Genomic DNA, 55,922 nt, shown 5'->3' with positions numbered 1-55,922 from the left:
AACCTGTTCCGGTGCAATTGGCGGATAACTTGGGCCGGTCTGCATGACCGGTTCGGTTCATCCGGCTAGGACAGACACACCTGCGACGAAGACGATGAGTTTCTTCGACAAAACCTTCGAAAGAATTGAATGTTTCCCTCGTCTAGGAGTGGATTGGTCTCAACTGCGGCGTGAGATTGATGTTGGATTGACCAGCGCCGTCGATGCAGCGGCTTCGTGGAATTAATCATCGCTATCTTCGGCGGACGGTCCGCCGCCAAGACCCACGTTCAAGCGCGCGTCTGGTGGCGCAAGTCATCGGCCGACTTGGCGCGCTCATCGCTCTGACGGCAGAGAACCTCTAACGCCTTCGGCCTTGCCCAGACTACCAGTCTTGTCCGCGCCTCCGTGACGCAACCCGTGCCCATCTCGGGCAGCCTGCGCGAGGAGGTTGCTTCGGGGATGCCAAGGCGCGTGCGGAGGCTCTGTCCATCAAACATCGACCATGCGCCACCGACGGGGCGTAACCCGATGCGGCGTCAAACGTGCCAGCCCGTCGGCCGCAAGCTCTCTTTGTGAATGGTACCGCCGAACTCTATGTTTAGCATTCGCAGACCCCACCACGAGAGCCGACATTCATGATCGTTGAACTTGCAATACTCGCCTGCCTGATCCTGCTGAACGGCGCGCTGGCGATGTCGGAGCTTGCGATCGTGTCCGCGCGGCCCGGACGCCTGAAGGTGCGCGGAGACAGGGGGTCGCTTCAGGCGCTCAGGCTGGCGGAGGATCCGGGCCGGTTTTTATCCACGGTGCAGATCGGCATCACCCTCGTCGGTGTCTTGTCCGGCGCTTTTTCCGGCGCGACGCTGGGACTGCGGGTATCCACCGCGCTTGAAGGGCTCGGCGCTCCGCCCGCCTTGGCCCAGCCATTCGGCGTCGGCTCCGTCGTGATGGTCGTCACCTATCTGTCGCTGGTGATTGGCGAACTGGTCCCGAAACAGATCGCCCTGTCGAACCCCGAAGGCATTGCCGCGCGTGTGGCGCCGGCCATGGTGCTGCTGTCGAAGGTCGCAGCCCCTCTCGTCTGGATCCTCGACAAATCGGGCAAGCTCATGCTCAGGATCCTGGGCCAGGATCGCAGTCGGCAACATCGGGTCAGCGATGAAGAGATTCACCTGCTGATCTCCGAGGCAGAAAGTGCGGGCGTCATCGAGAAGGGCGAAACGGCCATGATCGAAGGCGTGATGCGGATCGCGGATCGCACGGCGAAGGGGCTGATGACACCGCGGCTCGAGGTGGCCATCGCCGATATCGACGAGTCGCTCGACGACATTCTGGAGCGTTTCAGAACCTCGGGCCGGTCGCGTCTGCCGCTCCGCGATGGCGGGCCGGACGACATCATCGGCATCCTGCACAGCAGGGATATGCTTCTTGCGGACAGGGCGACCTTCGATCCACGCCGCCTGATGATGAATGCGCCCGTCATCCACGATGCCCTTCCGGCGATGGAGGTGGTGGACCGCCTGCGCGCATCGCCCGAGCACATGCTGCTCGTCTATGACGAATACGGGCATTTCGAGGGGATCGTGACCGCGATGGATATCCTTGGCGCCATTGCCGGAGGGTTCGACGAGACCGAGGCCGATGAGCCGAAAATCGTGGAGCGCGATGATGGCTCCCTGCTGGTGGCAGGCTGGATGCCGATTGACGAGTTCGCCGACAGGCTGGAGATCGCGCTTCCCGACGATGGTGATTACGAAACGGTAGCCGGGCTGGTCCTGTTTCTCTTGGGCAAATTGCCGACTGTCGGGCAGAGCGTTCAGGCGCAGAACTGGCAGATCGAGGTTGTCGACATGGACGGTCGGCGGATCGACAAGGTGCTCGTGCAGCGGACGCAGACTGCGCCCGCCGCACGGATGTGATCAGGGCCAGATCGTGTAGACGTAGCCGACATACCCGGTCAGCAGGACGGCGCCTTCCCAGCGCGCGATCTTAAGCCCGGTCCAGGCGAACACGACGAGGGCCAGGGACACGGCAATCATCACGAGGTTGTCGAAGGTGACGATCTCGACAGGGACAGCGCCGGGCGCGATCAGCGCCGTGAAGCCGCCAATCCCGAGAATGTTGTAGACGTTGGAGCCGACGATGTTGCCGAACGCGACATCGCCCTGCTTGCGAAGGCCCGCGACGACCGAGGTCACAAGCTCCGGCATCGACGTACCGACTGCAACGATGGTGAGCCCGATCACGGTTTCCGAGATGCCGAGACCGCGTGCGAGCGAGACCGCGCCGTCGACGAGGAAACGCCCTCCGATCACGACGAGGATCAGGCCGCCAAGCGCGATCAGCACCGAAACAAGCAGGGTCTTCTTTGCCGCGGTGGGCGGCGCAAGGGCCGTGTCCGCCTCCTGAAGCGCGACGCTCTTGTCATAAACCGCGCCATGGTCGGCGGGTGCGGCACTCTTCTCCTGTCGGAACGCGAGGTAGATGTAGATGATGAGTGCCGCGACAAAGACGGCGCCCACGGCGCGTCCGAGCGGCATGAGTGCGGCGACAGCCGCGAAGACGATCGCAACCACCAGCATGACCATGCCATCGCGCTTCAGCGCATTGGACGCCACGACCATCGGGCTGATGAGCGCGGCGATCCCGACGATCAGCAGGATGTTGGCGATGTTGGAGCCCACGATATTGCCATAGGCGATGCCGGGCGCGTCCGAGAGCGCCGCCTGCACCGAGGTGACAAGCTCAGGCGTCGACGTCCCGAAACCCACGAGCGTCAGACCGATGACCAGCGGCGAGACACCCAGCCCGGTCGCGACCTGCACCGCGCCCCGGACCAGCAATTCGCCCCCCACGATCAGCAGGACAAATCCTCCGATCAGCGGCAGCCAGATTTCCAACACGATACGCTCCTTCTCTCATTCGGCGCCCCGAGCTGCGATCGACAGAGGCTCTGTCGAACTGCCAGCACAAGGGCTTTGGTCGCCTGAAGCGGCTCAGCGGCATAACTGGATTTAACCATTTATAAACCAATGACTTTTCAGAAAAACCCCCGGCGGAGCATTCCGTCGGGGGTCGTTCTGTCAAAGTCGGACCGGATCAATCCGACGCGGGTGCCACTTGTTCGGTGACCGGTGCCACCGCGTCGGAGGCCTCCGCTCCGAACCAGTCCACGCCGTATCCGAACGCCACGACCACGACGATCACGGCTGCGGCTGCGCCTGCCCAGACCAGCCAATTGGTCTGTTTCGGCGCATGTGTGTTCATCGCCATATCAGTGTTCCTGACATACCGGGTTAACATGCCCAGCGCGGGCGCGTTACTCGGCAGGCTCCACGATCACGCCCGACTCGAGGGCGGCGGAGAGTTCCGTCTCGTCCACCATGAAGTCGTCGCTTGTATCGATATCAGCGAAGAGCTCTTCGGTCAGGTCAGGGTAGGTCACCGTCATTTCGGTGAAGGAAACCAGGCTGTCGCCATCGGTGTCGATCTCCGACACGATAAGGGCGAAGGCCGGGGCCGCGAACAGAGCGACTACCATGGCACCAACTGCTGCACGACGCATGTCTGTGTTCTCCTATGGAGTGACATGGGAGGACCATCCTCCCAAGTCCTTCGCAAATCGGAGTGCGCATGGGGACTTTCAAGTACCCCGAGGCCTTGCCGACAAGAAATAGTTCACTCTCTATTTCCTGTTATATTGCAGCTACTTGCGCGGCACCCACTTGTGTCAGGGCGCGCCTGCCAGCCCCCTGAGGCGGCATCCGGGTATTGGAGCAGGCGGTCCCAGTGCCGCGGTCCATCCTCTCACGAAGCGGTTTCCGCATATTGCCCCCAAAACGTGCCGGAACGCCGACCGACAGGCAGCAAAATCCGCCTTTGAAGATTATTTTCGCGCGCCTCTCGCAAAGCGCTTTCGGCATGCACAGATCGCAGTATCGCCCGCTCGGGCCGGGGGTCTTTCCCCGCATAGCAAGGCCAAAAACATGACCGCCACTCTGCTTGTGGTCATCGGCGCTGTCGCCGTCGCACAAGCCTATATCACCATCTCCTTCGCCGCCGCCTATATCGAAGCGCGCTTTCTGCGCATCGCCCTGCCCGGCCGCCAGATCGACCCCGAAAAGATCGTGACCGTCGCCGTTCAGGCGACCGCCCTCATCTCGCTTATCGTCACGGCGGCACTTGCCGCCCTCCTCTGGACCTTCATTGAATGATGTACCTGACATCCGGCCTGATCGTGATCGCGGCCTATGCCGCCATGATCGCGATCTTCGGCTACCTGATTTTGACCAAGGACCCCGCCCCGGATGGCGAGGCAGAGCCCTATCCCCTCGACGCAGCCCCGGGTTTCGGCCTGAAATTGACGGGCTGCGTGGCCCTCGCCACCCTCGTGGCCACCTCCCTCGTGATGTGGCTCGACATGTAAGGGCGGGCGTCGCTGCGGCGCAAAGCGGCGCTTCGCCCGTTCCGTCGTGACGGCTCGGTTACGAAGTGGATGCCGCCCCGGAATAGAATTGCGGGCGCAGGAACACGATGCAAAGCGCACCGAGCCCCGTCAACGAGACCGCCAGCACCACGATCCACCCCACGAAGGGGATAAGCCCGATGGCGGCGATGATGATCGCGCCGACCGCAGCGGCGAGCGCACGCTCGATCCAGGCGCCCGGCGCGTCGCGCCCGATGAGCGCGAGCAATCCGACACCCAAGGCATAGGCGCCGACGATATACCCGCCATAGCCAAGCAGGACCGCCAGCAGGATCGAAAGCGGCGCGGCCAATAGCCCGATCAGCGTCATCGCGAGGACCACCGTCGCGCCAATCGCGGCAGATAGGGTCAGAAATCCGAACCAGAACGACCGCAGCGGGCGCTCGAGGAAGGTCGCCCGCATCCGGGACAGCCGCAGCGGGATAAGGGCTGCGAGGATCGCCGCCAGCACGGTCACCGTCGCAATCGTGGTGAAAAGCCCGCGCCAGATGGTCTCTCGCTTGAACCCGACGGAGGTCGGCGCATCCTCGGACCAGGCCTCGATGGACTTGCGGGTGATGCGGTCCTCGGGAACCGCGCTGTCGGGCACGGCAATCGCCGAAGGGTCGGCATGATAGACCGTCAGCGTGCCTGCGATCTGCGCTTCCGGCCCGAACTCGACCATGTCCGCGTTCACGGCAACGTCCCCGGCAATGGCGCTGTTGAGCGTGACCGATTGCGCCGCGATCACCGCAGCTCCCCCGATGGGACCATTGACCGAAACGGTTTGCCCGAAGGCGCGCAGGTTGCGCCCGATCTCGCCCAGCGTCACGGTTTGGCCCGCGACGGTCGCACTGCCGGTCACAGCTCCGTCCAAGGTCACGGTTTGCCCCACGGCATAGGCATTTCCGCCGACCGCATCCGAAATCGTGACGGTTTGCCCGGCCATATGTGCAGATCCGCTGATCGGTGTGGCAAGGCGCGTGTCCTGCGCCGCCAGAAAGACGTCCGTCGCAGTGCCTTCCGTCACCACAACAGAACTGCCCCCGCCATAGAGGTCTCCGCCCAGTTCCAGAAATCGGGTATCGTCCTGCGCTGCCGCGAGGCTCGGCAGCAAGAAAGCGAGGATCAGGAAAGACAGTCTTGGCATGGCAGCCTCCAATCGGGCGATGGCACGGGTTTTCCGGCGTGACGTTCTCCAGATGCTGGCCAGTTTTGAACGATCGTCGTGACGGCGACATGATTCAGGTCAATCCCGGGTTCACGGAGGTGGCGGGGGGCTTGCCCGTATTGCCCCGAAGCGTGGCGACGCATGTCGGTGAAATCGCAAAACCCACCCTGTCCGCGAACACGGAGACTCAACGCGGCGGCACGGCCTTAGACATCCGAGAATCGGCTGCCCCCGCGCTGTGGCTGGACCTGGGCGCAATGCTCTTTCATGATATGCCGGACAGCGTGATCCATGGCGTCGCGCACTTTGGCCACGCAATCCAGAAAGGGACATTCCCCATGGCCGATCCCGTCCCGGCGGACCCTCTTGCCGATCCTGCGGCGACGGCAGCGGCCCATCCCGATCTGCGGCATGCGCCTGCCTCCCTGCGAAACCGTGAGCCGATCCGGGAGGCGCTCTCCGACCTTCTGCCTTCGCGCCCCTGCACTGTGCTGGAGATTGCGTCAGGCACCGGCGAACACGCCCTTTGGATGGCCCGGTCCTATCCGCAGGTGACATGGCAGCCGAGCGAGACGACAGAGGACGGCCTCGCCACGATCGAGGCGTGGCGGGCGCTCTGCCCCGAGCTTGCGGCGCGGGTGCCGCCAGCGGTGGTCATCGATGCGGCCCGACCGCCCTGGCCCGGCGCCCCGGTGGATGCGATCTTCGTGGCCAACCTTACCCATATCTCGCCCTGGCCTGTGACGCTGGGCCTCATCGCGGGGGCGGCTGCGCAGATCGTGGCGGGCGGGCATCTTCTGATCTACGGGCCCTTCAACGAAGGCGGCGCCTTCACCGGCCCCGGCAATGCCGCCTTCGATGCGGATTTGCGCCTGCGGAACCCCTATTGGGGCCTGCGCGACCGCGAGGCCGTGGAGGCGGAAGCAACAGCGCGGGGCTTCATCGCCGACCCCCTGCGCCGGATGCCCGCCGACAATCGCTTGCTTGTCTTCCGCAAAGGCTGAGCAGGTCGGACGTTTTCGTGCCCATGCAGCGCAACGCTACCCGCCCGCGTTCAAGGCCGCTCGGGTTTCAGAAAACCGACCGTCAGCGCCGACGTCGCCACCATCGCTGCCGCCGCGCCCAACATCAGGGGCAATCCCCCTGCCTGGTAGGTCAGACCGGACAGGAGCGTGCCCGCAAGGCGCCCCGCGGCATTGGCCATGTAGTAAAAGCCCACATCCATCGTCACCCGCTCCGCCTTGGTGAATGAAAGGATGAGGTAGGAATGGAGCGACGAATTCACCGCAAAGATCGCTCCAAAGACAAGGAGCCCGGCCATAAGCGTCACGGTCAGCCACATCTGCGGCGCGCCCGCGACGATGGCTGCCGTTGCAAGGGCCGCGGGCACGGCGGCCAGCGCCCAGGCCCATCCCCGCGCGATACCGATGAGGTCGGCCTCGCTACGGGATGTGGCGCGCAGGATGCGCGGCGCATTGGCCTGAACCAGCCCGTACAGGATCACCCAAAGCGCCATGAACGTGCCGATCATGAAGAAGGCCGCGCGGTTTCCTTCCGTCGTGCCGTCGGACAGGACGGCGTAGAAATAGATCGGAATGCCGACGACGAACCACACGTCGCGCGCCCCGAAGAGGAAGACGCGCGCCGCGCTCAGCCAGTTCACATTCGCCGATTTCGAAAAGACCTCGGAGAATTTCGCGCCCTTGCGCCCCTTGGGCAGGCCCGGTGGCATCGCGAGCAGGACAGCGACCAGAATGATCGCGAGGATCGCGGCCATGCCGAGGACCGCCCAGACAAAGCCCATCGTGGCCAGCAACCCGGCGCCCAGCAGGAAGCCCAGCCCCTTGACCATGTTCTTCGAGCCCGTCAGCAGCGCCACCCAGCGGAAAAGCCCGCCATCTTCCGCCGGTGCCAGCAGTTTGACCGCGGATTTCGACGACATCTTGGCGAGATCCTTGGCCACGCCGCTCGCCCCTTGCACGAGCATGACGAAGACGACGGACAGACCGATGGCCCAATCGGGATCAAGCTGCGCCAGCGCCAGCAGGGCTGCCACCTGCAGGCCAAGCCCGGCATATAGCGTGGAGGTCAACCCAAACCGCGCCGCGATCCAGCCTGCGCAGAGATTGGTCACCACGCCCGCGATCTCGTAGAGCACGAAGAGATAGGCAAGCTGCACCGGGGAGAAGCCCAGCGTGTGAAAGTGCAAAAGCACCAGCATGCGCAGCGCGCCATCGGTCAGCATGAACGCCCAATAGGAGGCGGTGACCGCAATATAGGCGGACAGACCCTCGGGTCTTGCGGAGGTCTCGCTCACAGGCTGTCCCCGACCATGAAGGCCACATCGACGAGCCGGTGCGCATAGCCCATCTCGTTGTCGTACCAGGCGTAGATCTTCACCTGCGTGCCGTTGATGACCATGGTCGACGGCGCATCCACGATGCCCGAGCGCGTGTCGTTGGTGTAATCGGACGAGACGAGCGGCCGCTCCTCGTAACCCAGAATGCCCTTGAGCGGCCCTTCCGCGGCCGCTTTGAAGAGCGCATTGAGCTCTTCCGCCGTCGTCTCGCGCGCCACCTCGAAGACGCAATCGGTCAGGGAGCCGTTCAGGAGCGGCACGCGCACCGCATGGCCGTTCAGGCGCCCCTTGAGTTCGGGATAGATCAGCGTGATCGCCGTGGCGCTGCCGGTCGTCGTCGGGATCAGCGAATTGAGCGCCGACCGCGCCCGGCGCAGATCTTTCGCGGGGCGGTCCACGATGGTCTGCGTGTTGGTCACGTCATGGATCGTGGTGATGGAGCCATGCTCGATCCCGATCGCCTCGTGGACGACCTTCACCACGGGGGCGAGGCAGTTCGTCGTGCAACTGGCCGCCGTCACGATCCGGTGGCGGTCCGCGTCGTAGATGTCGTGATTGACCCCGTAGACGATATTGGCCGCATCCCCATCCTTGACCGGCGCGGAGACGACCACCTTCTTCACGCCCGCTTTGAGATAGGGCGCGATCTTCGCCTCGGTCTTGAAGACACCCGTGCAGTCGATCACCACATCGACCCCGTCGAGCGGCAGATCCGCAATGTCGCGCGCTCCGATGAAGGGCAGCCGCACGCCGTCGATCGTGACGCTGTCCGCATCATGGGCGAAATCCGCCTGCCAGCGCCCATGCACGGTGTCGAACTCGAACAGATGCGCATGCATCGCGGTATCGCCCACCGCGTCATTGATCCAGGCGATCTCCGCGCCGCGCTCGAGAAGCGGCTTCAGCGCGAGTTTTCCGATGCGGCCAAGGCCGTTCAGGGCATAGACGGTCATTCTGCGGGGCTTTCTTCGTTGGAATGCTGGCCGATCTCATCCACGGCCTTTTGCAGCGACATGCGGTCGAGCGACGCAATCGGCAGCGCGGTGAAGACCGACATGCGATTGTGAAGCGCGCCGTAGGTGCGGTGGAAGGCGAGGCTCTTTTCCGCGTCGGTCCCTTCGACCTTCACGGGGTCGGGCAGGCCCCAATGGGCGCTGATCGGCTGGCCGTGCCAGGCGGGGCAGTCCTCGTTCGCCGCCTGATTGCAGACGGTGAAGACGAAATCGAAGACCGGGGCGCCCTCGCCCTGGAACTCGGCCACGTTCTTGGACCGCAGATGGGACGTGTCGTGGCCCTTCTGCTCAAGCACCTCGAGCGCGAAGGGATTGAGCTCCGATCTGGGCTTCGTTCCGGCCGAATGGACCGTGAAGCGATCGCCCGCCATGTCGCGCAGGATGCATTCGGCAAAGATCGACCGGGCGGAATTGCCGGTGCAGATGAACAGGACGTTATAGGTACGGTCCGTCATGGCCGTGGCTCCATCTGAGGAAGTGAAGAGGTCCGGGGCGCAGACATCCGGGCGCCCCCGACAGCATTCGTTGATGAGATACCCGATGGTTTCGCGTGCCGCGCCAATATCGACGGCGTAGCGCAGGGAGGTCCCGACGCGCTCCTGCGTCACCAGACCCGCCTGCATCAGCGCGCCGATATAGCTCGACAGCGTGCTGGGCTTCAGCCCGAGCGCCCCTGCCAGTTCGGAGGCAGGCACGCGGTCGGGATACCGGCGCATCAGCAGGCGAAAGAGCGCCAGACGCTGCGGGTGGCCGAGGGTCGCGAGACGGGTGGGAATCACTTTTTCCATAATTCATGGATATTCGAATTAAACGCTGTGGCAAGTGAAGGTTTTGTGACGCTCCCCACCCGGATTCCGGGGAAATTCGCCGCCTGTCAGCCCGGGCGCGGCGCGCATCGTCGCGCGACTGTCACATAGCTGTGATCCAACAACGCCGTCGGCGTGTTTCGGCATGCCTGCTCGCAGATCGTCACAGGGGAGATCAAACGATGACCTTTCGCGCGCTGACCACGTCGTCAGCCCTTATCTGTCTTGCCGTGCCCGCCTCGGCGCAGGAGATGAATTTCAACCGAATCGCGTCCTTCATGGTCGCAGAGAACCTGCCCGACGCCGAAGAGACCTCGGCCGAGATCATCGACGCGACCGCCGATGGCATGACGCTGGTCTATACCGACAGCCCCGGCGGCTCGATCGGGTTCATCGACATCACCGACCCGGCCAACCCGGTCGCCGCAGGTGTCTTCATGCCCGACGGAGAGCCGACCTCGGTCGCCGTGACCGGCAATTACGCGCTGGCCGGTGTGAACACCTCCGAAAGCTACACCGACCCCTCGGGCTACCTGGTCGAGATCGACGTCACTACCCAGGAGGAAGTCGGCCGCTGCGATCTGCCCGGTCAGCCCGACAGCGTGGGGATCGCCCCCGACGCGTCCTTCCTTGCCGTCGCCATCGAGAATGAGCGGGACGAGGATCTGGGCGATGGCCGCGTGGGCCAGATGCCCGGCGGCTCCGTCTTCATGGTGGACCTGACCGCGGAGGGCGCGCTTGACTGCGACACCGCGCGCGTTGCCGACATCACCGGGCTTGCCGATATCGCGCCCGAAGATCCGGAGCCGGAATTCGTATCGATCAACGCCGAGAACGAGGTCGTCGTCACTCTGCAGGAAAACAACCACATCGTGGTCCTGTCCTCCGCGGGCGAGGTTCTGAGCCACTTCTCCGCCGGTGAGGTCACGCTCGAAGGTGTCGATACCGAAGAGGAAGGCGCGCTTGCCTTCTCGGACACGATCACCGTCCCGCGCGAGCCCGACAGCATCACCTGGATCGACAACACGCATTTCGCCATGGCCAATGAAGGCGACATGGATGGCGGCTCGCGCGGCTGGACGATCTTCAGCCAGGACGGCGATGTCGTCTACGAAAGCGGCACCTCTTTCGAACATGCCATCATCGAGGTGGGCCACTATCCCGAAGAACGCTCCGGCAACAAAGGCGTGGAGCCCGAAAGCGTGACCTTCGACACCTTCGGCGGCACGCCCATGCTGTTCGTCGGCGCGGAGCGGTCCTCGATCGTGGGCGTCTACGACATCACCGATCCCGCAGCCCCCGTCCTGTCGCAGCTTTTGCCCTCGGGCATCGGGCCCGAAGGCTACGTGACCATCCCCGAGCGCAACCTGCTGGTGTCCGCGAACGAGACCGACGACGCGGGCGCCCGCGCGCATGTCATGCTCTTCGAATATCAGGAGGCGCCTGCCACCTACCCGCATCTCACCTCCGCCGGGATGGATGAGCTGACGGGCTGGGGCGCGATCTCGGGTCAGGTCATGGCCGAGGACGGCACCATCTTCGCCGTCTCCGACAGCTTCTACGGCATGCAGCCCACGATCTTCCACATCGACGTGTCGCAAAGCCCGGCGCGGATCGTGGATGCCATCCGCGTCACCCGCGAAGGCCAGCCCGCGCAGCTGATGGACATGGAGGGCATTGCGCTCGATGGCGAAGGCGGCTTCTGGATTGCATCCGAAGGCCGGTCCGACCGTCTCGTGCCGCATGCGATCTACCACGTGAATGGCGAAGGCGGGATCGAGGATTACATCGCCCTGCCCGACGATCTTCTCGCGGTCGAGCGGCGCTTCGGCTTCGAGGGCATCACGCGGGTGGACGACATGCTCTATATCGCGGTGCAGCGCGAATGGCGCGACGATCCCGACAATCGTGCCAAGGTTCTGGGCTACAATCTCGGCACCGAAGAATGGTCCGTGATCCACTACCCGCTGACCGATCCCGAAACCGGATGGGTGGGCCTGTCCGAGATCGTGGCCCATGGCGAGCATGTCTATTTCATCGAGCGTGACAACCAGCACGACAGCCGTGCGGTGACCAAGCAGATCACGCGCGTGCCGATGTCCGCGATGGACGCGATGGTCAGCCTCGGCGAAACCCCTGCCGTGCTTGAGCCCGAACAGGTCGTCGATCTTCTGCCGCACCTGACGGCGACCGGCGGCTACGTGCTCGACAAAGTCGAAGGTCTGGCCATTGCCGAAGACGGCACGATGTGGGTGTCGACCGACAATGACGGCGTCGACGACCATTCCGGCGAGACGATGTTCTTCGCGATCGATCCGCGCTGACCGGAGAGCGCTACCCGTCAGAGGCTCCGAACCCTTCGCGGTTCGGGGCCTCCTTTTTTGGCCGGACGGCATGCGACCATTACGGGTGCGCAGCTACCATCCGCCCTATAACGTTCCCCAATCCGCGCCTGTTCGACACGGCAGGCGCGGGGCGCGATCCGAAACTCAGACAGGCACAAAAACATGACGCACCCGGACAAAGCGCAGGGCAACGCGGCCGAGGTTTTCGCCGCCTTCCTCAAGCTCGGCCTGACATCCTTCGGCGGACCCATCGCGCATCTGGGATATTTCCGGGACGAATTGGTGACACGGCGCGGCTGGCTCTCCGATGCGGCCTATGCCGATCTCGTGGCTTTGTGCCAGTTCCTGCCCGGTCCCGCCTCGAGCCAGGTGGGCTTTGCCCTGGGGCTGATGCGCGCGGGATGGCTGGGAGCGCTCGCCGCGTTCACGGCCTTCACCCTGCCCTCCGCCCTCATCCTCGTGGTCTTTGCCATGACAGCAACCGCGATCACCGGGCCGATTGGGGCGGGCGCCCTCGACGGTCTGAAGATCGTGGCGGTGGCGATCATCGCGCAGGCGGTCTGGGGCATGTCGCGCACGCTTTGTCCCGACCGGGCGCGGGCCGGCATCGCGGTCGCGGCGGTGGCCATCCTGGCCTTTCTTCCCGGCGCCATCGGCATGGTCGGGGCTATCGTGATAGGTGCGCTGTCCGGCCTGATCCTCGGGCGCGGCACCAGAAGCGACGCGCGACATCCCGTCTCCATGCCCGTTACGCGCTGGCAGGCGATCTCATGCCTCGCCGCTTTCGTCGCGCTACTGATCCTTCTGCCAATCGTCGCGGGCGGCTCACAAACCCTGGCCGTGATCGACGGGTTCTACCGTTCCGGCGCGCTGGTCTTCGGCGGGGGGCACGTGGTCCTGCCGCTTCTCGAGGCGGAAACCGTCGCACCGGGCTGGGTGTCGCCCGAAACATTTCTGGCAGGCTATGGCGCGGCGCAGGCCGTGCCGGGGCCGCTTTTCACCTTCGCGGCCTATCTCGGCGCGGTGCTTGGCCCGGAGCCGAACGGGCTGCCCGGTGCCGCCCTCGCGCTGGCGGCGGTGTTCCTGCCGGGCTTTCTGATACTGGCGGGGCTCTTGCCCTTCTGGGACCGCTTGCGCGCGATGTCTGCTGCGCAATCGCTGATGCAGGGCGCCAACGCGGCGGTCGTCGGCATCCTTGCCGCCGCGCTCTATTCGCCCGTGTTCACCAGCGCCGTGATAGACATGCGGGATTTCACCCTGGCCGTTCTGACCTTCGTGCTTCTGGTGATGTGGAAGATGCCGCCCTGGATCGTGGTGGGTTTTGCAGCCTTGGCCGGTGCCGGTTTGGCTCTGGTGCCCTGACCCAAGGCGTTGAACTGCCGACAAGATCGCGGCGGCGCGGAAGCATGATGCATTCGTCCTGTCCAAGCCAGCCGATGCCACCAGATCGCCCCTGCCGATTGCGCATAGACCTGCGCGCAAAACGAGGTCTGCCCATGTCGCTGGCAGGTGCCCGGAAAAAAGGCTTTAAGTGTCATCAGTTTTTTACAAAAGTGTCACGGGACTGAAGCAGCCCCTGCCTAATGGGGCGCAGTACGTAAAACACAGGGAATGCCATGAAGACGTTCACCACTCTCACCGCCGTCGCGATTCTTGCAGCTGCTGCAGGGCCCGCCGCCGCCGAATTCACCCTGGGCGACCGCTATGTCGACAATGACGGCGACCTGATCGCTGACATCCCCACCGACGAATCCGAGCTGATCGATCCCGACACGCTGATCTTCGCCTACACGCCGGTGGAAGATCCCGCCGTCTATGCGGAAGTGTGGCAGGGTTTCCTCGATCACATGGCAGAAGTTACCGGCAAGAACGTTCAGTTCTTCCCCGTTCAGTCCAACGCCGCCCAGATCGAGGCGATGCGCGCGGGCCGTCTGCATGTTGCGGGCTTCAACACCGGCTCGAACCCGCTGGCCGTGGCCTGCGCCGGCTTCCGCCCCTTCGCCATGATGGCGGCCGAGGACGGCTCCTTCGGCTACGAGATGGAAATCATCACCTATCCCGGATCCGGCATCGAGACGGTGGAAGACCTCAAGGGTCAGAGCCTCGCCTTCACCTCCGAGACCTCCAACTCGGGCTTCAAGGCACCCTCGGCGATCCTGAAAGCAGAGTTCGGCCTCGAAGCGGGCACCGATTTCGAAGCCACCTTCTCGGGCGCGCATGACAGCTCGATCCTCGGTGTCGCGAACCAGGACTACACCGCGGCTTCGATCGCCAACTCGGTCAAGAGCCGGATGCTCGACCGCGAAGTGGTGACCGAGGATCAGCTCAAGGTGGTCTACACCTCGCAGACCTTCCCCACCACGGGCTACGGCACGGCGCACAACCTGACGCCCGAGCTGCAGGACGCGATCCGCGAAGCCTTCTTCAGCTTCGAGTGGGAAGGCTCGGCCCTCGCGGAAGAGTTCAACCGCAACGGTGAAGACCAGTTCATCGAAATCACCTTCCAGGACGACTGGTCGGTCATTCGCACCATCGACGAGGCCAACGGCGTCGTTTACGAGTGTAACTGATCCGATCAACCCAAAGTCGGATGCGGGTGGCCCAGTGCCGCCCGCATTCCTTTTGTGTCAGAGGCCCTGCCATGCTGAAGCTCGAAGGTCTGTCCAAGACCTACAAAACCGGTGACGCCGCGCTGAGCGATGTCACGCTCGATATTCCCAAAGGCCAGATCGTCGGACTGATCGGCCCGTCGGGTGCCGGTAAATCCACGCTGATCCGCTGTATCAACAGGCTGGTCGAACCCACCGGCGGCAAGGTGCTGCTGGGTGATGTGGACCTTGCGAGCCTCGGCAAGGCGGATCTGCGGCGCCAACGCCGTCGCATCGGCATGATCTTTCAGGAATACGCCCTCGTCGAACGTCTGACGGTGATGGAGAACGTGCTGTCCGGACGTCTCGGCTATGTCTCGTTCTGGCGCAGCTTCATGCGCCGCTATCCGGCCCGCGACGTGCAGGAAGCCTACCGCCTTCTCGACCGCGTGGGCCTGATGCACCAGGCCGACAAGCGCGCCGACGCGCTTTCGGGCGGTCAGCGCCAACGGGTCGGCATCGCGCGCGCCCTGGCCCAGGAGCCAGAGCTCTTGCTGGTGGACGAACCGACGGCCAGCCTCGATCCCAAGACATCCCGGCAGATCATGCGTCTGCTGACCGAAATCTGCGCGGAGCGCGGCTTGCCTGCCATCGTCAACATCCATGACGTGCCCCTCGCCCAGCAATTCATGGAGCGCATTGTGGGTCTGCGCGCAGGCCGCGTGGTCTTCGACGGTCCCCCGACCGAGCTGACCGAAAGCGTGCTCACCACGATCTACGGCGAGGAAGACTGGAACGCGATGCGCCAGGGCGACGAGGAACAGAACGCGGCCGAAGCCGATGCGCGCGACCGGATGGCGGCGCTGGCCCAATGAGCGCGCAATCCTATCCCAAGACGTGGCGGCGCCCGCCACAGATCGTCAAGGACCGCCGCTGGCGCATTGCGCTGCAGCTCGGCATCCTCCTTTATCTCGTGCTTGCCGTCGGCTCGGTCGAGGTGGACTGGGAGCGCGTCTCCATCGGCCTCGAACGCGGGCAGCGGTTCATCATGGGCTTCCTGCAACCCGACTTCACCAGCCGCTGGAACGATATCGCGCGCGGGCTCGTGGAAAGCCTGACCATGACGCTGACCTCGACGGTCATCGGCGTGCTGATCTCCGTGCCGATCGGCATTGGCGCAGCCAGCAACCTGGCGCCCAAATGGATCTACTACATCTGCCGCTCGATCATCGCGGTCAGCCGCGCGCTGCAGGAGATCATCATCGCGATCTTCCTCGTGGCGATGTTCGGCTTCGGACCGTTCGCGGGCTTTTTGACCCTGAGTTTCGCCACGATTGGCTTTCTGGCCAAGCTTCTCGCCGATGACATCGAAGAGATCGACGAGACACAGGCCGAGGCGATCCGCTCGACCGGCGCTTCCTGGTGGCAATTGGTGAATTATGCCGTGCAGCCCCAGGTCATGCCGCGCCTCATCGGTCTGTCGCTCTACCGGCTCGACATCAATTTCCGCGAAAGCGCGGTGATCGGGATCGTCGGCGCAGGCGGGATCGGGGCCACGCTCAACACCGCCATCGACCGGTACGAATATGACAGCGCCGGGGCCATCCTGCTCATCATCATCGGCATCGTGATGATCGCCGAATACGGCTCCAGCTACCTGCGGAAGTTCCTGCAATGACCGAGATCACGCATTACAGCCAGACCTGGACGCATCGCACGCCGCGCAAGCGCCTGTTCCTGTGGGCCGGATGGGTGGCGCTTGTCGCGCTGTTCCTCTGGTGCTGGCAGATCATGACCGAAAGCACGATCTGGGCCTTCGTCTGGGACGCGCCGCGCCAGGCCGCCGATATCGGCTCCCGGATGCTGCCGCCGCGCCTGTCCTACGTGCCGGAATTGCTGGTGCCCATGTGGGACACGCTGAACATCGCCACTCTGGGCACGATTGCCGGGGTGATCATGGCGGTGCCGGTGGCCTTCCTGGCCGCGCGCAACACCACGCCCTCCGCACGTATCCTGCGGCCCATCGCGCTTTTCATCATCGTGGCGTCGCGCTCGATCAACTCGCTGATCTGGGCGCTGCTTCTCGTGGCGATCATCGGCCCGGGCATCCTTGCGGGGATCGTCGCCATCGCGCTCCGCTCCATCGGGTTCGTGGGCAAGCTGCTTTACGAGGCGATCGAGGAAACCGACGCCCGCCAGATCGAGGCGGTCCAGGCCACCGGCGCCAGCGGCCCGCAGGTTCTGAATTACGGCATCGTCCCGCAGATCATGCCCGCCTTCTGGGGCATTTCGGTCTTCCGCTGGGACATCAATATCCGCGAAAGCACCATCCTCGGGCTCGTGGGCGCCGGGGGCATCGGGCTGAAGCTGCAAGCCTCGCTCAACGTGCTCGCATGGCCGCAGGTCACGGTGATCCTTCTTCTGATCCTGGGCACGGTCGTGGTCAGCGAATGGGTGTCCGCCAAGGTGCGGCGCGCGATCATTTGACCCCGGAAGACGCCTTTTCCGCCTACGAGGCCGTCCGTCACCGCCTGCCCCACACAAGGGGCAGGCGCGCGGCCGAGCCTGCCCAAACACTCGACGATCTGGCGGATCGCTTCGACGTGTTCCTGCTCGACGCCTTCGGGGTGCTGAATATCGGGGAGCGCGCCATCCCCGGCGTCGTCGACCGCATCGCGGGTCTTCAGGCCCGCGGCAAGCGCTGCGTCGTCGTCACCAATGCCGCAGGCTACCCGCATGCGATGCTCATGTCGCGCTATGCGCGGCTTGGCTATTCCTTCGCCCCCGAGGACGTGATCTCGAGCCGCAAGACCTTGCTCGCGGCCCTGCGCGCCGCACCGCGTCAAAGCTGGGGGATGATGGCCACGCAGCGCTTCGGTCTCGATGACCTCGAAGGGCTGGATGTCACATTCCTCGGCGAAGACCCCTCGGTCTACGATGCCGTCGATGGCTTCCTGCTGCTGGGCTCCGCCGAATGGACCGAGGCGCGGCAGGCCCTGCTGGAGGACGCCTTGCGCATCCGCCCGCGCCCCGTCTGGGTCGGCAATCCCGATATCGTGGCCCCGCGCGAGGATGGCTTTTCCATCGAGCCGGGGCATTTCGCCCATCGCCTCGCAGATGCCACGGGCGTGGAGCCGCAATTCTTCGGCAAGCCCTTCGGCAATATCTACGATCTGACCTTCGCGCATCTGGGACCCGTGGACAGATCGCGCGTCGTGATGGTTGGCGACAGCCTGCACACGGATATCCTTGGCGGGCAAACGGCCGGGATCGCCTCGGCGCTGGTCCTGACACATGGCTTTTTCGAGCGGTCGGATGCAGGCGAAGCGATGCGCCGGGCGGAGATCTATCCCGACTTCGCGCTCGTGACGCCCTGACCCCTGCGACGCGGCCCTGCCGGATCGCGCACGGGGCCCGTCGAGACCGCGATCAGCGGCCCGGCAGCCACAGTGCAAGATCCGGGAACAGGATCAGCAGCACCACCAGAAGCAGCGAGCAGCCGATGAAGGGCAGCGCGGAGGTGTAGATCTCGCGCATAGTCGTCTGCGGTGGCGCCACCCCCTTCATCACGAAAAGCAACAATCCGAATGGCGGCGTGGTGAAACTAATTTCGAGCGCCAGAAGCATGATCAACCCGAACCACACCGGATCGAAGCCAAGCGTCGCGGCCAGCGGGAAGAAGATCGGCACGGTCAGCAGCATCATCGAAATCTGCTCCATGAACATGCCGAGGATCAGCAGGACGCCGAACATCACCAGAAGCATCGCGATGGGAGCAAGCTCGTATCCCGTGGCCCAGTCGATCAGCCCGCGCGAGGCGCCCGAAAAGGCCAGAAGCTGGCTGAACGTGGCCGAGCCGAAGACGATGAGATAGGCCATCAGCGTCACCTTGAGGGCGCCCACGATGGATTTCCTGAGGCTCTCCCATGTCAAACCGCGATAGATCACGGCGAGGATCAGAACACCCAGCGCCCCGAAGGCCGCGGCTTCCGACGGGGTGAAGAGCCCGCCGATCATGCCGAAGATCGTCAGCACCATCACCGACAGCATCGGCACCACGTCGCGCAGGATCAGTTTCACTTTCTGTGTGAGGCTCAGCTCCTCCACCTCGTAGGCGGGTGCCGCGGAGGGATCCATTTTCGTCTGCAACCAGATGAGCCCGATATAGAGACAGGCCAGGATCAGCCCGGGAATGACGCCTGCGATCAGAAGCGCACCGACGTCGATCTGCGCCAGTGTCGCCAGCAGGACCGCCAGCGCCGAGGGCGGGATGATGATCGCAAGCCCGCCCGTGCCAAGGATCGGCCCCACGGACATATGGGTCTTGTAGCCCCGCGCGTTCATCTCGGGCACCATCAGGCTGCCCAAGAGCGCGGTCGATCCCATGGACGATCCCGAAAGCGTGGAAAACCCGGTGCCGCCGATGACTGTGACATAGGACAGGCGCCCCGGCAGACGGCCCAGAAGTTTGTCGATGGCGTTGAACATCCGCGCACCGAGCCCGGTGAAGAAGAAGATCTCGCCCATCAGCAGGAACAGCGGGATGGGCACCAGCGCGAAGCTCGTCAGCGATCCGAACCCGTTATTGAGAAGCTGCGTGATGCCCGCCTCGCCGCCCATGAACACCCAGGCGCCCACGATATTGGCGGCAAGGAATGCCAGCGCCACAGGCATGCCGATCCCCATGAGGAGCATGATCGTGCCCAGAAGGACACCGAGGGCCGCGTACCATTCCATTACTCGCTGACCCCCGCTTCACCGGAATGCAATAGCTCGGGCCCGAAGACGAAGCGCGCGAATTCCACCGCCATGAGCGTGAACGAGATCGGGAAGGAGATCGTCAGGATCCATTTCGGCGTGAAATAGGCGCGGACGTCGAAATCGTTCCGCTCGATATTGGTGAGGAACAGCTCCAGCCCCTTCCAGGCGAGGATGACCGCGACAAGAACGCAAATCGCGGCGACGAGCCGGCTGACCAGCGCCTGCGCCGCCTCGGGCAGGGCCGCGGTCAGAAGCTCGATATGCACATGGCCTTTTTCCCGCACGAGCCAGGGCGCGCCCAGCATCGTCATGTAGAGCAACGCATATTCCGACGAGGTGAACAGCCAAGCGAAAGGCTGAACCCCGAGGTTGCGCATGGTGACGGAGACCACGACCGACACCATCAGCCAGATCAGCATGCCCCCCGCAATGATCGCCATCAGCGTCAGGAACGCGTCATAGGCCCGTATGATGTGCCGCATATCTGCCCCGCCTTATGGGAATGTGTCGGGGCCGCCCGAAGGCGACCCCGCGCCCGTTTCATAACCGGTCTTATTCGCCGGCTTTTTCGAGGTCGTAGAAGAGCTCGATCAGGGTGTCGTAGTTCTCAAGACCCATCGGGTGCTGTTGCATCTGCTCTTCCATGCGCGCCCAGGTCTTTTCGCGCGCGGCGGCCAGGTAATCGGCCCGCGCCTGCCCTTCGAGTTCAACGACTTCCATGCCCTGCTCTTCCAGCGCGGCGAAGTCTTCGTCCCGCTTCGATTTCAGCGCCTCGACGGAGGCTGCCTCATGCGCGATGGCCTGATCCTGCAGGATCGTCTTGGCCTCGTCGCTGAGCCCTTCCCAGGTCTCGAGGTTCACGATCACGCCCAGATCGGTGGAGAAGAAGCACGGCTCGATCCGGTAGTTCAGGAACTCGTTCCACTTGAGATCAATGAGGCCGATCTGCGTCCAGCCCGTGGCATCCACGACACCCCGCTCCAGCGCCGAGTAGACATCGGTCGTCGGCAGGTCGATCACCTGGGCACCCAGATAATCGGTGAAGAAGGCGTTATAGACCGCATTCCCGCGCAGCTTCAGGCCCGACACGTCGAGATTGCCACCCTCATCGAGCGTCGGCGCGTCGCGGGTCCAGAGGTTGTAGCAGACGCCGCTGTCGAACCAGCCCAGGTACTTCACGCCCATCTTTTCCTGGTGGATGGAGTCGATCAGCTCCGTGCCGCCATTCTCGCGCGTCTCGATGGCCGTCAGGTTCGAGGCGACGAGCGCATCCTTCTCGGGCAGCGCGCCCGCGTAGAACGAACCGGGCGTGTAGACCATGTCCACGACGCCGTTGCGCACGGCATCGGGCTGCTGGAACATGCCGATGGCCTCGGGGCCGCCGCGCACGTCGATCTGGATCACGCCTTCGCCGGCCGCGTTCACCTTCTCCACGAAGTCCAGAAAGCTCTGCGTGTAGATCAGCGTCTCCGGGAAGGCATGCACGGCGGTGATCGTCTGTTCCTGCGCCTGGGCCGCCACGGTCAACGCCAATGTGGAGGCCAGCGCGCCACCGATCAGGGTCATCTTCATATCGTCTCTCCTTGTCAGATGCGGCGGGTCGGACCGCTGCCTTTGGTTGGTTTTTTCTGGGGTCGGTTTGTCCGACCTCGTCTTGGCACGCCCGAAGGCGCGCGATTCATACCTGCCGGGGCCATGCCCAGGCGGATTGCGTTGCCCGTTCGGCGCGGAAGGCGGCGATGTCATCGAGATGCGCACGGGTCAGGTCGATATCGTCCCAGCCATTGATCAGCTTCTCGGCCCAGAGCCGCGGCAGATTGAAGGCATAGCGCGTGTCGTTCACGCGCAACTCCGCCGCATCGAGATCGACGGAGATCGTGGCCGTGCCCGTCCCCATCGCGGCGAGGATTTCGTCGGTTTCCGCCACCCGCGCAGGCAGCAGGCCGTTATTCACTGCATTGCCCGCGAAGATATCAGCGAAGCTTTCGGCGATCACGACCCGGATGCCCGCATCGACGAGCGCATAGACCGCCGCCTCTCGCGACGAGCCACAGCCGAAATTCGGCCCCGCCACGAGCGCGCCCGCTTCCGGGTGGCGATCGAGCGGGAAATCGGCATCACCCTCGCGCAGATCGCGCATCAGGTACTGCCCATAGCCCTCGGACCGGCTCGCCGACATGAACCGCGCCGGGATCAGCTGATCGGTGTCGATATCGGCCCGCGGCAAGGCCACCGCCAAGCCCTTGTATGTATTCCACCCCGCCATCAGAGCCGCCCCGCCATCAGGGGCCGCGCATCGGTGAGCGTGCCGGTCACCGCCGCTGCCGCGACCATGACGGGCGACATCAGATGCGTGCGCGCACCCTTGCCTTGCCGCCCGCGGAAATTGCGGTTGGTGGAGGAAGCGCAGCGCTTGCCCGCTGCAACGAGATCGCCGTTCATGCCGACGCACATCGAACAGCCCGAGGCGACCCAGTCGAGGCCGGCCTCGCGGAAAACGGTATCAAGCCCCTCGCCCTCGGCCTGCGCGCGCACCAGCATGGAGCCGGGGCTGACCACACCCGGCACCTTCGCGCGGCGGCCCTTGAGGATGGCGGCCGCGGCGCGCAGATCCTCGATCCGGGCATTGGTGCAAGAGCCAAGAAAGACCTGATCGACGGGCGTACCGTCCAACTTCTGGCCCGGCGCCAGGCCCATATAGGCGATGGCGGCCTCCGCGGCCTCGGCCCGGGCGCCCGTCAATGTCGCGGGGTCCGGCACGGCCTCGGTGATGGGAAGCGCCTGCTCGGGCGTGGTGCCCCATGTCACCGTGGGTGCGATCTCGCCCGCGTCGAAGCGCGCCTCCTTGTCGAAATGCGCCTCCGCGTCGCTGTGCAACCCGGCCCAATCAGCAAGGGCTTCGTCCCAGAGCGCGCCATCGGGCGCGAAGGGGCGAGCTTTCACATAATCGAAGGTTGTCTGATCGGGCGCGATCATCCCGAACCGTGCGCCGCCCTCGATCGAGAGGTTGCAGAGCGTCATCCGCCCTTCCATCGACAGCGCCTCGATGGCGGAGCCTGCATATTCGACCGCATGACCCGCCGCCCCGGATGTCCCGAGCTTTGCGATCCAATGCAGCGCGATGTCCTTGGCGGTCACACCCGGACCCAGCGCGCCCTCGACCACGATCCGCATGGCGCGCGGCTTGACCTGCCAGATCGTCTGCGTGGCCAGCACATGCGCGACCTGCGTGGCCCCGATCCCGAAGGCAAGCGCCCCGAAGGCGCCATGGGTGGAGGTATGGCTGTCGCCGCAATTGATCAGAAGACCCGGCAGCGTCAGACCCTGCTCGGGGCCCAGCACATGCACGATGCCCTGTCGCGGGTCCCGCAGACCGAAAAGCTGCACGCCATGGGCGGCGGTATTTTTCTCCAGCCTGTCCAGCATCTTGGCGATATCCGGATCGGCGATATGATCGCGCGACCGCGTCGGCGCGTAATGATCCGCCACGCCAAAGGTCAGGCCCGGCTCGGCGACCTTCATGCCGCGCTCCGCGAGCTTGGCGAAGGCATGGTGCGATCCCTCATGGACGAGGTGCCGATCCACCCAGAGAAGCGAGGCCCCGTCGGCGTTGCGCTTGATCTCGTGGGCCGACCAGAGCTTGTCGAGAAGCGTGGCACTCATGCGCCCCCCTCCCCGTGATCGCCCACCACGGGCTCCCAATGGCGGCCCGTGCCTTCGCCCACCCGCGTCAGGTCCATCTCAAGCTGGAACCGGTCGGGCCGGTAGAGCGCCGAGAGGTATTCCACCCCGCGCCCGTCCGCATCGCGCACCACGCGGCGCAGCCACAAAAGGGCCGATCCCGTCGAAATGCCCAGCGCCTCGGCCACGTCGGGCGCAGCCAGGGTCGCGCTGACCGTCTGATGCGCGGTATCGACGCGCACGCCGGACCGCTCAAGGAGTTGATAAAGCGGCGTATTGGCGAGATCCGCCTCGGAATAATTGGTCGCGATATCCTCGGGCACATGGGTCGTCAGGTGCGAGAAGGGCTGCCCGTCCGCCATGCGCACGCGCACCGCCGTCTGCATGCGCGTCCCCGGCGCGACCTGCATTGCCGCCGCGACCGGCTCCGGCGCGGCCCCGTAGGAAAAGGACAGAAGCCGCGCGGAATGGCGTCCCATCTCGACGATCTGCGGGATCAGCGACGTGACATCGGCGGCCATGGCCCCGGCCGCCGCGTTCCCCAGCACCTTGGTGCCGCTTCCCGCGCGCCGGGCGACCAGCCCATCCGCTTCCAGCGCCTCCAGCGCCCGGCGGATCGTCACCCGGCTGACCTCGTATCGCTCCGTCAGGCGTTGCTCGCCCGGCAGCATGGACCCCGGCGCGCAGAGACCCGACGTGATGTCGTCGCGCAGAAGCAGGTAGACCCTTCGGGCCTTGCCACCTTCCGGAAGACTGGAACGCACCTCGTCGCGCATCTGCACCTCTCGATTCGCCTCCGACCGTACCGCGCTCGCCTTCAAAAGCAAGAAATTTGTATGCAAATAAATTCTTGATTTGTCACTTACGCACCAATAATCCTGTCCTATAAAAGATACAAATGCAGGGATGGATTAGTGCCGATACTCGAACTGCACCTGCTCAGGGGCTATGACGACGACGCCAAACGCCGCCTTGCGGAGGGCCTCACGGATACCGTGCGCACCGTCGTGCCCGCCGATCCCGAGGCGATCACGATCATGATCCACGAACGCGATCCGAGCCAGTACATGCGGGGGCGGACACATCGCAGCGGCGCCCCGGCCCTGCCGGATCCCTGCCAGATCGTGCGCGAATACCTCGATGCGATGGAGGCGCGCGACCTGGCATCCGCCGAGGCGATGCTCGGCCCCGACTTCACCATGACCTTTCCGGGCAGCGGGCCGATGAGCACCCTGCAGGAGCTGATCGACTGGTCCGCCCCGCGCTACCGGTTCGTACGCAAAACCTACGAGGGCTTCGACCTTGCGCCGACGCCCGGCCCGGCGGTGGTCTATGCCCGCGGCACCCTCTCGGGCGAATGGCCGGATGGCACCGCCTTCGACGGGATCCGCTTCATCGACCGGTTCGAACTGACCCGGGGCCGGATCACCAAACAGGACGTCTGGAACGACATCGCGGAGGTGCGACCATGAGCGACATGACCGAAATCGACCCGATCACGCTGGCCGTGCTGGCGGGCCGGATGGAGCAGATCGCCGACGAGATGGACGCGACGCTCTTCCGGTCGGCCTTCAACCCGATCATCGCCGAGGCGCATGACGCGAGCCACGGCCTTTACCATGCGGAAACGGGCGACACGCTGGTGCAGGGCAAGTCCGGCCTGCCGATCTTTGTGGGCGTGATGTCCTTCGCGGTGAAGGCGGTGATCGAAAAGGTGGCGCGCGACGGACACGATCTGCGCGACGGCGATATCTACATTTTCAACGACGCGCATATGGGCGGCACGCATCTCAACGACATGCGGCTGGTGCGGCCCTATTTCCGCGATGGCAAGCTGTTTTGCTGGCTGGCCTCGGTCGGCCATTGGCACGATCTGGGCGGCGGCGCGCCGGGCAATTACAACCCCGCCGCCAAGGATGCCTTCCAGGAGGCCTTCGTGCTGCCGCCCGTGCGCCTCGCCCGCGCCGGCGAGATCAATCAGGACGTCATTGACATTCTGATGCGCAATACCCGCCTGCCGCAATCGGCAGAAGGTGATCTGAACGGGCAGCTGGGCGCGCTCGACCTCGGGCAGAAGCGCATGGACGAGCTGCTCGATGAATATGGCGGGCCGATTGTGGGCGCCGCCCTCGACGCGCTGTCCGAACGCGCCGAGACGTTGATGCGAGCGGAGCTCGAAGCCCTGCCCGATGGCCGCTGGGAGGCGGAGGATTTCCTCGACAATGACGGCATCTCGCCCGAGCCGCTGCCCATTCGCGTGGCGCTCGAGATCGAGGGCGACCGCATGGTCCTCGATTTCACGGGCACCGCAGACCGCTGTCAGGGCCCGGTGAACATCGCCCTGCCGACCGCCGTGGCCACAGCCTATGTGGCGATCAAGCACATCTTCCCGAGCCTTCCGGCCAATGCGGGCGTCATGCGCCCTATCGACGTGAAAATCCCCGAAGGCTCGCTTCTGGCGGCCGATTTCCCCGCGCCCGTCGGCGGCTATACCGAGACGATCATGCGCATGATCGACGTGATCTTCTCGGCGGCCGCGCAGGCCGCACCCGACCGGGTCGTCGCCAATGCCTATGGCACGATCAACGCGCTTTCCATCGCCGGGCGCAGGAAGAACGGCCAGCCCTGGGTGATGTTCTCTTTCTATGGTGGCGGGCACGGGGCCAGCATCGAGTCGGACGGCCTGAACCACGGCAACGCGCCCATCTCCACCGCGACGATCCCGCCGATGGAGATCCTGGAGGCCGCCTATCCGGTGATGTTCAAGCAATGGGCGCTGCGCCCCGACAGCGCCGGGCCGGGCATGCATCGCGGCGGGCTCGGGGCCACCTACGAGATCGAAGTGCTGGAAGAAAACGGCGCCGAGGCGTTCCTTTTCGGCGAACGCGGCAGCTTCCCGCCCAAAGGTGTGGCGGGCGGGGGCGACGGCGCCATGAACGGCTTCGCCTACGAGACCGAGGATGGCTGGGCGCAACCACCCATGGTCTCCAAGATGCGCGGCATCCAGTTGAAACAGGGCCAATCCGTGCGGCTCGACACGCCCGGAGGCGGCGGCTACGGGCCCGCCTCTGACCGACCGGCGGCGGAGGTCGCGCGCGACGTGGCGCAGGGCTTTCTGTCGGCTGACAAGGCCACAGCCCTTTACGGCCCCGCATGGCAGGAGGTGCACGCATGAGCGGCAAACGCATGATCGGAGTCGATGTGGGCGGCACCTTCACGGATGTCTTCGTCCTCGACGAGGCCACCGGCAAGGCCTCCGTGGCAAAGGTGCCCACCACGCGCCCCGACCAGTCGGGTGGCTTTCTCGACGGGATCGGACGCGAGGTCGCGGACCTCTCGACCGTGTCGGTGGTGATCCACGGCACGACCGCCGGGACCAATGCGCTGATCGAACGCAAGGGCGCCAGGATCGGCGTCATCACCACTGAAGGCCTGCGCGACGTGCTTGAGATGCGCCGCCGCGACCGTCCCCGCACCTGGGGTCTGCGCGGGGATTTCGAACCCGTCGTACCGCGCGAATTGCGTCTCGAAGTGCCCGAACGCACGCTGGCGGACGGCACGATCCGCACGGCGGTCGATCTGGATGCGGTGCGCCGCGCGGCGCGGGCGCTCATCGACGCCGGCTGCCAGGCAGTCGCCGTGCTTTTCGCGAATGCCTATGCCAACCCGGAGAACGAGGCGAAAGCCGTCGAGGCCGTGCGCGCGCTCTGGCCAAACCCGCATGTCTCCGCCTCCTCGGAAATCCTGCCGGAAATCCGCGAGTTCGAACGCTTCTCCACCACCGCGCTCAACGCCTATCTGCAGCCCGAGGTGTCGGGCTACCTGCACCGGCTCGACAATGCGCTGCGCGACGGCGGCTTCGGGTCGGAATTCATGATCGTGCAGTCAAACGGCGGTGTCATGGGGATCGAAACGGCCTGCGAGCTGCCGATCCGCACTGCCCTGTCCGGCCCCGCCGCGGGCGTGATCGCCGCCGGGCACATTGCGACGGAGGCAGGCTTTCCGGACGTCATCACCGGCGATATGGGCGGCACCTCCTTTGATGTCTCGCTCATTGCGGGCGGCCAGTCGATGCTGGCGCCCGAGACCTCCATCGATTTCGGCATGGTCGTGCGCACGCCGATGATCGAGATCACCACGATCGGCGCGGGCGGCGGTTCCATCGCCTGGGTCGACAAGGGGGGCCTTCTGAATATCGGCCCCGAAAGCGCAGGCTCCACCCCCGGCCCCGTGGCCTACGGGCAGGGCAATACGCGACCCACCGTGACGGATGCCAACGTGGTCCTTGGCCGGATCGATCCGGACAATCCCATCGGCGGCAAGCTTGAGCGGCTGGACGTGGAAGCCGCGGGCCGGGCCATCGACGAACATGTGGGCGGGCCCCTGGGCCTTGGCACCCATGCGGCCGCCGAGGCCATCCTGCGCGTCGCCAATTCGCGCATGGCAGGCGCCATTCGCCTCGTCTCCATCGAGCGGGGCTTCGATCCAGAGCGCTTCGCCTTCATGCCCTTCGGCGGCGGCGGCGCGCTGCATACGGGTGCGATGCTGGCCGATGTGGGGATCGGACGCGCCATCGTGCCGCGCTATCCCGGTGTGACCTCGGCGCTTGGCTGCGTCATCGCGGATATGCGGCAGGATTTCGTGCAGACGATCAACGCGACGGTCGATGCGCTGGACGTAGCAGCCCTCGGCGACTTCATGCAGGCGCATGTGGATCAGGGCACACGCATGCTCGACGCCTCGGCCTCCGAGTTCGAAGCGCGCGAGACCGTCTTTGAGCTCGACATGGCCTATGTCGGCCAGACCCATACCGTCGCCGTACCGATCCCGGTGACGATCAACTCAGGCAAGGTCACGCCGCCCACGCGCGCGCAGATCACCGAGGCCTTCGACAGCGCCTATCACGCCGCCTATGGTCGTCTTCTCAAGACCGGCACGCGGCGGGTGATGAACCTGCGTTCGGCGGTGATCGGCAAGCGGCCCAAATTCGACCTGACGACGCTGGCGCCTGAAGGCGGCGACATGGATGCGGCGCTCAAGGGCCACCGCAAGGTGCATTTCGGCACTGATTGGCACGAGACCGCGATCTATGACCGGCTCGCCCTCCCTGTGGGCGCGTTGATCCCCGGCCCCGCGATCCTGGAGCAGGCCGATACGACTGTCCTGATCGAGCCCGACCTTCAGGGCGAGGTCGACCGGTTCGGCAACACCATCATCACAGCCAAGGAAGGTTGAGCCATGGAGCATCCCTTCGATCCCAAACGCACGGCGCTTCTGACCATCGATCTGCAGAACGACTTCCTGCATGAGGACGGCGCCTACGGGCGCGCCGGTCAGGGCGCGGACAGCATCACCGCCCTGCCCGCCCGGATCGCACCCCTGCGCGACGCCCTGCGCGCCGCAGGCGGCACCTATATCTCGGCGCAGTTCACGCTGGTCCCCGGTCCCGGTGGCGAGCCGCTGATCGCACCGCACCTTAAGGCGCTGCGGCCCTTCCTCGGCAAGGGGGATTTCGCGCCGGGCGAATGGGGTCATGGGCTGGTCGATGCGCTGGCGCCTGCCGATTACACCGTCGAGAAGGTCGCCTATTCCGCCTTCTACCAGACGCGGCTCGAGTACATTATGCGCGCGCTCGACCTCGATACGATCATATTGGGCGGGATCGTCACGAATGGCGGTGTCGCCTCCACGCTGCGCGATGCGCATCTGCGGAATATCGACACGATCCTGCTGAAAGACGGCTGTGCCGCCTTCAAACCCGAGGTGCATGAGGCAACGCTTCTGTCGCTCGGGTCGCTGGGATCGCAGATGACCTGCGCCGAGGCGATCCAGATGATCGGAGAGGCGACATGAGCCTGCGCACCCGCCTGCAATCGCAGAAGATCCTCACCGCGCCCGGCATCTATGACGGGCTGACCGCCGCGCTCGCCGCCGAGGCCGGGTTCGAGGCGCTTTATCTCTCGGGCGCGGCCGTTGCCTATACCCGGCTCGGGCGGCCCGATATCGGGCTGTCGACCGCGTCCGAGATGACCGACACGATGGCGCTGATTGCGGACCGTGTGGATTTGCCGGTGATCATCGACGCCGACAATGGATTCGGCAACGCGCTCAATGCCCAACGCACCATGCGGATGTATGAACGCGCGGGCGCCGCCGCCCTGCAGGTCGAGGATCAAAGCTATCCCAAGCGCTGCGGGCACCTGAAGGACAAGTCTCTGATCTCCAAATCCGAAATGGCGGGCAAGATCGCCGCCATGGCCGATACCCGCGCCTCGGACGAGACGCTGATCATCGCGCGCACCGACGCCATCGCCGTCGACGGGATCGAGGCCGCGATCGACCGGGCGGAGGCCTATATCGAGGCGGGCGCCGATGCGCTCTTCATCGAAGCACCCCGATCGCTCGACGAGATGAAGCGCATCACCGCGACGTTCGGCGACCGCATCCCGCTGCTGGCGAACATGGTCGAGGGCGGTGCGACCCCCATTTCCTCTGCCACGGATCTCGAAGCGCTCGGCTTCTCCATCGCGATCTTCCCGGGCGGGATCGTGCGCGCGCTGGCCAAGACGGCGCAAGCCTATTACGCGAGCCTCGCCACACATGGATCGAACAAACCCTTCGCGGGGAATATGTTCGATTTCAACGGTTTGAACGATGTGATCGGCACGGATGCGATGCTCGCCGAGGGCGCGCGCTGGGAGGGCAAGGATGGCTGAGATCGCGCCCACGCCCGACGCCTTCGACTTCGAGGTCGAGACGCTCATCGTGGGCGGCGGCGCCTGCGGGATGGTGGCCGCACTGTCCGCGCATGAAGCCGGGCAAGAGGTATTGGTGGTCGAGGCTGATCCCGTGCCGCAGGGCTCGACGGCGCTGTCGGCGGGGCTGATCCCGGCCGCCGGGACCAGCTTTCAGACCGCGGCAGGGATCGCGGATGACCCTGCGTTCTTCGCCGCCGACATCCAGAAGAAAGCCAAGGGCGAAAACGATCCCGCCCTCGTCGACGCGCTGGCCCGAGGGGCGGCCCCGGCCATCGACTGGCTGGCGGAGCGCTTCGATCTGCCCTTCTCGGTCGTGACCGATTTCGACTATCCCGGCCATTCGCGGCGGCGCATGCACGGCCTTCCGTCGCGTGCGGGCCGCGAGTTGATCGACCGCCTGCGCGCCACGGTCGAAGCGCAGGAGATCATGGTGATCTGCGAACGCCGCGCGACCGTGCTGCATCACGACGCCCGGCGCATCACCGGCGTCACCCTCACTCGGCCCGATGGCGCGACGGAGACCGTCGGCTGCGCCAAGCTGATCCTCGCCTGCAACGGGTTCGGCGGCAATCGCGCCATGGTGACCGAACACATGCCCGAAATCGACAGCGCCGTCTGGTTCGGCCATGACGGCAATCGCGGCGAGGCGGTGGAATGGGGCGCAGCGCTCGGGGCCGCGACCCGGCATCTCGGGGCCTATCAGGGGCACGGCAATGTCGCGCATCCGCATGGCATCCTCATCACTTGGGCCGTGATCGGCGAAGGCGGCGTGCAGGTGAATCGCGACGGCGCGCGGTTCTGGGACGAGAGCCAGGGCTATTCCGAGGCCGCGCGGGCGGTGCTCGGCCAACCCGGCGGCGAGGCCTTCTCGATCTTCGATGCCCGCATCGCCGGGATCGCGCGCCAATTCGAGGATTTCCGCAATGCCGAGGCGCAGGGCGCGGTGAAGACCGCCGAGACGCTGGGGGGTCTGGCGGAAGCGCTCGGCCTACCCGCGGAGGCGCTGGCGCAAACCCTCGCCGCGATCCCTTCCGAGGGGGAGGACGCCTTCGGACGCAGCTGGGCGGGCCAGCGGCTGGGGCCGCCGTTCTGCGGGGTGCGTGTCACAGGCGCGCTGTTTCACACCCAAGGCGGACTTGAGACCGACGGGACAGGCCGCGTGATCGGCAAGGATGGGGCACCTTTCCCGAACCTCTTCGCGGCAGGCGGTGCCGCCTGTGGCGTGTCCGGATCAGGGGATTCGGGATATCTTTCGGGCAACGGGCTTTTGGCGGCCGTTGTGCTGGGGCGCGCTGCGGGGGCGGCGGCGGTCTGAACGCGCATCTTTCAAACGCGCGCCGCTAACCTCTTGTTTGCCAAATGAAGCGACGTTGAAAGCGCCTGCCCGGGGGATGGCGCTGCAACGCTCGAACGCAAGCGCTTTATCCATATCAAATCCGCGCGCAGATCGAACGCAAGTGCCAACGTCACCAAAGCACCTGCCCGTCACGCCAAAGGCGTGCCGCTCAAATTGGCGCACCTTTGGTGCGGCGGGCCGGGCAGGCGCTCGGGACGCTCTGCACAACCATGGATCAGGAGGCAGTGATCCTCGGAGAGGCTGTGATGAGCTTGCTACCAAACTTCGCTTTGGCCTCGACCTCCTACGCAACACCCGCCACACTTCTCCCCAAGCACAACCCAAAGGCCCTCCCCATGTCCGACCTCGCCACCCGCATTGCCGCAGCACGCGGCGACAAACCCGCCGACCTCGTCCTGCGCGGCGGCCGGGTGCTCGACCTCGTCACCGGCGCGCTGCTCGAAGGCGACGTGGCCATCCAGGGCGACCGCATCGTGGGCACCTGCGGGACCTATGAAGGGCGCGAGGTCATCGACGTCACCGGCCTCACCCTCGTGCCCGGCTTCATCGATACCCATCTGCACGTCGAATCCTCACTCGTGACGCCCTTCGAATTCGACCGCTGCGTCACGCCCCTGGGCGTTACCACCGCGATCTGCGACCCGCACGAGATTGCCAACGTGATCGGCGCGGACGGCATTCGCTATTTCCAAGAGGCCGCGCAGCATCTGCTGATGGACCTGAGGGTTCAGCTGTCCTCCTGCGTGCCGTCCACGGATATGGAGACCGCGGGCGCGGAGCTCACCGCGCAGGACCTTGCGCCGCTCATGCACCACCCTTCGGGCATCGGCCTCGCGGAGTTCATGAATTACCCCGGCGTGATCCACCGCGACCCGGGGGTTCTGGAGAAGCTCGCGCTTTTTGATGGCGGACATATCGACGGACACTGCCCGCTTCTGTCGGGCACCGATCTCAATGCCTATATCGCCGCGGGCATCCGGACCGAGCACGAAGCGACCAGCGCCTCCGAAGCCCGCGAGAAGCTGCAGAAGGGCATGCGGGTGCTGATCCGCGAAGGGTCCGTATCGAAGGACCTGCACGCGCTCGCCCCGCTCCTGACCGAACGCACGGCCCCCTATATGGGTCTCTGCACCGATGACCGGAACCCGCTCGATATCGGCGAGGAAGGTCATCTCGATCACATGATCCGCACGCTGATCGGCCTCGGAGTGCCGCCGCTTGCCGCCTATCGCGCGGCCTCCCTGTCGGCGGCGGAGGCCTTCGGGCTCAAGGATCGCGGGCTCATCGCGCCGGGATTGCGGGCCGATATCGTCGCCCTGCCCGATCTCGAAGAATGCCGGGCCGAACTGGTCGTCGCGGGTGGCATCGTGGTGGACCAAGCCGCCTTCGATACGCGCGGCACCCTGCCGCCGGTCGGACGCAATTCGGTCCATGCGCCGCCGCTCCGCGCCGAAAGCTTCCGCGCGCCCGGCAATCGCGCCGAGACCGCCGTGATCGGCATCCGCGAGGGCCAGATCCTGACCGATCACCTGACCGAAGAAATTGCGCCAGAGGATGGCGACAAGCGCCCCGATCCCGCCCGCGACCTCGCTCGGATCGCAGTGATCGAGCGGCATGGCCGGAACGGCAATATCGCCACGGGCTTCGTGCGCGGCTTCGGCCTCAAGGCCGGGGCGATCGCCTCGACCGTCTGTCACGACCATCACAACATCGCCTGTGTGGGCGTGGACTACGGTGATATGGCGCAGGCGGCGACACGGCTGACGGAGATCGAGGGCGGCTTCTGTGTCGTGCGCGACGGCGCGGTACTGGCGGAGTTGGCCTTGCCGCTTGCAGGCCTGATGTCGCTCGAGCCTTTCGAGGTCGTGCGCCGCGATCTGGAGGCGTTGCGGGCAGCGGCGAAAGGCCTCGGCGTCACGCTTCAGGAGCCTTTTCTGCAACTGGCCTTCCTGGCCCTGCCGGTGATCCCCGCGCTGAAGATCACCGATCGCGGCATGGTCGATGTGACCCGGTTCGAGCTGATGCCCTGACCGGGCGCGCGCCTGCGGGCTTTGCCCCTACCGGACCCTTGCTGCATAAAGCGCCACGGCAGCAGCGTTCGAGACATTGAGCGAGCCGAAGCCACCGGCGAAATCGATCCGCACCAGCGCGTCGCAGCTTTCCTTGGTCTTGGGCCGAAGCCCCGGCCCCTCAGCGCCCAGAACGAGCGCCACCGCGCGCGTTCCGGCCAGCGCGAGCTCGGCCTCGAGCGTCCCCTCCGCCTCGCCATCGAGGCCCAGCACGACATAGCCCATCTCCTGCAACTGGCTGATCGTGCGCGCCAGATTGACCTCGCGCAGATAGGGCTGCCGCTCCAGCGCGCCGGACGCCGTCTTGGCCAGGGCGCCGGTCTCGGGCGCCGAGTGATGCTTGGTGCCGATCACCGCCCGTGCGCCGAACACCTCCGCCGAGCGCAGGATCGCGCCCACGTTATGAGGGTCGGTCACCCGGTCGAGCAGCACGACGCGCGGCGGCTTTTCACCATCGCCCTGCGCGACCTCGTCCAGGCGGCCCCAATCCAGCGGCTTCACCTCAAGCGCCGCGCCCTGGTGGACCGATCCCGGATCGAGCGGGGCTGCAAATTTGCGCGGATCGCTGACCTCGGTCGTGATGCCGCTGGCGGCTACGGCATCCGACAGTTTCTCCGCCGCGTTCGGTGTCACGATCAGCCGCAACTTCTCGCGGCGTGGATTTTCCAACGCGTCCCGGACCGCATGCAGGCCGAACAGCCAGAGGGTCTGCGCGCCCTCGGCCTTTTGCGCCTGCTCTTTCTCGACCACCCAGCGGGGCTTTTTCGCCATGTCATGCGCCTTTCACTTGCCGACATTTCCGTGACGGAGCCGCGCCGCGCATGCAAGGGATTTTCCGGTTGACGGGAAAAAGGCCCGCTTGTATTCGACCCCTCACTTGCCGGGTGCGCCCGGTTGGGGGCGACGCGCTGCAAGGTGCGGCAGCGGACTGTAAATCCGCCGGGGAGACCCACGCCTGGTTCGATTCCAGGGTCGCCCACCACTTCCTTCCCGAAAACCGGCTACCCAAACTCAGGTTCGGACCGCAGCGCGGTACTTGCGCGGATCGTGTCGCCGCGCCTCGTTCCTGTCGCGCCAGGCACGCCTAACCCCGTGCGCCCTTCCCATAGCGTCTAGCGCCTGGCGAAACGCGCAGCCCCAAACGGGCCAAGATCGACATTGGGCCGCCGTCCCATCATCTGCTCCGCTAGAAGGCGGCCGGATTTCGGCCCGCCCGTCAGGCCCACATGGTGATGCCCGACAGCGCCCCATAGCCCCGTCTCGCGCACCTGCCCCAGAAGCGGCAGGCTGTCGGGCAAGGCGGGCCGGTGGCCCATCCATTCCTGCGCCTCCGTGAAATCGAGGCCCGGAAAGGCCCGCGCCCCGAGACGCCGCAAAAGCCCGAAGGGTGCCCGCGACGGCCCCGCCTCCAACCCGCCCAGCTCCAGAATCCCGGCAAGCCGCGCACCGCGCGCCATGGGCGTCGCAACGAACTGACCCTCGGCGACCATCACCGGTTGGCGCGGCGCGCCGTCGATGCTGTGCAATTGCAGGTGGTAGCCGCGCTCCGTCTCGAGCGGCAGGGAAATCCCCACCGATTTCAACAGCGGCGCGGAGGCCGCGCCCATCGCCACGACCGCCTGATCGCAGGGCAGCGTCTCACCGGGCAGCACGATGCCCGTGACGCGGCCATCCTCGATCCGCAGCGCCTGCACCTCCGCCTGCCGGAATGTGCCACCCTCCGCCTCGAACCCTTCCGCGAGGGCTGTCACGTACCCTTCGGGATCGGTGATGAAGCCATGCGCGCCCAGAACCGCGATTACCCCCAATTCGGGCCCAAGCGCCGGGTCGTAATCCTGCACCTCTGCGCCCGAGAGGCGGCGATGGGGAAACCCCGCATCGGCCTTGATCGCGAGCCCTGCCGCACCCGCCGCATAGGCAGCCGCGTCCCGGTAGGCATAGACGTAATCGGAGCGCTGAAGGAAATGCGTCGCGGGCGTTCCCTCCGCCGTGGCCGCATGCGCCTCGACCGCGTCCGTGACGAGATGGGCCAGCGCGTCAGAGATCCGTCCGACCTCCGCCTCGCCCACATGGCGCAGCGCCCGCGCAAGCCAGGGCAGCAGACGCGGCAGGTAGGACCAACGCAGGAAAAGCGGCGCGTCGCGATCCAAAAGCATGCCCGGCGCCGCCCGCAGCGCCGCCGCATCGAGCGAAGGCCGCAGGGCCGAGGCCGCCAACACCCCGGCATTGCCCGCCGACGCCCCGGCCCCCGGCGCCGCCCGGTCGATCAGCGTGACCTCGGCCCCGAAACGCTGCAGCCAAAGCGCGGTGGACACCCCGACGATGCCCGCGCCCAGAACCGCAACTCTGTGCGTGCCCCTGCCCTCTGTCATCGTCGCGCGACCGTGCTTTGGTCAGGTTCAGGTCTTTGCGCGACAACCCGGAACGCCGCGCCTCCCATCAGGGCGACCGACGCGCTCAAAGGCAGATCGACGCGCACGGGCATAGTCTCAAAGCTTCGAGGAAATCACGCCGGTCGCGAACCCGCCCATGCGCAATTCGCCGAACAGGCGCTGGTATTCGATCTTCGGACAGCGGTTCTGCACCACGTCAACGCCGCGCGCCTCGGCCTTGGCTGCGGCCTCCGCGTGCGTGATGCCGATCTGCATCCAGATGGTCTGAAGCTTCGGGAAGACCTCCAGCGCCTCGTCGACGATGGCTGGCACGGCTTCCGGCCTGCGGAAGATATCGACCATGTCGACCTCGGCCTTGATCTCCGACAGCGTTTCCGCGACGCGGTTGCCAAAAAGCATCTGGCCCGCAAGGCCCGGATTCACGGGGCGGATGTCATAGCCCTTGAGCGACAGGTAGCGCCCCACGTAATGGCTGGGCCGGATCGGATTGGCCGATACGCCGACCATCGCGATGATGCGGGTACGTTTCAGGATGTCGCGGAGATGAGAATCGCGGCTGTTCATGTCCCGAGCCAGCCACAAAAAAGCGTCCGGGCCAAGGCCCGAACGCCAGTAACGGAACGAGGGACAGTGAAGGTGTCGCGAGCGTTCCGTGCCCGCGATCCTGTTAGAGAAATGGGCATCAATGCCACAGTTTAAAGGCCAGTCGCAAAAGCGTGATCTTTCGACTTGCTTTTTTCGGAGGGCTTATTCCGCCGCCATCTGCGCGTGATTCAGCATCTCCCAGACACGATGCGGGGTGAAGGGCATGTCGGCCCGGCGCACGCCCTGATCCCACAGCGCGTCCTGCACCGCATTGGCCACCGCGGCCATAGCCCCCACGGTCCCGGCCTCGCCGCAGCCCTTCATGCCCATCGGGTTCGAGGTCGAGGGCACGGGCTCCGTCTCGAAGTGGAAGAATGGCAGGTCATTGGCGCGCGGCATCGCGTAATCCATGAAGGATGCGGTCAGAAGCTGGCCGGTCTCGTCATAGACGACCCGTTCCATCAGCACCTGGCCCGCACCCTGGGCGATTCCGCCGTGAACCTGCCCCTCGACCAGCAAGGGATTGATGAGGTTGCCGAAATCGTCGACGACCGTGTAGCGGTCCAGCGCGACCGTGCCGGTCTCGGGATCGACCTCCACCTCGACGAGATGGCAGCCATTCGGAAAGGACCGCGCGGCGAGCTTGTCATGCGCCTCCACGCGCAGCAGATCGGGGCGACCCGCGGCGCGGGCCATCTCCGCCACGTCCAGCATGGTGTGCGTCTCGTTGGTGCCTGCGATGCGGAAAAGGGTGTCGTCGAAATCGACCTCGTCCATCGTGACACCCGCCTCCTCGGCGAGGAAAGCGCGAAACGCGCCGACGAGCTGCGCCACCGCTTTCAGCGTCACGTTGGTCTGCACGGTCACGGAGCGCGATCCGCCGGTGCCGCCGCCCGCCGCGATCAGGTCCGAATCGCCCTGTACGACGCGGATTTTCTCGACCGGGATACCGGTCTGATCCGACAGGAATTGCGCAAAGACGGTCTCGTGCCCCTGCCCGTTCGATTGCGTCCCGACATAGATCGCGGCCCCGCCATCCTCCTCGAATTCGACACGCACCCCTTCATCCGGTGCGCCAAGGATGGCCTCGATGTAATAGCACAGGCCCCGCCCCCGCAGGCGCCCCTTGGCTTCCGATGCCGCGCGCCGGGCCGCAAAGCCGTCCCAATCCGCCGCCTGCGCGCCGTGACCCAGAACGCGCGCGAACTCGCCCACGTCGTAGACCTCGCCGCCGACGGTCTTGTAGGGAAAGGCCGCGGGCGGGATGAAGTTGCGCTGCCGCAGCGCTTCGGGCGCCACGTCCAATTCCCTGGCCGCGCGATCCATCAGCCGCTCAAGCACGTATATCGCCTCGGGACGGCCCGCGCCGCGATAGGCGTCGATCTGGCAGGTATTGGTAAAATAGGCCTGCGAGCGCAGGTAGGCTGTCGGAATATTGTAAACCCCGGTCAGGACACGGCTGAAGAGCTGCGTCTGCATCAGCGGGCCGAACTGGCTCGCATAGGCACCCAAGTTGAAGCGCGTATCGACGCGGTAGCCGGTGATCTTGAGATCCGCGTCAAAAGCCATCTTCGCGGTGGAGACGAGATCGCGGCCCATATTGTCCGACAGCATGCCTTCGCCCCGCTCCGCCGCCCAGCGCACGGCACAGCCCAGGCTGCGCGCGGCCTGCGCGATGGCGAAATATTCGGGGTAGACCATCGTCTTCATGCCGAAACCGCCGCCCACATCCTCGGTCACGACATGCACCGCGTCCTCGGGCAGACCCAGGACCTTGGCGATCTGCGTTTTGTGGGTCCAGACCCCCTGGCTCGACATGGTGACGTGCAACCGCTCGTCGCGCCAATCGGCGATGAAGGCCCGCCCTTCCAGAGCGTTGGCGATGATCTTGTGATCCGGCACATCGAGCGTCACGACATGCGCCGCGGCCTCGAACGCGGCCTCGGTCGCTGCCTCGTCCCCGAGTGCGAAATCGAAGGATTGATTGTCGGGCGCCGCGTCGTGAAGCGCCTCGCCGCCCGGCGCGAGATCGAGATGCACCGGCAGGTCCTCGATATCGGGCATGATCAGCTCCGCCGCGTCCTTGGCCTGCGCCAGCGTCTCCGCGACGATCAGGGCCATGGGTTCGCCCACGAAGCGCACCTTGTCTTCGGCAAGGATCGGACGGCGCGGGGCGATGCCGGGGCTGCCGTCATGGTTCTTGACCATCACGGTGAACAGCCCCTCGGTGATGCCCGCATCAGCCAGATCCTTCGCGGTCAGGATCAGGCGCACCCCCGGGCTGGCTTTGGCCTCGTCGAGGTCGATCCCCGCGATCCGACCATGGGCCACGGGCGAGCGCAGGAAATAGCCGTAAAGCGCGCCTTCAGGCGCGATGTCGTCGGTATAGCGGCCCGCACCGGTCAAGAGGCGCAGGTCTTCGCGTCGGGTCACAGGCTGGCTTTTACCGAAGGCGTCCATGGGGGCTCCGCTGAGTGGAATGCAATCAGCCGGAGACTAAGCCGCCAAGACCCGGTGTCCAGTGGTCCGGCCCGCTGCACACACGGTGTGGACCGCGGCCCAAGATGCGGCGGCGCAGGCCTCAGCTCTCGTCTTCGATGCCGTAGTCGCGAAAGAGCGCGCTTTGCGCCATGAAGAACACGAACAGCGCCGCGGTCAGCCCGAATGTCTTAAAATAGACCCAGCTTTCCGTGGACATGGTCCGCCACACAATTTCGTTGAGCAGCGCCAGCCCGAAGAAGAACGCGCAAAGCCGCCGGGTCAGTTTCATCCAGCCTTCCTCGCGCAGGGGCATCATCCCCTCCATCACCGCGCGCAGGTAGCTTTGGCCACGCAGAAGTCCGATCCCGAGGATGCCCCCGAAGATCAGGTAGATCAGCGTGGGCTTGATCTTGAAGAAGCGTTCGTCGTTCAGCCAGACGGAGAGCCCGCCGAAGACCACGATCAGGACGGCGGTGACGATCTGCATGCGGCTCAGATGGCCGTTCAGCCACCACAGGATGCCGGTCGCGGCCAGCATCACCGGGATAAAGCCCGCCGTGACGACGATGAAGCCGTCATATTCCGTACCGCCAATGGTGAAGACCCGATCCTTGAGCCAGAGATAGGCCACGAAGAATCCGATCACCGGCCCAAGTTCGAGTCCGGTTTTCAGAAGTGGCGAAATCTCGCGGTGCTCAGCCATGTGTCCTGCATCCTTCTGGTCGGCGCCAGTTGCGGCGCCCCTGATCGTTTGCGCCTATATGGGGTACCTAGCCACCCATCTCAACGATGACAGCCCCGATGGCAATCAACGTCATCAACGCGATGCGGCGCGGCCCCACGGTTTCCTTCAGCACCAGCCAGCCGATGATGGCGGCAAAGACGGTCGAGGTTTCGCGCAGAACCGCGGCCTCGCCCACGCTGTCGAGGCGCGTGGCCATCATGATCGACCCGAAGGAGAAGAAGGCGACCACCCCGCCGATGGCCCCGCGCGCCGCCAGCGGGCCGATATCGGGCCGGTCCGCGCCCATGCGCTTCCAGCGCCGGTAGGCGAAGGGCGGGATTGCGATGCTGTCGATCAGGAAGAACCACGCAAGGAAGGTGAACGGGTTCGCCGTCGCCCGAATGCCGTAGGCGTCGTAGGTGGTGTAAAGCGCCACGAAGAAGCCGGTGATGACCGCGAAGACCATCGCGATGCCCAGCGTGTCGCGCTCCGCCTCGAGGAAGATGAGGTTGTAGACCGCGAGCCCGAAAATGCCCGCGAGCAGCACAGCCACACCCACCCATTGCATCGCGCTGAAGGTCTCACCGAAGACCAGCCCCGCCCCGATCACCGCGAAAAGCGGCCCCGTGCCGCGCACGACGGGATAGACCACGGTGTAGGCGCCCTTGGTATAGGCGAGCCCCTGCATGATCTTGTAGGTCAGGTGGATCACGAAGACACCGGCGAAGATGGGCCACATATGCGGCTCGGGCCAGGGCACGACGAAAAGCGCAAGCGGTGCCGCGACCACCCCGTAGGAGGCGTCGATCGCGCCCCGCGACAGCCACGGATCATGTCGGCCCTTCTGCAAGGCGCCGAAAACCGCGTGCAGAAACGCCGCCGACAGCGCCAGCACGAGCGCCGCATTGTGCCCCGCAGGCGTGCCATCCAGCGACAGGACGTAATCCATCATGGGCGGAGAGTCCCATGACAGGTGAGAGGGCGCGCAGGTCGCGAGAGGGTCGGGCGTGATGCGCGGGCGCAGCGGGCCGGTCGTATCGCGCTCATCTCATCGTCACCCATGCCAAAGCCGCCACGTGCGCGGCCTACCCGTCAATTCCCCTTGTCTATTCAAGGTTTGACGCCGCGCGGCAACCCGCCCGCGCGCAAGGGCGCAAGGTCGGAACATGCAAAGGGTTGGCGCAATGGGGTTCGCCGCGTGCGCCCGACGGCCATGCAGGGTCGTTGTCGGGACGCGCGCTTAATCGGCTCCGCGCCTGACCGGCGGCCACATCCGCGAGAAGACGCCATCCTTCTTCAGAAGCCCGTGTTGCAGCGCCGCCATTATGTGCACGCCTGCCAGCCCCGCGATCACGTAACTGCCGTAGAAATGCAGGGTCTTGGCGGTCTCGGCCAAGGGCTTCGATTCCGGCACGAGACGCGGAAACCCCATCGCATCGAGCGTCTCGATCGGAAATCCGCCCGCCACGACCCGGACATAGCCCGCCACCGGCATCGCGATGATCAGCACATACAATGCCGTGTGGCTGGCGCCCGCCGCGCGCTGTTGCCACACCGGAACGTGATCGGGCAAAGGCGGCGGTGGCCGAAATCCGCGATAGGCCAGGCGGATCACCGCCAGCACGAGGATGAGCACGCCGACATTCTTATGATAGATGAATAGCGAGTTCTGCAAGGACCGGCTAAGTCCTTCCTGTATCATCAAAAATCCGACCGGTATCGTCGACAGGATGAAGAGCGCCATGCTCCAGTGCATGATCCGCGCGAAAGTGGAGTAGGACGTGTCTGACATGGCCATGCGATCCTCCGGGCGTTCCCGATCAGCATCGGGACATGCGGTATCGAGTCAAGCGCGGTGTCGACGCAGGACGCGCTTGACGCGCCGGGTTGCGCACTAAAATTAACGGGATGACAACGCTGCACACAAATCCCCCGCGCGCCGCGCGCGACTGGGTCAAGGCGCACCGCTTTCCGGGCCCGGTCTCGCGATTTGCGGGGGCCTCCCTGTTGGGCGCGCTCGGCGTGGCAGCGCTTGCGGCCATCGCCATTGACGCGGAGCCCGTGCAGGTCGTCCTGGCCGCCGCCCTGTTTCTGGTCGGTGCCCTGTTCGCCGGGTCCCGCATGATGCGCGATCATCCGCATGAGGCGCTCGGGCTCGCCAACCTCGTGACGTTGGCGCGGCTTGGCCTGACCGCCTGCCTCGTGGTGCCGATCTTCTCGGACGATCCCGCATCCTGGCCAATCTTCGTGCTCGCGATCACGGCGCTGTGCCTCGACGGTATCGACGGATGGCTGGCGCGGTGGCAGCGACTGTCCTCGCGCTTCGGCGCCGCCTTCGACATGGAGGTCGACTCGGCCCTCGGTCTGGTCTTGGCCCTGAATGCCTTCGCCGCAGGCACGGCCGGTCCCGCCGTGCTGCTTCTGGGACTGCCGCATTACCTCTTCGCCATCGCGGGCCGCGCTCAGCCGTGGCTGCGCCGCCCCCTGCCCGATCGGATCGGCCGCAAAACAGTCTGCGTGATCCAGATCGCGGCCCTGATCGCGCTGCAAGTGCCTGTGCTCCCGGACGTCTATGCCTCCGCCATCGTGACCATCGCGGCTCTTGCGCTCATCTGGTCCTTCGGGCGCGATATCCTCTGGCTGTGGCGGAGGCGGGCTTGACCGACCTCGCGCCCCGGCATCTGCTGAGGCTCACACTCGCCGCGCTGGTTCTGCACATCCTTCTGGTCCAACCGAACCACCCGGCGGCGATGACCTGGGAAGCGCCATTCCTGTTCGCGCTGGAACTGCCGCTGATCCTGCTGGCTCTTGTGCTGGTCTCCGGCCCCGCCGCCACGGCGCTGCGCGTTTTTCTGACCTTTGCGCTGACGCTGATCGCCGTGCTGAAAACCGCGGATTTCGCGATGTTCACGGCACTTGCGCGGGGCTTCAACCCGGTGGCGGACCTCGTCCTGATCGATGCGGGCCTGCGGCTTCTGGCCGGATCCGCAGGCACGATCCCCGCGATCCTGACCGCCATCGGCGCGATCCTTGCGACACTGACCATCGCTGCCGCGATCTGGTGGGCGAGCGGTATCTGGGCCGCCCTTTCGCTGGGCCGCAGGGCATGGCCCGTGGCGGGTATTGGCATCATCGCGCTGGCGGGTCTCGTCACGGCGGAGATCGGACAGGCCTGGGGCAAGTGGCGGCTGCCGGTCTCGCCCCCCGGTGCGGCCTTTACCACGCGGGTCGGGCTGGAACGGATCTCGCTTGCGCAGGACACGCTGACCGATCTGCGCGCCTTCCGCCGCGCCGCGATCACCGATCCGCTGACATATCAGACGGGCCTTCTGGACCGCATCGACCGCGATGTCGTCATCGTCTTCGTGGAAAGCTACGGACGCACCAGCCTCGATACGCCCTATTACGCCGATCTGCACCGCGAGACGTTGCGCCGGAACGAAGCGCGGCTCCGCGACCTCGGACTCGCCATGCGCTCCGGTGTGCTGGAGGCGCCGACGCGCGGCGGGCAGAGCTGGCTCTCCCACGCGACCTTCGCCAACGGGCTTTGGGTCAACGATCAGACCCGCTACGGCGCCGCACTCGCCTCGGGCCGTGAGACGCTGTTTCACATCGCGGCCAGATCGGGCTTTCACACCGCGGCGGTCATGCCACAGATCACGCTCGACTGGCCGGAATCGCTGGTCATGGGGTTCGACACGGTGCTGGCAGCCGCGGATCTCGCCTATGAGGGGGAGCCCTTCAACTGGGTCACCATGCCGGATCAATATACCTATTCCGCGATGGACCGGCTGCTGCGCGACCCTGTGACGGACAAGCCCGTTTTCGTGCAGGTCGCGACCGGCACCTCGCACGCGCCCTGGGTGCCCATACCCGAGCTTGTGCCTTGGGACGAGATCGGAGACGGGCGCATCTTCAACGACATGGCCACCTCCGGCGACACGCCCGAGGTGGTCTGGCGCGACCGTGACCGCGTGCGCCTGCAATACCGCAAGGCCATCGATTACGCGCTCGACACCGTGTTCGACTATGCCGCGCGCCATGCCGAAACGCCGCCCCTGATGATTGTCCTCGGCGATCACCAGGCGGCTGATTTTGTCTCGCTCGACGACAATGCGCAGGTGCCGATGCATGTGGTCGGCCCGCCCGACCTTGTGGCCCGGATCGACGATTGGAACTGGGCCGCAGGCCTCGTGCCCGATGAAGACACCCCGGTCCTGCCCATGGACCGCATGCGCGACCGCCTGATCGAGGCGTTCTCCTCGGATCTGCGCATCGCGGAGGGCGAAACGTGAGGTGGCCCGCCCTGCCGCCCGGGCTGATCCGCGCGGGACAGATCGGCCTCGCCCTGGCGCTTCTGGCGCTCCTGTGGCGGGTTGCGGGTGGGGAGGAGGCCGCGCGCAGCCTCGCCTCGGCGGATCCTTTCTGGCTGATCGCGGCCCTTCTCGCGCTGACCGCGCAGACCATGCTCTCGGCCCTGCGCTGGCGGCTCACGGCGGCCCAGCTTGGCATCACGCTCGATCCGCGCACGGCCCTCGCGGAATATTACCTCTCGCAGGTGGTCAACCAGTCCTTGCCGGGCGGTGTTCTGGGGGATGCGAAACGCGCCGTTCGTGCCCGGGGTCAGGCCGGTCTGCTGGCATCCGGTCAAGCCGTGGTGTTCGAGCGGCTGGCCGGTCAGATCGGGCTTTTTCTCTGCACGGCCACGGCGTTCCTCGTCACGCTGGCACTGCCGGGCGGCGTCACCTGGCCCGCATGGTTGCGCGTGCCGGTTGGGCTGTTCGTGGCGATTGGCCTCTGTCTGCCTGTTGCGGTCTATGCCCTGACGCGCGTGCCCGGTCGATTGGGCGATGCGTTGCGCGCGTTCTGGCAGCCGATGATCCGGGCGCTCGCCGCGCGTCATGTCATCCTGCGTCAGCTCCTGCTGAGCATCGCGACCACCCTGTGCAACCTCGCCGCTTTCGGCTTCTGCGCGCAGGCTGTCGGCCATGGGCTGCCCCCTGCAGCCATCGCGGCCTTCGTGCCGCTCATCCTGCTGACGATGCTGGTGCCCCTGACCATCAGCGGCTGGGGCTTGCGCGAAGGGGCGGCGGCGGCGCTGTTTCCCGTGGCAGGCGCCTCGGCCAGCGGCGGTCTGGCGGCAAGCGTCGTTTTCGGGCTCGTGTTGATCCTGTCGACGCTGCCGGGTCTGCTCGTGCTTCTGGGTCGCCGCATGATGCCCGCCCAGCCGCAATGACCGACAGGGGCGCTACATGATCCGGCGCTGATCGTGCATCGCTTCAGTCGCCGCGAGCGCCGTCGCATCGAGACCGCAATCGAACACCACATCCGAGCCCAGCGAAAAGACCCGCGTGTCCGGACGGATGGCATCGGCGAGCTTCTCCGTGGGCGACGGCATTGTCAGGCCCTGCTGCCCGCCGCCGATCAGAAGGGGCGCGATGGCAACCTGAAGCCGGGTCAGAAGCCCCGCTTCCAGAAAGCGCGAAATGGTGATGCCCCCGCCCTCGATCATGATTGTCGAGAGGCCCGCATCGTGGAGCGCCGCAAGTAGGGCCGCCGGATCGAGCATGCCGTCCACGGCCTCGAGCCGGATGACCTCCACCCCCTCGGGGCGTTCACGATCCACGGATTGAATGACAATGCGGCGCGCGCCATCGTCCTGCAGGACCGGGGCATCGTCGGGCAAGCGGCCATTGGGATCGACCACGATACGCGCCGGATTGGCGCCCGGACACAGCCTCACGGTCAGGCGCGGCGTATCATGCAGCGCCGTGCGCACGCCGATCACCACACCGTCGACAAGGGCGCGCATCCGGTGCAGGTGCGCAAGCCCGTCGGGGCCGGAAACATCGCGCGCATCGCCCGTCACGGTCGCGATCCGCCCATCGAGCGACTGACCGATCTGCGCCACCGTGACCGGGCCAAGATCGCGCCGCGCGAGGGGGCCGTAAAGCGCCAGCGCCTCCGCTTCACGCGGGCTCCACTGACCGCAGCAGGTGCAGCTCAGCCCCTGACGCACCGCGAGGACTCGCTCCCAGACACGGGGGCTGACATCAATGGATTGCATGCGTCGTCTCCTTCCCGGTCCTGCCCGGCATGGCGAGGATATCGCCGTGCCCGATCCGGCATGTCGCGCGCGGCGCTTCGGCGATGCGCATCGCACCCCAGGCATCGGCACTTTCGGCACCGGCCTCGCCCGCGGCCTGGGCGATGCCCCCGACCAGTTCGGCCTGCAGGGCCGCGGCTTCGGGGCCGAGCCGCCAGGGGCTCTCCGCGCGCTCCGTCTCGAAACCGGCCTCGGCGAAGACGGCCATGCTGGTCGCCACCGAATCCGGCCCGAGTGCGGCCCCCAACCCCTTGTCGCTGCGCTGATGCGCGTTGAAGGCCCGCGTGACATCGGCGTCGCGCGCATCGCCCGGGTTCCAGGCCATCTGCCCATCATAGGACAATGCGGCGTAGAATGGCACATCAAGCCGCGCTGCGAGGTTCCGCACCCATGTCTCCGGCAAAAGATCCAGCAAGGCCGATGCGGTAACGAGCGTCACGTCCTCAAGCGGCAGGGCCTCGAGATCACCGAGATCGATCAGGTGGGTTTGGGCATTCCCGCCCGCGCATTCCGCCGCCGCGCGCAGGAGCGCGGGGTCGTTATCGACGAGCCGCCACCTCGTGCCCTCCGGCAGGTAGGGCTGCATGGCCCGCACGGTCGATCCGGTCCCGCATCCCAGATCCAGGATCACCGGCTCCGGCCCCGCGGCCATCACCGCGCGCTGCATCAACGCGGCATCGCGCGCGGCCCGGTCGGCGGGTTCGCGCAAGCTCAGCCATTCGGCGGAAAACCCCACGTCAGATGTCGCCTTCGTACCAGGCGCGGGCAACATGGCTTTCATGCAGCAGGATGCGCAGTTTCTTGACCCGGCCATCGTCCTTGAGACGGCCCGCGCGCACGAACTCGGCCATCCGGTCGAAGATGTGACGGCAGAGAAATTCGGTCGTGGTGAACTTGCCCTCGAATTCCGGCACCTCGTCGAGGTTCTGGAACTTGAGCGGCGCCAGCACCTCGGTCAGCATCTCGGTGGCAAGACCGATATCCACCACGAGCCCGTGCTCGTCGATATCCTCGGTGTAGAAGGCGGAATCCACGGTGAAGGTCGCACCGTGCATGTTCTGCGCGGGCCCGAAAATGGGCGAGGCAAAGGAATGGGCGATCATGATGTGATCTCGGACTTCGACGGCGAACATGCGGTCTCCTTACGTGGTCTGGTATCGGATGCGGTGGCACAGGGTGTCGGGATCGGAGAGGATCTTGCCGTAATGCTCCGGCAGATCCTCGAAACGGGTCTCGCCCGAGATCAGCGCGTCGAGCGCCGGATCGCGCAGCAGTTCGAGGGCTTTGGCCATGCGGCGCGCGTAATCCCAACGCGGCGCGCGGGCGGGCGGCAGATGACCGACCTGGGAGCTGACAAGCCGCAGGCGACGGCTGTGAAACGCACCGCCCAGGGGCACGGGCGTGGTCCCGGCCCCGTGCCAGCTTGCCTCCACGATCGTGGCGTCCTGCCCCGCGCTCTCCAGCGCCAGCGCCAACCCCTCCGCGCTGGAGGAGGCATGAACCACCACATCGCAGTCCTGCGGCGCCTGGGCGGGGGCGGCAAAATCGCAACCCAGCGTCGCAGCCAATGCGGCGCGGTCGGGGTTCACATCAACGAGCGTGACCTCGGCGCCGGGCAGACGGGCCATCAGGTAGGCCACGAGCGCGCCGATCACGCCTGAGCCCACCACCGCGATCCGGTCGCCCCCCGTGGCGCCGCTGTCCCACAGGACATTGAGCGCCGTCTCCATGTTGGCCGCAAGGATCGCGCGCTCGGCAGGCAGCCCCTCGGGCAGCGGCGTCAGCATTCCCACATCCATGCGGAACGCGGTCTGATGGGGATGCAGCGCGAAGACGTCGCGTCCCGCAAGCGGGCCATCGCTGACCCGCCCCACGGCGCAATAGCCGTACTTGACCGGAAAGCGGAACGTGCCCTCCTGCGCCGGTGCGCGCATGCGATCCGTCTCGCTTTCGGGAACGCGGCCTTCGAAGACCAGCCGTTCCGTTCCCCGGCTGATGCCCGTGAACAGCGTCTCGACGGCGACGCCTTCACCAAGCGCCGCCGGGCGCAGTTCCGCCGCCTTCGCGCCGATGCACCAAAGGGCGCGTGCGGTCATTGCGGCAAATGCCCCGACTTGGCGATCTTGGTGGCGAGATAGCCTTCGTTCCACGCGGTCTGCCCTTCGCGAAGGGGAACGCGCTCGACCACCTCGATGCCCTGCGCTGCGAGGATGGCGATCTTTGCCGGGTTGTTGGTCATCAGACGTACCTGCGTGATGCCCAGCTCGTGCAGCATGTTGGCCCCGATGCGGAAATCGCGCTCGTCATCCTCGAAGCCCAGCCAATGGTTGGCCTCGACCGTATCGAGCCCCGCATCCTGCAGGGAATAGGCGCGCATCTTGTTGGCCAGCCCGATCCCGCGCCCTTCCTGGTTGAGGTAGAGCAACAGTCCGCCCGAACCTGCGGCCATCGCGGCCATGGCGCCATTGAGCTGCGGTCCGCAATCGCATTTGCGGCTGCCCAGCACGTCGCCCGTAAAGCACGACGAATGCAGCCGGACCGTGACCGGGCCTTGCCCGAACGGCTCGCCGATTTCGATCGCGTAATGCTCCACCCCGCCATCATCGGGCCGGAACACATGTACGCGCCCGGCCTCCGAAACATCCATGGGCAGACGCGCAGAGCTGACAGGATGCTGCCGGCGATCCTGCGCAAGCGCGTCGAGCACGCCCTCGACCGACAAGGTCATGAGGTTGAGCCGGTGCGCCACGTCCAGCCCGTTCTCAAGCGGCACGACAATGGCGGCGGGCAGCATCTGTTCGGATTTCGCAAGCGCTATGGCCGCGCGGTGGACGATCGACCCCGGTGTCGGGGCACCGTTCGCGCCCGGATCAGGCCGCGTCGCCTCCGCCACGCCGCCCGCGCGGGCCTTGAGCCACACCATGTCGGCCCCGGCGGGAAGGGTCACCGCGACGCTTGCCTCGGCCGCCTGCGGATCACCGATCCCCAGTGCCGCCGCGCGATGCGCCGTCAGCGCCAGTTCCGGCGCGCCAAGCGCCATCAGCGCCGACAGCCGGTCCTGCGTCAGCGTCTCGACCCAGGCCACCAGCGCGACCTTCTGCCCGTCCACGAGCGCAATCGGCAGACCAAGCCGCAAGTCGCCCTTCGCGCGCAGGAGATATTCGACAGCACGCGGCATCAGGGCATCGGCTGCAGGGGGTCTGGCAAGTCCGGCGGGACGTAAAAAGGTCAACGGCGCAATCCACGTTCTGTGATGAATAAGAGGTAGTTAGTTCGGACAGCGCAGAGGCAAGAGCGATGCGCGGGATGTTGCGAACACGCCCGATCCCGCCGTTGGACGCCCTGTCAGGCGGGCTATGTGAGAGGAAGGAACAACGAAGGGCATGGAATGGACCGCTGGCTGGGCTTCCTCCGATCATTGGTGATCTATCACAATCCCGTGTCGATGCGGGCCTGGACGCGTTTCTACCGGACCCTCCTGGCGCCGGGGGACCTCGTTTTCGATGTGGGCGCGCATGTCGGCACACGCTCCCGCACGATGCGCAACGCAGGCGCGCGGGTCGTCGCGCTGGAGCCGCAAGCGCCGTTTGCAGGCTTTCTGCGCCGCACCTTGCCCCGTGACATCGAGCTGATCGAAGCCGCGGCCGGACGCACCGAGGCGGAGGCGGATATGGCGGTGTCGTCGCGGCATCCGACCGTGTCCTCGCTGCATGCCGATTTCGTGGAAGGTGCCACCACGGCGCCGGGTTTCGAGCATGTGCGCTGGGACCGCGTGCAGCGGGTCAAGCTGGTCACGCTGGACGGGCTGATCGCCCGCTTCGGACGTCCGCGCTACGTCAAGATCGACGTCGAGGGTTTCGAGCTCGATGTGCTGGGCGGGCTGTCCGAGCCGTTGCCGCTCATCTCGACCGAATTCCTGCCGGGCTTTCCGCTACTCAGCCACGCGGTGATCGACCGGCTGTGCGAATTGGGCGACTATTGCTTCAACCCCGCGCAGGGCGAAACGGCGGGCCTGATGTGGTCCGACTGGCGCGATGCGGCGGCGACCAAGGCCTGGCTCGACACGTTGCCTGCCGATGCGACCTCGGGCGATCTCTTTGCGCGGCTTGAAAGCGGCACGGGCTCACCCGCCCCGAATGATCCCTACAAAGGCGTCGAATAAGGCCGGGGGCGCGGTAATGACCGTACCCGATTGCTCGGGCGGCTCTGCCCGCGTCCAGCCTTCGACCCGCGCGCCCGATTGCCGGACCAGCACCAGACCGGCGGCGATATCCCAGGGCTGCAGGCGCCGTTCCCAGAACCCGTCGAGCCGCCCAGCCGCCACATAGGCCAGATCGAGCGCCGCCGCCCCCATGCGCCGCACGCCCGCGCAATGCGGCATGAGCCGGGCGATATCGGCGGCATGATCGTCGATATGCGGCATGGTGCCGAAGGGAATGCCGGTCCCAAACAGCGCAGGCTCCAGCGTCGCGGTATGCGCAGGCGCCATGGGCGCACCATTCAGCGTGGCAGTGCCTCCGATCCGGGCCGCGAAGGTCTCCTGCTGGGCCGGGCTGTGGACCACACCGACGGTCAGCACGCCCTCGACCTCAAGAGCGATGGAGACCGCCCAATGCGGGATACCGCGCAGGAAGTTGGTCGTGCCATCCAGCGGATCGACGATCCAGCGGCGGGGCGCCGCGTCGTCGGAACCACCCGTCTCCTCGCCCAGCCAGGCGTCGTCCGGGAAAAGCGCGGCCAGCCGGGATTTTATGTGCCGCTCCGCCGCGACATCGGCCTGCGAGACGAAATCGCCCGCGCGTTTATGCGTCACGTCAAGACGATCACGCGCGCGCCAATGCTCAAGCAGGATCGCGCCTGCCTCCTCGGCGATGGTGATCGCGGTCTCAAGGTCGCGCGCACTCATGAAACCTGCGCCCCGGCCACGCGGTCGAGGATCGCACCGACTGTCTCTGCGGCATCGGTCCAGCTGGGCAGGGTCGCGCCCGCCCTCCGCGCCGCAGCGGAACAGGCCGCGTGCCGGTCGCGATCCTGCAAAAGCGTGCGAAGCGCTTCGGCAAAGGCCGCCGGATCGTCGGGAGCCACCAGAAGGCCCGCATCATCGGGCACCGTGCCGGGCACCGCACCGGCCTTGGTCGAGACGATGGGCAGACCGCGCATCAGTGCCTCATCGAAGACGATGCCGTAGCCCTCGAAGCGGGTCGCCAGCGCAAAAAGATGCGCGTCTGCGTAAAGCGTATCGAGTTCCGCCTGATCGACCCGCCCAGCGAGCCGCACCCGATCCTGCGATCCCAGCTCGGAGATCAGGGCGGTCAGCTTCGTGTCATACGCCTCTTCCCAGGGGCTTCCGACGATCACCGCGCGCCAGTCCAGATCCGCGATCCGGCCCAGCGCCGAGATCAGCACGTCATGCCCCTTGCGCGGATGCAGCAGGCCCACGGACAGGATGAGGGGCGGTCCCTCTGGCGCGGCCTCGGCCTGCGCGACCCGAACCTCCGGCCGCCCGGGACGGATCACGGTCATGCGCTCGGCCTCGACCGCGTATTCATCGACGAGGACCTGCTTGATATAGCCGCTCGGCACGAGAACATGCGCCGCGCGTTGGAGGTTATCGCGCTCCAACGCATGCAGGCGGCGCGCCTCTGACTCTGCCATCCCGCTTTCATGGGCGAGCGGATGGTGCACAAGCGCCACGATGGGGGCTGCGATCCGGTCCAGCGCCCGGGTGTCGAGCGCGCCGAAGGCCAGCCCGTCGATCAGCAGGACGCGGCTTTCGGGGATGTCGGACAATTGCGCCACCGCTTGGCCCATGTCCGCAGGCCCGGGGAACGGAAAGCTCGCGGGCAAGGCGATGTGGCTGACATCCCGGCCCTCCGCGCGCAATCCATCGAGGAGGCAGCGGTCGTAATGGTAGCCGCCCGTGGGCAGGGACAGGTTGCCGGGAACCGCGAAGGCGGCGGCGCTGACGCGGGACATGGCACGTACTCCAATGGGTATCGGGCAGGATAGGGTGCGGCACGGACAAGACAATCACGCCGGGGCAACCGCGTGGCATCCGAGGCCCGACCGGACGGCGCAAATCCGCTCGCGCGACCTTCTCCAACCCGGCAACGCGGCGACGCAGACGGTGCACGAACCGCCCGGTTGCGCTTTACCGCGCCAGCCCGGTCAATGCGGCGGCGAATTCTTCGGGATCGAACGGGGCGAGGTCGTCGATCTGTTCGCCCACACCGATCGCGTGAATGGGCAGGCCGAAGCGGTCGGCAAGCGCCACGAGCACGCCACCCTTGGCCGTCCCATCGAGCTTGGTCATCACGAGGCCCGACACATCCGCCAACTTCTGGAACGTCTCGACCTGGTTGAGCGCGTTCTGACCCGTCGTCGCATCCAGCACCAGCAGCGTGTTATGCGGCGCGTCGGGGTCCTTCTTGCGGATGACGCGCACGATCTTCGCAAGCTCCTCCATCAGATCGGCGCGGTTCTGAAGCCGCCCCGCCGTGTCGATCATCAGAAGATCCGCGCCATCGGCCTGCGCCTTGGTCATGGCATCGAAGGCGAGGCTCGCGGGATCCGAGCCTTCAGGCGCGGTCAGGACCGGCACGCCCGCGCGGTCGCCCCAGATCTGCAGCTGTTCCACGGCGGCGGCGCGGAACGTGTCCCCGGCGGCGATCACCACCTTCTTGCCGGCGGCCCGAAACTGGCTTGCAAGCTTGCCGATGGTCGTGGTCTTGCCCGACCCGTTCACGCCCACGACCAGCACGACCTGCGGCTTGGTGGGGTAAAGCGGCAGGGGCTTGGCCACCGGCTCCATGATGCGGGCGATTTCGGCGGCCAGAAGCTCCTTGATCTCGCGCGCGGAAAGGCGGCGCCCCATCCGGCCCTCGGCCATGTTGGCGGTGACGCGCAGCGCCGTCTCGACGCCCATATCAGCGCTGATCAGCAGCTCTTCGAGGCTTTCGACCATATCGTCGTCGAGCACGCGCTTGACCTCGGCCACGCCGGTCTTGCGTCCGAAGAGCCGCGACAGAACGCCCCCCTGCGCCGATGCGGCTTTCTCCTCGGCAGGGGCGGGCATGTCGAGCGGCTGGACCGATGTGGGCGCAGGCTCGGGATCGTGGTGTTGCTCGGGGGCCTGATCCTGCATCCGCGCGGGCGGAACTTCCGGTTCGGGGTCCGGTGCGCGTTCAGGTGCAGGCTCGGGCGCGGCCTCGGATGCGCGGCTGTTGTCTTCCGGCGCGGTCTCGTGTTGCGCAGGCGTATCGTCCTCGGGCGCGCGCGTTTCCTCTGACCGGACGGGCGTATCGACCTCGTCGCCGACTGGCGCGTCGCTGTCCGCCTCGGCGTGGTCCGGTCCCGCGGAAAGGTCTTCCTCCGCCTCCTCGCGCGCGGTTGGCGCGTCCTCGACCGGAGTCTCTGTCCGCGCAACGTCTTCCGAGACCTCGGGCTTCCGGACCTCCGCCTCAGCGCTCTCCTCCGCCGCGCCACCGTCATCGACGATCGCATCCAGACCCTCTTCCAGCTTCGAGGAGGACTTGAACAGCTTCGATTTCAGCTTGCCGAAAAAGGACATCGGAACCCCGCAGCATTGGGCAGAAAAGACCGTGCATCCCTACCGCCTCCCCCGGCCAAGGAAAAGGGCGATTGACCGGGGCGCACCTTCGGCCCTTAGACTTGGACGATGCGATCCCTGATCCTTGCCCTGGCTCTCACCTTCGCCGCCCTGCACACCCCGCCGCTGCAGGCCGATCCCCTGCGCCCGCCCGGCACGCTTTGCAGCGCAGGCAAATGGACGGCGGTGCAATGCATCCGGCCTGCGCATTTCGTGCACGATACCTGCCAGGCGATCGAGGTCTTCGCCCGCCAGCACGGGCTCGATCCGCATTTCTTCGCCCGGCTCATCTGGCAGGAAAGCCGGTTCGATCCCAACGCGCTGTCGCCCGCCAAGGCGCGCGGGATTGCCCAGTTCATCGACAGCACCGCGGCGCGGCGGGGCCTCTCCGACAGCCTGAACCCCGCACTCGCGCTGGAGCATTCGGCGCAGTATCTGGGCGAGCTGACCCGCCGCTTCGGCAATTTCGGCCTCGCCGCCGTGGCTTATAATGGCGGAGAACGCCGCGCCGAGGGGCTGATCGCCCGAACCGGCGGGCTTGCCCGCGAGACGGTGCAATACGTGCAGATCATCACCGGGCTGACCGCCGAGACATGGCGCGACACGGCCCCCGAGGCCCATGATTTCACCCTGCAGGAGGGGCTGGCCTTCCGCCCGGCCTGTCACGATCTGGCCCGCAACCGCAGGCTGACCGCCTATCCTCCGCCCGAACCCGTCGTGGCACCCTGGGGCGTGCAGGTGGCCTTCGGGCGCAGCCCCGATGCCGCGCGATCCGCCTATCAGCGCCGCACGCGAAGCTGCCAGGGGGCGACACGGGGCGCGAGCCTCGATCTTGTCTTCGTGAAGAACCGCGTCTCGGGGCGGAAAGGCTATTACATGGCGCGCCTTGGCGCGGAGGATGCGCGCGCGGCAGGCAGGCTGTGTGACCGGTTGCGGGCTGCAGGCTGCGTCTGCGCCGTCTACCGCAATCCCTGAGCACCGGATGGCCGCGTCGGCCTTTGCCGCATCGGCTCCTACGCGCCCTTCAGCACACCACCGTTGGCCCTGTCGTGCCCCGCCCCCGCTTCACCTTTCCCAAAAAACGCAAACACGCCCTGTCCGTCAGACCCCCACATCGGGGCCGAGGCAGGTCATCTCCGCCTCCTCGCCCGCCTCGTAAAGCTCCGTTCCGGTCTCCTCGTCGCCGAAGATCGCGCGCAGCCCTGCCCCTTCACGGTAAAAGCGCCAACATTGCGGGGTGAGGTTGTCCTCGTAGATGAAGCAGATGCGGTCATCCTCGGGATACCACAGCCCGTCCTTGCATTCCCCGTCCAGAAACGACCACCGCACGCGCCGATCCGGAAGATAGCGCTCGATCCCGTAAGGGTGCCCGCTTTCCGAGAAGGTCAGCGTCTTCCCGCTTGTATAGGCCTCGAACGCCTCCGCATCCATCGGCGGGCCGCTTTGGGCCAGCGCGGAAGATGCGGTCAGAGCTGCGAAAATCAGGACGCGTATCATGGAGATCAGCGTGCCACGCGTCGGCTGTGGGCGAAAGGGGTCATGCGGCCATGCGCTCCGGCTCGGCCCATCGCCGCGCACGATTGTCCATCACGCGGCGCCAGAGCGGCGGGATCAGCGCGATCACCGCCATGACGGGCAAGGAATGGGGCAGGATCGGCATGTCGGCGCGGTCGAGCCGCAGGCCCGGATAGGATCGGGCGGGGTTCGCGTGATGGTCCGAATGGCGCGGCGCGTTCAGCATCAGCCCCGAGGAAAAGCCCTGCGGCGCGTTCCAGCTATGGACCGGTCCGATGGGGGCGGGCTTGCCCGCCGCGCTCATGCCCCGCCGCAACCCGTAATGCTGCACGTAATCCGACAGGAGAAGCTGCAACTGCGCATAGACGCACAGCCCCACAAAGACGAGGAGGCCCGCAGGGCCGAGGAGGAGCGCCACCGCCGCCAGGCATGAAAGCGCCCCCGCCCCGTAGATCACGTAAGGATGCCACCCGCGGCGTGTCTTCGCGCGCAAGCCCCGTTCCGCCCGCAATCCTTCGCGGAACGATCCCGCCCAGGCCCGCGCCGCAAAATGCCAGAACCCCTCGCCCAGCCGGGCGGAATTGGGATCGCGGTCGGTCGCGGCATGGACGTGATGCACGTAGCGATGAGCCGAGGCGTGGTGCCCGAAAAGCAGGCTCACATAGACCGCGACCCCCAGGCGGCGCGGCCAGCGCGCCGCGCGATGGATCAGCTCATGCGCGTTGGAATTCGACACCTGCCCCAGAAACAGCGCGAGCCCGAAGAACAAAAGCACACGCGGCGCCAGATCGTGCGCCCCGCCCGCGATCATCGCGGTGCCTCCGAAGAGAAGCGGGAAGTGCAAGAGCCCCAGAAGCGTCGACAAGCCATGGCCCGCGGGGAATTCCGACCCCTCCGGCGCGTCCGGTGCGGCCAGCGCCGCGATCTTGTCCATGAAGAACGTGAAGACCGTGATGTACAACAGCCCCGCCCCGGCCCAGAAGTCGCCAAAGGCCAGGCCCAGCGCCAGCAGGGCCGCGCCCGTCAGGGTGATGAATGCAAAGCGCGCCATGGCGTCTGTCCGTCTCGCTCGCCGTTTTGAGACTCGATCCGCACCTTGATAGCCCGGAAATCCGTCGGCTCTAAGGCCTCTTCGCGGCGGCCAGAGGTCGCAT

53 protein-coding genes and 1 tRNA gene are annotated in these 55,922 nt (G+C 66.0%); 24 read left to right on the top strand and 30 right to left on the bottom strand.

Features of this window, described 5'->3' with window-relative positions; genetic code table 11:
- Window positions 1-617 precede the first annotated feature (617 nt).
- Window positions 618-1,901, top strand: coding sequence for a hemolysin family protein (locus tag FIV09_RS03305; RefSeq protein ID WP_152448655.1), 1,284 nt, complete (start codon window positions 618-620; stop codon window positions 1,899-1,901).
- On the opposite strand, the gene FIV09_RS03300 is transcribed toward FIV09_RS03305, so the two are convergent.
- The 3 genes from FIV09_RS03300 to FIV09_RS03295 form a co-directional block, all read right to left on the bottom strand.
- Entirely contained in the window at window positions 1,902-2,885 is a 984-nt protein-coding gene (locus FIV09_RS03300) for a calcium/sodium antiporter (protein WP_152448654.1), read from the bottom strand.
- Between the two features lie 196 nt (window positions 2,886-3,081).
- Entirely contained in the window at window positions 3,082-3,255 is a 174-nt protein-coding gene (locus FIV09_RS20310; RefSeq protein WP_172975615.1) for a hypothetical protein, read from the bottom strand.
- Between the two features lie 46 nt (window positions 3,256-3,301).
- Window positions 3,302-3,547 (bottom strand): hypothetical protein, encoded by a 246-nt coding sequence (locus FIV09_RS03295; protein ID WP_152448653.1) that lies wholly within the window; start codon window positions 3,545-3,547, stop codon window positions 3,302-3,304.
- A gap of 421 nt (window positions 3,548-3,968) precedes the next feature.
- Here FIV09_RS03295 and FIV09_RS03290 point away from each other — a divergent pair, with 421 nt between their 5' ends.
- Both FIV09_RS03290 and FIV09_RS03285 read left to right on the top strand, forming a co-directional pair.
- Window positions 3,969-4,196 carry a hypothetical protein gene (locus FIV09_RS03290; RefSeq protein WP_152448652.1) on the top strand — a complete coding sequence of 76 codons (228 nt, stop codon included), beginning with the start codon at window positions 3,969-3,971 and terminating at the stop codon, window positions 4,194-4,196.
- Complete coding sequence (locus tag FIV09_RS03285) at window positions 4,193-4,408, top strand: hypothetical protein (protein WP_152448651.1); 216 nt, start codon at window positions 4,193-4,195, stop codon at window positions 4,406-4,408. Before FIV09_RS03290 ends, FIV09_RS03285 begins: the two co-directional genes overlap by 4 nt.
- A gap of 58 nt (window positions 4,409-4,466) precedes the next feature.
- Here the strand turns inward: FIV09_RS03285 and FIV09_RS03280 are convergent, their stop codons facing one another.
- The gene (locus FIV09_RS03280) at window positions 4,467-5,597 is read right to left on the bottom strand and encodes a hypothetical protein (protein WP_152448650.1); all 1,131 of its coding nucleotides are present in this window, start codon (window positions 5,595-5,597) and stop codon (window positions 4,467-4,469) included.
- A 359-nt stretch (window positions 5,598-5,956) separates the two neighbouring features.
- Between FIV09_RS03280 and FIV09_RS03275 the strand changes: the two genes are divergently transcribed.
- Entirely contained in the window at window positions 5,957-6,622 is a 666-nt protein-coding gene (locus tag FIV09_RS03275) for a DUF938 domain-containing protein (RefSeq protein WP_152448649.1), read from the top strand.
- A gap of 50 nt (window positions 6,623-6,672) precedes the next feature.
- Here the strand turns inward: FIV09_RS03275 and arsJ are convergent, their stop codons facing one another.
- The 3 genes from arsJ to FIV09_RS03260 form a co-directional block, all read right to left on the bottom strand.
- Entirely contained in the window at window positions 6,673-7,863 is a 1,191-nt protein-coding gene (gene arsJ, locus FIV09_RS03270) for an organoarsenical effux MFS transporter ArsJ (protein ID WP_371417766.1), read from the bottom strand.
- Window positions 7,864-7,931: 68 nt separating this feature from the next.
- A complete protein-coding gene (locus FIV09_RS03265) occupies window positions 7,932-8,930 on the bottom strand; it encodes an ArsJ-associated glyceraldehyde-3-phosphate dehydrogenase (RefSeq protein WP_152448647.1) in 999 nt (332 codons plus the stop codon).
- Entirely contained in the window at window positions 8,927-9,778 is an 852-nt protein-coding gene (locus tag FIV09_RS03260; RefSeq protein WP_152448646.1) for a helix-turn-helix domain-containing protein, read from the bottom strand. The genes FIV09_RS03265 and FIV09_RS03260 overlap by 4 nt, the downstream gene beginning before the upstream one ends.
- A gap of 200 nt (window positions 9,779-9,978) precedes the next feature.
- Between FIV09_RS03260 and FIV09_RS03255 the strand changes: the two genes are divergently transcribed.
- From FIV09_RS03255 to FIV09_RS03225, 7 genes are all read left to right on the top strand, one after another.
- Complete coding sequence (locus FIV09_RS03255) at window positions 9,979-12,120, top strand: esterase-like activity of phytase family protein (RefSeq protein WP_152448645.1); 2,142 nt, start codon at window positions 9,979-9,981, stop codon at window positions 12,118-12,120.
- 183 nt (window positions 12,121-12,303) lie between these two features.
- The gene (gene chrA, locus FIV09_RS03250; RefSeq protein ID WP_152448644.1) at window positions 12,304-13,503 is read left to right on the top strand and encodes a chromate efflux transporter; all 1,200 of its coding nucleotides are present in this window, start codon (window positions 12,304-12,306) and stop codon (window positions 13,501-13,503) included.
- Between the two features lie 254 nt (window positions 13,504-13,757).
- A complete protein-coding gene (phnD, locus tag FIV09_RS03245; RefSeq protein ID WP_152448643.1) occupies window positions 13,758-14,711 on the top strand; it encodes a phosphate/phosphite/phosphonate ABC transporter substrate-binding protein in 954 nt (317 codons plus the stop codon).
- Window positions 14,712-14,782: 71 nt separating this feature from the next.
- Window positions 14,783-15,604 (top strand): phosphonate ABC transporter ATP-binding protein, encoded by an 822-nt coding sequence (phnC, locus tag FIV09_RS03240; protein ID WP_152448642.1) that lies wholly within the window; start codon window positions 14,783-14,785, stop codon window positions 15,602-15,604.
- Window positions 15,601-16,407 (top strand): phosphonate ABC transporter, permease protein PhnE, encoded by an 807-nt coding sequence (gene phnE, locus FIV09_RS03235; protein WP_152448641.1) that lies wholly within the window; start codon window positions 15,601-15,603, stop codon window positions 16,405-16,407. The genes phnC and phnE (FIV09_RS03235) overlap by 4 nt, the downstream gene beginning before the upstream one ends.
- Entirely contained in the window at window positions 16,404-17,216 is an 813-nt protein-coding gene (phnE, locus tag FIV09_RS03230; protein WP_152448640.1) for a phosphonate ABC transporter, permease protein PhnE, read from the top strand. The genes phnE (FIV09_RS03235) and phnE (FIV09_RS03230) overlap by 4 nt, the downstream gene beginning before the upstream one ends.
- Window positions 17,180-18,106: an HAD-IIA family hydrolase gene (locus FIV09_RS03225; protein ID WP_152448639.1), complete on the top strand. Its 927-nt coding sequence runs from the start codon at window positions 17,180-17,182 to the stop codon at window positions 18,104-18,106. The genes phnE (FIV09_RS03230) and FIV09_RS03225 overlap by 37 nt, the downstream gene beginning before the upstream one ends.
- A 52-nt stretch (window positions 18,107-18,158) precedes the next feature.
- Here FIV09_RS03225 and FIV09_RS03220 read toward each other — a convergent pair whose 3' ends face one another.
- From FIV09_RS03220 to FIV09_RS03195, 6 genes are all read right to left on the bottom strand, one after another.
- On the bottom strand, window positions 18,159-19,466 hold the full coding sequence (locus FIV09_RS03220; protein ID WP_152448638.1) for a TRAP transporter large permease subunit: 1,308 nt from the start codon (window positions 19,464-19,466) through the stop codon (window positions 18,159-18,161).
- Window positions 19,466-19,972, bottom strand: a complete 507-nt coding sequence (locus FIV09_RS03215; protein WP_152448637.1) for a TRAP transporter small permease — start codon at window positions 19,970-19,972, stop codon at window positions 19,466-19,468. The genes FIV09_RS03220 and FIV09_RS03215 overlap by 1 nt, the downstream gene beginning before the upstream one ends.
- 70 nt (window positions 19,973-20,042) lie before the next feature.
- The gene (gene dctP / locus FIV09_RS03210) at window positions 20,043-21,062 is read right to left on the bottom strand and encodes a TRAP transporter substrate-binding protein DctP (RefSeq protein WP_152448636.1); all 1,020 of its coding nucleotides are present in this window, start codon (window positions 21,060-21,062) and stop codon (window positions 20,043-20,045) included.
- A 106-nt stretch (window positions 21,063-21,168) separates the two neighbouring features.
- Window positions 21,169-21,756: a 3-isopropylmalate dehydratase small subunit gene (gene leuD, locus FIV09_RS03205; RefSeq protein WP_152448635.1), complete on the bottom strand. Its 588-nt coding sequence runs from the start codon at window positions 21,754-21,756 to the stop codon at window positions 21,169-21,171.
- Window positions 21,756-23,153: a 3-isopropylmalate dehydratase large subunit gene (gene leuC / locus FIV09_RS03200; protein WP_152448634.1), complete on the bottom strand. Its 1,398-nt coding sequence runs from the start codon at window positions 23,151-23,153 to the stop codon at window positions 21,756-21,758. Before leuC ends, leuD begins: the two co-directional genes overlap by 1 nt.
- On the bottom strand, window positions 23,150-23,947 hold the full coding sequence (locus tag FIV09_RS03195; protein WP_152448633.1) for a GntR family transcriptional regulator: 798 nt from the start codon (window positions 23,945-23,947) through the stop codon (window positions 23,150-23,152). Before FIV09_RS03195 ends, leuC begins: the two co-directional genes overlap by 4 nt.
- A 138-nt stretch (window positions 23,948-24,085) precedes the next feature.
- Here FIV09_RS03195 and FIV09_RS03190 point away from each other — a divergent pair, with 138 nt between their 5' ends.
- From FIV09_RS03190 to ade, 7 genes are all read left to right on the top strand, one after another.
- Window positions 24,086-24,643, top strand: coding sequence for a nuclear transport factor 2 family protein (locus tag FIV09_RS03190; RefSeq protein ID WP_152448632.1), 558 nt, complete (start codon window positions 24,086-24,088; stop codon window positions 24,641-24,643).
- Window positions 24,644-24,648: 5 nt separating this feature from the next.
- Entirely contained in the window at window positions 24,649-26,346 is a 1,698-nt protein-coding gene (locus FIV09_RS03185; protein ID WP_152452323.1) for a hydantoinase B/oxoprolinase family protein, read from the top strand.
- Window positions 26,343-28,406 carry a hydantoinase/oxoprolinase family protein gene (locus FIV09_RS03180; protein ID WP_152448631.1) on the top strand — a complete coding sequence of 688 codons (2,064 nt, stop codon included), beginning with the start codon at window positions 26,343-26,345 and terminating at the stop codon, window positions 28,404-28,406. Before FIV09_RS03185 ends, FIV09_RS03180 begins: the two co-directional genes overlap by 4 nt.
- A gap of 3 nt (window positions 28,407-28,409) precedes the next feature.
- Window positions 28,410-29,024 carry a cysteine hydrolase family protein gene (locus FIV09_RS03175; protein ID WP_152448630.1) on the top strand — a complete coding sequence of 205 codons (615 nt, stop codon included), beginning with the start codon at window positions 28,410-28,412 and terminating at the stop codon, window positions 29,022-29,024.
- Window positions 29,021-29,887, top strand: coding sequence for an oxaloacetate decarboxylase (locus FIV09_RS03170; RefSeq protein ID WP_152448629.1), 867 nt, complete (start codon window positions 29,021-29,023; stop codon window positions 29,885-29,887). Before FIV09_RS03175 ends, FIV09_RS03170 begins: the two co-directional genes overlap by 4 nt.
- Window positions 29,880-31,244: an FAD-dependent oxidoreductase gene (locus FIV09_RS03165; protein ID WP_152448628.1), complete on the top strand. Its 1,365-nt coding sequence runs from the start codon at window positions 29,880-29,882 to the stop codon at window positions 31,242-31,244. The genes FIV09_RS03170 and FIV09_RS03165 overlap by 8 nt, the downstream gene beginning before the upstream one ends.
- Before the next feature lie 377 nt (window positions 31,245-31,621).
- Window positions 31,622-33,316, top strand: a complete 1,695-nt coding sequence (gene ade, locus FIV09_RS03160; protein ID WP_152448627.1) for an adenine deaminase — start codon at window positions 31,622-31,624, stop codon at window positions 33,314-33,316.
- A gap of 27 nt (window positions 33,317-33,343) precedes the next feature.
- On the opposite strand, the gene rlmB is transcribed toward ade, so the two are convergent.
- The gene (rlmB, locus tag FIV09_RS03155; RefSeq protein WP_152448626.1) at window positions 33,344-34,126 is read right to left on the bottom strand and encodes a 23S rRNA (guanosine(2251)-2'-O)-methyltransferase RlmB; all 783 of its coding nucleotides are present in this window, start codon (window positions 34,124-34,126) and stop codon (window positions 33,344-33,346) included.
- A 127-nt stretch (window positions 34,127-34,253) separates the two neighbouring features.
- Here rlmB and FIV09_RS03150 point away from each other — a divergent pair.
- Window positions 34,254-34,337, top strand: a tRNA-Tyr gene (locus FIV09_RS03150).
- Window positions 34,338-34,467: 130 nt separating this feature from the next.
- Here FIV09_RS03150 and FIV09_RS03145 read toward each other — a convergent pair.
- The 6 genes from FIV09_RS03145 to FIV09_RS03120 form a co-directional block, all read right to left on the bottom strand.
- On the bottom strand, window positions 34,468-35,727 hold the full coding sequence (locus tag FIV09_RS03145; RefSeq protein ID WP_152448625.1) for an FAD-binding oxidoreductase: 1,260 nt from the start codon (window positions 35,725-35,727) through the stop codon (window positions 34,468-34,470).
- A 117-nt stretch (window positions 35,728-35,844) separates the two neighbouring features.
- Window positions 35,845-36,312, bottom strand: a complete 468-nt coding sequence (locus tag FIV09_RS03140; RefSeq protein ID WP_152448624.1) for a CoA-binding protein — start codon at window positions 36,310-36,312, stop codon at window positions 35,845-35,847.
- Between the two features lie 183 nt (window positions 36,313-36,495).
- Entirely contained in the window at window positions 36,496-38,793 is a 2,298-nt protein-coding gene (locus FIV09_RS03135) for a xanthine dehydrogenase family protein molybdopterin-binding subunit (RefSeq protein WP_152448623.1), read from the bottom strand.
- A gap of 121 nt (window positions 38,794-38,914) precedes the next feature.
- Window positions 38,915-39,517 (bottom strand): inner membrane-spanning protein YciB, encoded by a 603-nt coding sequence (locus tag FIV09_RS03130; RefSeq protein ID WP_152448622.1) that lies wholly within the window; start codon window positions 39,515-39,517, stop codon window positions 38,915-38,917.
- Window positions 39,518-39,584: 67 nt separating this feature from the next.
- A complete protein-coding gene (locus FIV09_RS03125) occupies window positions 39,585-40,490 on the bottom strand; it encodes an EamA family transporter (RefSeq protein ID WP_152448621.1) in 906 nt (301 codons plus the stop codon).
- Between the two features lie 288 nt (window positions 40,491-40,778).
- The gene (locus FIV09_RS03120) at window positions 40,779-41,336 is read right to left on the bottom strand and encodes a cytochrome b (protein ID WP_152448620.1); all 558 of its coding nucleotides are present in this window, start codon (window positions 41,334-41,336) and stop codon (window positions 40,779-40,781) included.
- Between the two features lie 110 nt (window positions 41,337-41,446).
- Here FIV09_RS03120 and FIV09_RS03115 point away from each other — a divergent pair, with 110 nt between their 5' ends.
- Genes FIV09_RS03115 through FIV09_RS03105 form a run of 3 tightly spaced genes read left to right on the top strand, consistent with a single transcriptional unit; the run spans window position 41,447 to window position 44,774 of the window.
- A complete protein-coding gene (locus FIV09_RS03115; protein ID WP_152448619.1) occupies window positions 41,447-42,199 on the top strand; it encodes a CDP-alcohol phosphatidyltransferase family protein in 753 nt (250 codons plus the stop codon).
- On the top strand, window positions 42,196-43,833 hold the full coding sequence (locus FIV09_RS03110) for a sulfatase-like hydrolase/transferase (protein WP_254702299.1): 1,638 nt from the start codon (window positions 42,196-42,198) through the stop codon (window positions 43,831-43,833). Before FIV09_RS03115 ends, FIV09_RS03110 begins: the two co-directional genes overlap by 4 nt.
- Window positions 43,830-44,774 carry a lysylphosphatidylglycerol synthase transmembrane domain-containing protein gene (locus FIV09_RS03105; protein WP_254702298.1) on the top strand — a complete coding sequence of 315 codons (945 nt, stop codon included), beginning with the start codon at window positions 43,830-43,832 and terminating at the stop codon, window positions 44,772-44,774. Before FIV09_RS03110 ends, FIV09_RS03105 begins: the two co-directional genes overlap by 4 nt.
- Window positions 44,775-44,786: 12 nt before the next feature.
- Here the strand turns inward: FIV09_RS03105 and FIV09_RS03100 are convergent, their stop codons facing one another.
- From FIV09_RS03100 to ribA, 5 genes are read right to left on the bottom strand one after another with little or no spacing between them, the layout of a single operon-like run.
- Window positions 44,787-45,605 (bottom strand): RibD family protein, encoded by an 819-nt coding sequence (locus tag FIV09_RS03100; protein WP_152448618.1) that lies wholly within the window; start codon window positions 45,603-45,605, stop codon window positions 44,787-44,789.
- Window positions 45,592-46,380: a class I SAM-dependent methyltransferase gene (locus FIV09_RS03095; protein WP_152448617.1), complete on the bottom strand. Its 789-nt coding sequence runs from the start codon at window positions 46,378-46,380 to the stop codon at window positions 45,592-45,594. The genes FIV09_RS03100 and FIV09_RS03095 overlap by 14 nt, the downstream gene beginning before the upstream one ends.
- A 1-nt stretch (window position 46,381) precedes the next feature.
- Entirely contained in the window at window positions 46,382-46,777 is a 396-nt protein-coding gene (locus FIV09_RS03090; protein ID WP_152448616.1) for a 6-carboxytetrahydropterin synthase, read from the bottom strand.
- A 9-nt stretch (window positions 46,778-46,786) separates the two neighbouring features.
- Entirely contained in the window at window positions 46,787-47,740 is a 954-nt protein-coding gene (locus FIV09_RS03085) for a zinc-binding alcohol dehydrogenase (RefSeq protein ID WP_172975614.1), read from the bottom strand.
- A complete protein-coding gene (gene ribA, locus FIV09_RS03080; protein WP_152448615.1) occupies window positions 47,737-48,822 on the bottom strand; it encodes a GTP cyclohydrolase II in 1,086 nt (361 codons plus the stop codon). The genes FIV09_RS03085 and ribA overlap by 4 nt, the downstream gene beginning before the upstream one ends.
- Window positions 48,823-49,032: 210 nt before the next feature.
- On the opposite strand from ribA, the gene FIV09_RS03075 reads away from it, so the two are divergent.
- On the top strand, window positions 49,033-49,806 hold the full coding sequence (locus tag FIV09_RS03075; protein WP_152448614.1) for an FkbM family methyltransferase: 774 nt from the start codon (window positions 49,033-49,035) through the stop codon (window positions 49,804-49,806).
- On the opposite strand, the gene FIV09_RS03070 is transcribed toward FIV09_RS03075, so the two are convergent.
- The 3 genes from FIV09_RS03070 to ftsY form a co-directional block, all read right to left on the bottom strand.
- Window positions 49,768-50,550, bottom strand: coding sequence for an inositol monophosphatase family protein (locus FIV09_RS03070; protein WP_152448613.1), 783 nt, complete (start codon window positions 50,548-50,550; stop codon window positions 49,768-49,770). The genes FIV09_RS03075 and FIV09_RS03070 overlap by 39 nt on opposite strands.
- Window positions 50,547-51,620, bottom strand: a complete 1,074-nt coding sequence (locus FIV09_RS03065) for a glycosyltransferase family 4 protein (protein ID WP_152448612.1) — start codon at window positions 51,618-51,620, stop codon at window positions 50,547-50,549. Before FIV09_RS03065 ends, FIV09_RS03070 begins: the two co-directional genes overlap by 4 nt.
- A gap of 175 nt (window positions 51,621-51,795) precedes the next feature.
- The gene (gene ftsY / locus FIV09_RS03060; protein WP_152448611.1) at window positions 51,796-53,214 is read right to left on the bottom strand and encodes a signal recognition particle-docking protein FtsY; all 1,419 of its coding nucleotides are present in this window, start codon (window positions 53,212-53,214) and stop codon (window positions 51,796-51,798) included.
- 108 nt (window positions 53,215-53,322) lie between these two features.
- Here ftsY and FIV09_RS03055 point away from each other — a divergent pair, with 108 nt between their 5' ends.
- On the top strand, window positions 53,323-54,228 hold the full coding sequence (locus FIV09_RS03055) for a lytic transglycosylase domain-containing protein (RefSeq protein WP_152448610.1): 906 nt from the start codon (window positions 53,323-53,325) through the stop codon (window positions 54,226-54,228).
- A 126-nt stretch (window positions 54,229-54,354) separates the two neighbouring features.
- On the opposite strand, the gene FIV09_RS03050 is transcribed toward FIV09_RS03055, so the two are convergent.
- A complete protein-coding gene (locus FIV09_RS03050) occupies window positions 54,355-54,750 on the bottom strand; it encodes a hypothetical protein (RefSeq protein ID WP_152448609.1) in 396 nt (131 codons plus the stop codon).
- A gap of 40 nt (window positions 54,751-54,790) precedes the next feature.
- Complete coding sequence (locus FIV09_RS03045; protein WP_152448608.1) at window positions 54,791-55,819, bottom strand: alkane 1-monooxygenase; 1,029 nt, start codon at window positions 55,817-55,819, stop codon at window positions 54,791-54,793.
- Window positions 55,820-55,922: the final 103 nt, after the last annotated feature.

Source organism: Roseivivax sp. THAF197b (genome assembly GCF_009363255.1).
In the GTDB taxonomy this organism is placed as follows: Bacteria; Pseudomonadota; Alphaproteobacteria; order Rhodobacterales; family Rhodobacteraceae; genus Roseivivax.
The sequence above is the reverse complement of the archived record's forward strand: the minus strand, read 5'-3'. Positions and strand labels throughout refer to the sequence as shown.

Excerpts from the sequence above, each read along its gene's own strand:
- FIV09_RS03305 (WP_152448655.1), top strand. The coding sequence starts at position 618 with ATGATCGTTGAACTTGCAATACTCGCCTGCCTGATCCTGCTGAACGGC.
- FIV09_RS20310 (WP_172975615.1), bottom strand. The coding sequence starts at position 3,255 with ATGGCGATGAACACACATGCGCCGAAACAGACCAATTGGCTGGTCTGG.
- FIV09_RS03295 (WP_152448653.1), bottom strand. The coding sequence starts at position 3,547 with ATGCGTCGTGCAGCAGTTGGTGCCATGGTAGTCGCTCTGTTCGCGGCC.
- FIV09_RS03290 (WP_152448652.1), top strand. The coding sequence starts at position 3,969 with ATGACCGCCACTCTGCTTGTGGTCATCGGCGCTGTCGCCGTCGCACAA.
- FIV09_RS03285 (WP_152448651.1), top strand. The coding sequence starts at position 4,193 with ATGATGTACCTGACATCCGGCCTGATCGTGATCGCGGCCTATGCCGCC.
- FIV09_RS03280 (WP_152448650.1), bottom strand. The coding sequence starts at position 5,597 with ATGCCAAGACTGTCTTTCCTGATCCTCGCTTTCTTGCTGCCGAGCCTC.
- FIV09_RS03275 (WP_152448649.1), top strand. The coding sequence starts at position 5,957 with ATGGCCGATCCCGTCCCGGCGGACCCTCTTGCCGATCCTGCGGCGACG.
- arsJ (WP_371417766.1), bottom strand. The coding sequence starts at position 7,863 with ATGCTGACCGATGGCGCGCTGCGCATGCTGGTGCTTTTGCACTTTCAC.
- FIV09_RS03265 (WP_152448647.1), bottom strand. The coding sequence starts at position 8,930 with ATGACCGTCTATGCCCTGAACGGCCTTGGCCGCATCGGAAAACTCGCG.
- FIV09_RS03260 (WP_152448646.1), bottom strand. The coding sequence starts at position 9,778 with ATGGAAAAAGTGATTCCCACCCGTCTCGCGACCCTCGGCCACCCGCAG.
- FIV09_RS03255 (WP_152448645.1), top strand. The coding sequence starts at position 9,979 with ATGACCTTTCGCGCGCTGACCACGTCGTCAGCCCTTATCTGTCTTGCC.
- chrA (WP_152448644.1), top strand. The coding sequence starts at position 12,304 with ATGACGCACCCGGACAAAGCGCAGGGCAACGCGGCCGAGGTTTTCGCC.
- phnD (WP_152448643.1), top strand. The coding sequence starts at position 13,758 with ATGAAGACGTTCACCACTCTCACCGCCGTCGCGATTCTTGCAGCTGCT.
- phnC (WP_152448642.1), top strand. The coding sequence starts at position 14,783 with ATGCTGAAGCTCGAAGGTCTGTCCAAGACCTACAAAACCGGTGACGCC.
- phnE (WP_152448641.1), top strand. The coding sequence starts at position 15,601 with ATGAGCGCGCAATCCTATCCCAAGACGTGGCGGCGCCCGCCACAGATC.
- phnE (WP_152448640.1), top strand. The coding sequence starts at position 16,404 with ATGACCGAGATCACGCATTACAGCCAGACCTGGACGCATCGCACGCCG.
- FIV09_RS03225 (WP_152448639.1), top strand. The coding sequence starts at position 17,180 with ATGGGTGTCCGCCAAGGTGCGGCGCGCGATCATTTGACCCCGGAAGAC.
- FIV09_RS03220 (WP_152448638.1), bottom strand. The coding sequence starts at position 19,466 with ATGGAATGGTACGCGGCCCTCGGTGTCCTTCTGGGCACGATCATGCTC.
- FIV09_RS03215 (WP_152448637.1), bottom strand. The coding sequence starts at position 19,972 with ATGCGGCACATCATACGGGCCTATGACGCGTTCCTGACGCTGATGGCG.
- dctP (WP_152448636.1), bottom strand. The coding sequence starts at position 21,062 with ATGAAGATGACCCTGATCGGTGGCGCGCTGGCCTCCACATTGGCGTTG.
- leuD (WP_152448635.1), bottom strand. The coding sequence starts at position 21,756 with ATGGCGGGGTGGAATACATACAAGGGCTTGGCGGTGGCCTTGCCGCGG.
- leuC (WP_152448634.1), bottom strand. The coding sequence starts at position 23,153 with ATGAGTGCCACGCTTCTCGACAAGCTCTGGTCGGCCCACGAGATCAAG.
- FIV09_RS03195 (WP_152448633.1), bottom strand. The coding sequence starts at position 23,947 with ATGCGCGACGAGGTGCGTTCCAGTCTTCCGGAAGGTGGCAAGGCCCGA.
- FIV09_RS03185 (WP_152452323.1), top strand. The coding sequence starts at position 24,649 with ATGACCGAAATCGACCCGATCACGCTGGCCGTGCTGGCGGGCCGGATG.
- FIV09_RS03180 (WP_152448631.1), top strand. The coding sequence starts at position 26,343 with ATGAGCGGCAAACGCATGATCGGAGTCGATGTGGGCGGCACCTTCACG.
- FIV09_RS03175 (WP_152448630.1), top strand. The coding sequence starts at position 28,410 with ATGGAGCATCCCTTCGATCCCAAACGCACGGCGCTTCTGACCATCGAT.
- FIV09_RS03170 (WP_152448629.1), top strand. The coding sequence starts at position 29,021 with ATGAGCCTGCGCACCCGCCTGCAATCGCAGAAGATCCTCACCGCGCCC.
- FIV09_RS03165 (WP_152448628.1), top strand. The coding sequence starts at position 29,880 with ATGGCTGAGATCGCGCCCACGCCCGACGCCTTCGACTTCGAGGTCGAG.
- ade (WP_152448627.1), top strand. The coding sequence starts at position 31,622 with ATGTCCGACCTCGCCACCCGCATTGCCGCAGCACGCGGCGACAAACCC.
- rlmB (WP_152448626.1), bottom strand. The coding sequence starts at position 34,126 with ATGGCGAAAAAGCCCCGCTGGGTGGTCGAGAAAGAGCAGGCGCAAAAG.
- FIV09_RS03145 (WP_152448625.1), bottom strand. The coding sequence starts at position 35,727 with ATGACAGAGGGCAGGGGCACGCACAGAGTTGCGGTTCTGGGCGCGGGC.
- FIV09_RS03140 (WP_152448624.1), bottom strand. The coding sequence starts at position 36,312 with ATGAACAGCCGCGATTCTCATCTCCGCGACATCCTGAAACGTACCCGC.
- FIV09_RS03135 (WP_152448623.1), bottom strand. The coding sequence starts at position 38,793 with ATGGACGCCTTCGGTAAAAGCCAGCCTGTGACCCGACGCGAAGACCTG.
- FIV09_RS03130 (WP_152448622.1), bottom strand. The coding sequence starts at position 39,517 with ATGGCTGAGCACCGCGAGATTTCGCCACTTCTGAAAACCGGACTCGAA.
- FIV09_RS03125 (WP_152448621.1), bottom strand. The coding sequence starts at position 40,490 with ATGATGGATTACGTCCTGTCGCTGGATGGCACGCCTGCGGGGCACAAT.
- FIV09_RS03120 (WP_152448620.1), bottom strand. The coding sequence starts at position 41,336 with ATGGCCATGTCAGACACGTCCTACTCCACTTTCGCGCGGATCATGCAC.
- FIV09_RS03115 (WP_152448619.1), top strand. The coding sequence starts at position 41,447 with ATGACAACGCTGCACACAAATCCCCCGCGCGCCGCGCGCGACTGGGTC.
- FIV09_RS03100 (WP_152448618.1), bottom strand. The coding sequence starts at position 45,605 with ATGCAATCCATTGATGTCAGCCCCCGTGTCTGGGAGCGAGTCCTCGCG.
- FIV09_RS03090 (WP_152448616.1), bottom strand. The coding sequence starts at position 46,777 with ATGTTCGCCGTCGAAGTCCGAGATCACATCATGATCGCCCATTCCTTT.
- FIV09_RS03085 (WP_172975614.1), bottom strand. The coding sequence starts at position 47,740 with ATGACCGCACGCGCCCTTTGGTGCATCGGCGCGAAGGCGGCGGAACTG.
- ribA (WP_152448615.1), bottom strand. The coding sequence starts at position 48,822 with ATGCCGCGTGCTGTCGAATATCTCCTGCGCGCGAAGGGCGACTTGCGG.
- FIV09_RS03075 (WP_152448614.1), top strand. The coding sequence starts at position 49,033 with ATGGACCGCTGGCTGGGCTTCCTCCGATCATTGGTGATCTATCACAAT.
- FIV09_RS03070 (WP_152448613.1), bottom strand. The coding sequence starts at position 50,550 with ATGAGTGCGCGCGACCTTGAGACCGCGATCACCATCGCCGAGGAGGCA.
- FIV09_RS03065 (WP_152448612.1), bottom strand. The coding sequence starts at position 51,620 with ATGTCCCGCGTCAGCGCCGCCGCCTTCGCGGTTCCCGGCAACCTGTCC.
- ftsY (WP_152448611.1), bottom strand. The coding sequence starts at position 53,214 with ATGTCCTTTTTCGGCAAGCTGAAATCGAAGCTGTTCAAGTCCTCCTCG.
- FIV09_RS03055 (WP_152448610.1), top strand. The coding sequence starts at position 53,323 with ATGCGATCCCTGATCCTTGCCCTGGCTCTCACCTTCGCCGCCCTGCAC.
- FIV09_RS03050 (WP_152448609.1), bottom strand. The coding sequence starts at position 54,750 with ATGATACGCGTCCTGATTTTCGCAGCTCTGACCGCATCTTCCGCGCTG.
- FIV09_RS03045 (WP_152448608.1), bottom strand. The coding sequence starts at position 55,819 with ATGGCGCGCTTTGCATTCATCACCCTGACGGGCGCGGCCCTGCTGGCG.